At 41.4% G+C, this 56489-nt stretch carries 70 protein-coding genes, 1 riboswitch and 1 other annotated feature (3 of these 72 only partly in view); of the genes, 14 read left to right on the forward strand and 56 right to left on the reverse strand.

The window, feature by feature from the left end; all coding sequences use genetic code 11:
* A protein-coding gene (locus tag NSQ52_RS10695; protein ID WP_041507008.1) for a hypothetical protein crosses the window boundary here: on the reverse strand, positions 1–2 show a 2-nt sliver of it. The gene continues 1105 nt to the left of window position 1, outside the view; just 2 of its 1107 coding nucleotides fall inside the window; its start codon straddles the left edge of the window (only 2 of its three bases are visible, at positions 1–2); its stop codon lies beyond the left edge, outside the window.
* Positions 1–522: the 5' portion of an RNA polymerase sigma factor SigX gene (gene sigX, locus NSQ52_RS10700; protein WP_007501006.1), read on the reverse strand. It extends 39 nt beyond the left edge of the window; 522 of the gene's 561 nt are visible here — the first part of the coding sequence; it begins with the start codon at positions 520–522; its stop codon lies beyond the left edge, outside the window. Before sigX ends, NSQ52_RS10695 begins: the two co-directional genes overlap by 41 nt.
* Before the next feature lie 202 nt (positions 523–724).
* On the reverse strand, positions 725–2506 hold the full coding sequence (locus tag NSQ52_RS10705) for an ATP-binding protein (protein WP_024718919.1): 1782 nt from the start codon (positions 2504–2506) through the stop codon (positions 725–727).
* Entirely contained in the window at positions 2503–3225 is a 723-nt protein-coding gene (locus NSQ52_RS10710; protein ID WP_003215596.1) for a response regulator transcription factor, read from the reverse strand. The genes NSQ52_RS10705 and NSQ52_RS10710 overlap by 4 nt, the downstream gene beginning before the upstream one ends.
* 86 nt (positions 3226–3311) lie before the next feature.
* Positions 3312–4490 (reverse strand): c-type cytochrome biogenesis protein CcsB, encoded by a 1179-nt coding sequence (ccsB, locus tag NSQ52_RS10715; RefSeq protein ID WP_017359778.1) that lies wholly within the window; start codon positions 4488–4490, stop codon positions 3312–3314.
* Positions 4474–6153 carry a cytochrome c biogenesis protein ResB gene (locus NSQ52_RS10720; protein ID WP_342473322.1) on the reverse strand — a complete coding sequence of 560 codons (1680 nt, stop codon included), beginning with the start codon at positions 6151–6153 and terminating at the stop codon, positions 4474–4476. Before NSQ52_RS10720 ends, ccsB begins: the two co-directional genes overlap by 17 nt.
* A 1-nt stretch (position 6154) precedes the next feature.
* Positions 6155–6685 carry a thiol-disulfide oxidoreductase ResA gene (locus NSQ52_RS10725; protein WP_017359780.1) on the reverse strand — a complete coding sequence of 177 codons (531 nt, stop codon included), beginning with the start codon at positions 6683–6685 and terminating at the stop codon, positions 6155–6157.
* Positions 6686–6775: 90 nt separating this feature from the next.
* Entirely contained in the window at positions 6776–7510 is a 735-nt protein-coding gene (gene rluB, locus NSQ52_RS10730) for a 23S rRNA pseudouridine(2605) synthase RluB (RefSeq protein ID WP_008344472.1), read from the reverse strand.
* Positions 7511–7644: 134 nt separating this feature from the next.
* Positions 7645–8181 carry a spore maturation protein gene (locus tag NSQ52_RS10735; RefSeq protein ID WP_039165799.1) on the reverse strand — a complete coding sequence of 179 codons (537 nt, stop codon included), beginning with the start codon at positions 8179–8181 and terminating at the stop codon, positions 7645–7647.
* A 4-nt stretch (positions 8182–8185) separates the two neighbouring features.
* Positions 8186–8773, reverse strand: a complete 588-nt coding sequence (locus NSQ52_RS10740) for a nucleoside recognition domain-containing protein (protein WP_007501015.1) — start codon at positions 8771–8773, stop codon at positions 8186–8188.
* Positions 8761–9912 carry a D-alanyl-D-alanine carboxypeptidase family protein gene (locus NSQ52_RS10745; RefSeq protein WP_061419513.1) on the reverse strand — a complete coding sequence of 384 codons (1152 nt, stop codon included), beginning with the start codon at positions 9910–9912 and terminating at the stop codon, positions 8761–8763. The genes NSQ52_RS10740 and NSQ52_RS10745 overlap by 13 nt, the downstream gene beginning before the upstream one ends.
* 110 nt (positions 9913–10022) lie before the next feature.
* Entirely contained in the window at positions 10023–10502 is a 480-nt protein-coding gene (locus NSQ52_RS10750; RefSeq protein ID WP_024718922.1) for a YpuI family protein, read from the reverse strand.
* Between the two features lie 113 nt (positions 10503–10615).
* Positions 10616–11209 (reverse strand): SMC-Scp complex subunit ScpB, encoded by a 594-nt coding sequence (gene scpB, locus NSQ52_RS10755; protein WP_008344462.1) that lies wholly within the window; start codon positions 11207–11209, stop codon positions 10616–10618.
* Positions 11199–11957, reverse strand: coding sequence for a segregation/condensation protein A (locus tag NSQ52_RS10760; protein ID WP_007501021.1), 759 nt, complete (start codon positions 11955–11957; stop codon positions 11199–11201). Before NSQ52_RS10760 ends, scpB begins: the two co-directional genes overlap by 11 nt.
* A gap of 210 nt (positions 11958–12167) precedes the next feature.
* Between NSQ52_RS10760 and NSQ52_RS10765 the strand changes: the two genes are divergently transcribed.
* Positions 12168–12260, forward strand: coding sequence for a YjcZ family sporulation protein (locus NSQ52_RS10765; RefSeq protein ID WP_008359694.1), 93 nt, complete (start codon positions 12168–12170; stop codon positions 12258–12260).
* An 88-nt stretch (positions 12261–12348) separates the two neighbouring features.
* Positions 12349–12873 (forward strand): DUF309 domain-containing protein, encoded by a 525-nt coding sequence (locus NSQ52_RS10770; protein WP_144739986.1) that lies wholly within the window; start codon positions 12349–12351, stop codon positions 12871–12873.
* Positions 12874–13098: 225 nt separating this feature from the next.
* Here the strand turns inward: NSQ52_RS10770 and NSQ52_RS10775 are convergent, their stop codons facing one another.
* The 7 genes from NSQ52_RS10775 to NSQ52_RS10805 form a co-directional block, all read right to left on the reverse strand.
* Complete coding sequence (locus tag NSQ52_RS10775; protein ID WP_039165807.1) at positions 13099–13452, reverse strand: GNAT family N-acetyltransferase; 354 nt, start codon at positions 13450–13452, stop codon at positions 13099–13101.
* A gap of 113 nt (positions 13453–13565) precedes the next feature.
* Positions 13566–14030, reverse strand: coding sequence for a 6,7-dimethyl-8-ribityllumazine synthase (gene ribE / locus NSQ52_RS10780; RefSeq protein ID WP_007501031.1), 465 nt, complete (start codon positions 14028–14030; stop codon positions 13566–13568).
* A 26-nt stretch (positions 14031–14056) separates the two neighbouring features.
* The gene (ribB, locus tag NSQ52_RS10785) at positions 14057–14680 is read right to left on the reverse strand and encodes a 3,4-dihydroxy-2-butanone-4-phosphate synthase (protein ID WP_342473324.1); all 624 of its coding nucleotides are present in this window, start codon (positions 14678–14680) and stop codon (positions 14057–14059) included.
* Positions 14681–14691: 11 nt separating this feature from the next.
* Entirely contained in the window at positions 14692–15342 is a 651-nt protein-coding gene (gene ribE / locus NSQ52_RS10790) for a riboflavin synthase (RefSeq protein WP_026050106.1), read from the reverse strand.
* 252 nt (positions 15343–15594) lie between these two features.
* Positions 15595–15736: riboswitch (FMN riboswitch) on the reverse strand.
* 113 nt (positions 15737–15849) lie between these two features.
* Positions 15850–16194, reverse strand: a complete 345-nt coding sequence (locus NSQ52_RS10795) for a hypothetical protein (RefSeq protein ID WP_008344451.1) — start codon at positions 16192–16194, stop codon at positions 15850–15852.
* Between the two features lie 234 nt (positions 16195–16428).
* Positions 16429–16665 carry a DUF2164 family protein gene (locus tag NSQ52_RS10800; protein WP_342473326.1) on the reverse strand — a complete coding sequence of 79 codons (237 nt, stop codon included), beginning with the start codon at positions 16663–16665 and terminating at the stop codon, positions 16429–16431.
* A 200-nt stretch (positions 16666–16865) separates the two neighbouring features.
* On the reverse strand, positions 16866–17447 hold the full coding sequence (locus NSQ52_RS10805) for a TetR/AcrR family transcriptional regulator (protein ID WP_342473328.1): 582 nt from the start codon (positions 17445–17447) through the stop codon (positions 16866–16868).
* Positions 17448–17697: 250 nt separating this feature from the next.
* On the opposite strand from NSQ52_RS10805, the gene NSQ52_RS10810 reads away from it, so the two are divergent.
* On the forward strand, positions 17698–18960 hold the full coding sequence (locus tag NSQ52_RS10810; RefSeq protein ID WP_342474111.1) for an MFS transporter: 1263 nt from the start codon (positions 17698–17700) through the stop codon (positions 18958–18960).
* A 30-nt stretch (positions 18961–18990) separates the two neighbouring features.
* Here the strand turns inward: NSQ52_RS10810 and NSQ52_RS10815 are convergent, their stop codons facing one another.
* A complete protein-coding gene (locus NSQ52_RS10815; protein ID WP_007501040.1) occupies positions 18991–19428 on the reverse strand; it encodes a peptidylprolyl isomerase in 438 nt (145 codons plus the stop codon).
* 321 nt (positions 19429–19749) lie between these two features.
* Here NSQ52_RS10815 and NSQ52_RS10820 point away from each other — a divergent pair, with 321 nt between their 5' ends.
* Positions 19750–20634, forward strand: a complete 885-nt coding sequence (locus NSQ52_RS10820; protein ID WP_277687675.1) for a DUF1002 domain-containing protein — start codon at positions 19750–19752, stop codon at positions 20632–20634.
* A gap of 40 nt (positions 20635–20674) precedes the next feature.
* Here the strand turns inward: NSQ52_RS10820 and lysA are convergent, their stop codons facing one another.
* The 23 genes from lysA to NSQ52_RS10935 all read right to left on the reverse strand — a co-directional run bounded on the left by lysA (position 20675) and on the right by NSQ52_RS10935 (position 38833).
* Positions 20675–22000, reverse strand: coding sequence for a diaminopimelate decarboxylase (lysA, locus tag NSQ52_RS10825; RefSeq protein ID WP_024718927.1), 1326 nt, complete (start codon positions 21998–22000; stop codon positions 20675–20677).
* Positions 22001–22115: 115 nt separating this feature from the next.
* Positions 22116–23588: a spore germination protein gene (locus tag NSQ52_RS10830; protein WP_007501043.1), complete on the reverse strand. Its 1473-nt coding sequence runs from the start codon at positions 23586–23588 to the stop codon at positions 22116–22118.
* On the reverse strand, positions 23542–24150 hold the full coding sequence (locus NSQ52_RS10835) for a stage V sporulation protein AE (protein WP_007501044.1): 609 nt from the start codon (positions 24148–24150) through the stop codon (positions 23542–23544). Before NSQ52_RS10835 ends, NSQ52_RS10830 begins: the two co-directional genes overlap by 47 nt.
* 6 nt (positions 24151–24156) lie before the next feature.
* A complete protein-coding gene (spoVAE, locus tag NSQ52_RS10840) occupies positions 24157–24507 on the reverse strand; it encodes a stage V sporulation protein AE (RefSeq protein ID WP_007501045.1) in 351 nt (116 codons plus the stop codon).
* The gene (gene spoVAD, locus NSQ52_RS10845; RefSeq protein WP_024718928.1) at positions 24507–25523 is read right to left on the reverse strand and encodes a stage V sporulation protein AD; all 1017 of its coding nucleotides are present in this window, start codon (positions 25521–25523) and stop codon (positions 24507–24509) included. Before spoVAD ends, spoVAE begins: the two co-directional genes overlap by 1 nt.
* 12 nt (positions 25524–25535) lie before the next feature.
* Positions 25536–25988, reverse strand: coding sequence for a stage V sporulation protein AC (gene spoVAC / locus NSQ52_RS10850; protein ID WP_024718929.1), 453 nt, complete (start codon positions 25986–25988; stop codon positions 25536–25538).
* A 20-nt stretch (positions 25989–26008) separates the two neighbouring features.
* Positions 26009–26425: a stage V sporulation protein AB gene (locus NSQ52_RS10855; protein WP_007501049.1), complete on the reverse strand. Its 417-nt coding sequence runs from the start codon at positions 26423–26425 to the stop codon at positions 26009–26011.
* Positions 26415–27035, reverse strand: a complete 621-nt coding sequence (locus NSQ52_RS10860) for a stage V sporulation protein AA (protein WP_024718931.1) — start codon at positions 27033–27035, stop codon at positions 26415–26417. The genes NSQ52_RS10855 and NSQ52_RS10860 overlap by 11 nt, the downstream gene beginning before the upstream one ends.
* A gap of 114 nt (positions 27036–27149) precedes the next feature.
* Entirely contained in the window at positions 27150–27917 is a 768-nt protein-coding gene (gene sigF, locus NSQ52_RS10865) for an RNA polymerase sporulation sigma factor SigF (RefSeq protein ID WP_007501051.1), read from the reverse strand.
* A 12-nt stretch (positions 27918–27929) separates the two neighbouring features.
* Positions 27930–28370, reverse strand: a complete 441-nt coding sequence (spoIIAB, locus tag NSQ52_RS10870) for an anti-sigma F factor (protein ID WP_007501052.1) — start codon at positions 28368–28370, stop codon at positions 27930–27932.
* A complete protein-coding gene (spoIIAA, locus tag NSQ52_RS10875; protein WP_008344431.1) occupies positions 28367–28720 on the reverse strand; it encodes an anti-sigma F factor antagonist in 354 nt (117 codons plus the stop codon). Before spoIIAA ends, spoIIAB begins: the two co-directional genes overlap by 4 nt.
* A 157-nt stretch (positions 28721–28877) precedes the next feature.
* Complete coding sequence (locus NSQ52_RS10880) at positions 28878–30080, reverse strand: D-alanyl-D-alanine carboxypeptidase family protein (protein ID WP_342473329.1); 1203 nt, start codon at positions 30078–30080, stop codon at positions 28878–28880.
* A 110-nt stretch (positions 30081–30190) separates the two neighbouring features.
* Positions 30191–31003: a purine-nucleoside phosphorylase gene (locus tag NSQ52_RS10885; protein WP_019743098.1), complete on the reverse strand. Its 813-nt coding sequence runs from the start codon at positions 31001–31003 to the stop codon at positions 30191–30193.
* Positions 31004–31014: 11 nt separating this feature from the next.
* Positions 31015–32199: a phosphopentomutase gene (gene deoB, locus NSQ52_RS10890; RefSeq protein ID WP_342473330.1), complete on the reverse strand. Its 1185-nt coding sequence runs from the start codon at positions 32197–32199 to the stop codon at positions 31015–31017.
* 153 nt (positions 32200–32352) lie between these two features.
* Positions 32353–33243, reverse strand: coding sequence for a site-specific tyrosine recombinase XerD (xerD, locus tag NSQ52_RS10895; protein WP_007501057.1), 891 nt, complete (start codon positions 33241–33243; stop codon positions 32353–32355).
* Between the two features lie 6 nt (positions 33244–33249).
* Positions 33250–33477, reverse strand: coding sequence for a YqzK family protein (locus NSQ52_RS10900; RefSeq protein ID WP_024718934.1), 228 nt, complete (start codon positions 33475–33477; stop codon positions 33250–33252).
* A 117-nt stretch (positions 33478–33594) separates the two neighbouring features.
* Positions 33595–34047, reverse strand: coding sequence for a ferric iron uptake transcriptional regulator (gene fur, locus NSQ52_RS10905; protein WP_003215577.1), 453 nt, complete (start codon positions 34045–34047; stop codon positions 33595–33597).
* Positions 34048–34168: 121 nt separating this feature from the next.
* On the reverse strand, positions 34169–34813 hold the full coding sequence (gene spoIIM / locus NSQ52_RS10910) for a stage II sporulation protein M (protein WP_017367532.1): 645 nt from the start codon (positions 34811–34813) through the stop codon (positions 34169–34171).
* Between the two features lie 115 nt (positions 34814–34928).
* Complete coding sequence (locus NSQ52_RS10915; RefSeq protein WP_024718936.1) at positions 34929–36059, reverse strand: S8 family peptidase; 1131 nt, start codon at positions 36057–36059, stop codon at positions 34929–34931.
* 111 nt (positions 36060–36170) lie between these two features.
* Positions 36171–36392, reverse strand: coding sequence for a hypothetical protein (locus NSQ52_RS10920; protein WP_024718937.1), 222 nt, complete (start codon positions 36390–36392; stop codon positions 36171–36173).
* 266 nt (positions 36393–36658) lie between these two features.
* Entirely contained in the window at positions 36659–37111 is a 453-nt protein-coding gene (locus tag NSQ52_RS10925; RefSeq protein WP_135009209.1) for a GNAT family N-acetyltransferase, read from the reverse strand.
* Entirely contained in the window at positions 37098–38279 is a 1182-nt protein-coding gene (locus NSQ52_RS10930; RefSeq protein WP_135009210.1) for a TIGR00375 family protein, read from the reverse strand. Before NSQ52_RS10930 ends, NSQ52_RS10925 begins: the two co-directional genes overlap by 14 nt.
* Complete coding sequence (locus NSQ52_RS10935; protein WP_024718940.1) at positions 38276–38833, reverse strand: NUDIX hydrolase; 558 nt, start codon at positions 38831–38833, stop codon at positions 38276–38278. Before NSQ52_RS10935 ends, NSQ52_RS10930 begins: the two co-directional genes overlap by 4 nt.
* A gap of 168 nt (positions 38834–39001) precedes the next feature.
* Here NSQ52_RS10935 and NSQ52_RS10940 point away from each other — a divergent pair, with 168 nt between their 5' ends.
* Complete coding sequence (locus tag NSQ52_RS10940; RefSeq protein ID WP_008343842.1) at positions 39002–39928, forward strand: aldo/keto reductase; 927 nt, start codon at positions 39002–39004, stop codon at positions 39926–39928.
* A 175-nt stretch (positions 39929–40103) separates the two neighbouring features.
* Here the strand turns inward: NSQ52_RS10940 and NSQ52_RS10945 are convergent, their stop codons facing one another.
* Entirely contained in the window at positions 40104–40328 is a 225-nt protein-coding gene (locus NSQ52_RS10945; RefSeq protein ID WP_008343840.1) for a YqkE family protein, read from the reverse strand.
* Positions 40329–40447: 119 nt separating this feature from the next.
* Here NSQ52_RS10945 and NSQ52_RS10950 point away from each other — a divergent pair, with 119 nt between their 5' ends.
* The gene (locus NSQ52_RS10950) at positions 40448–41377 is read left to right on the forward strand and encodes an alpha/beta fold hydrolase (RefSeq protein WP_082627017.1); all 930 of its coding nucleotides are present in this window, start codon (positions 40448–40450) and stop codon (positions 41375–41377) included.
* A gap of 24 nt (positions 41378–41401) precedes the next feature.
* Here NSQ52_RS10950 and NSQ52_RS10955 read toward each other — a convergent pair whose 3' ends face one another.
* The 3 genes from NSQ52_RS10955 to NSQ52_RS10965 all read right to left on the reverse strand — a co-directional run bounded on the left by NSQ52_RS10955 (position 41402) and on the right by NSQ52_RS10965 (position 43543).
* Positions 41402–42664: a Rap family tetratricopeptide repeat protein gene (locus NSQ52_RS10955; RefSeq protein ID WP_144679387.1), complete on the reverse strand. Its 1263-nt coding sequence runs from the start codon at positions 42662–42664 to the stop codon at positions 41402–41404.
* A gap of 300 nt (positions 42665–42964) precedes the next feature.
* Positions 42965–43204 carry a YqkC family protein gene (locus NSQ52_RS10960; RefSeq protein ID WP_008343836.1) on the reverse strand — a complete coding sequence of 80 codons (240 nt, stop codon included), beginning with the start codon at positions 43202–43204 and terminating at the stop codon, positions 42965–42967.
* A 12-nt stretch (positions 43205–43216) separates the two neighbouring features.
* Positions 43217–43543, reverse strand: coding sequence for an iron-sulfur cluster biosynthesis family protein (locus NSQ52_RS10965; protein ID WP_342473331.1), 327 nt, complete (start codon positions 43541–43543; stop codon positions 43217–43219).
* A gap of 212 nt (positions 43544–43755) precedes the next feature.
* Here NSQ52_RS10965 and NSQ52_RS10970 point away from each other — a divergent pair, with 212 nt between their 5' ends.
* Positions 43756–44463: an expansin EXLX1 family cellulose-binding protein gene (locus tag NSQ52_RS10970; RefSeq protein ID WP_212360060.1), complete on the forward strand. Its 708-nt coding sequence runs from the start codon at positions 43756–43758 to the stop codon at positions 44461–44463.
* Between the two features lie 17 nt (positions 44464–44480).
* Here the strand turns inward: NSQ52_RS10970 and NSQ52_RS10975 are convergent, their stop codons facing one another.
* Both NSQ52_RS10975 and NSQ52_RS10980 read right to left on the reverse strand, forming a co-directional pair.
* Positions 44481–45455 carry a GNAT family N-acetyltransferase gene (locus NSQ52_RS10975; RefSeq protein ID WP_342473332.1) on the reverse strand — a complete coding sequence of 325 codons (975 nt, stop codon included), beginning with the start codon at positions 45453–45455 and terminating at the stop codon, positions 44481–44483.
* A complete protein-coding gene (locus NSQ52_RS10980; RefSeq protein ID WP_007501073.1) occupies positions 45452–45931 on the reverse strand; it encodes a GNAT family N-acetyltransferase in 480 nt (159 codons plus the stop codon). Before NSQ52_RS10980 ends, NSQ52_RS10975 begins: the two co-directional genes overlap by 4 nt.
* Before the next feature lie 282 nt (positions 45932–46213).
* On the opposite strand from NSQ52_RS10980, the gene NSQ52_RS10985 reads away from it, so the two are divergent.
* From NSQ52_RS10985 to NSQ52_RS11000, 4 genes are all read left to right on the forward strand, one after another.
* Positions 46214–46663, forward strand: coding sequence for a YfmQ family protein (locus NSQ52_RS10985; RefSeq protein ID WP_342473333.1), 450 nt, complete (start codon positions 46214–46216; stop codon positions 46661–46663).
* Positions 46664–46804: 141 nt separating this feature from the next.
* Positions 46805–48037, forward strand: a complete 1233-nt coding sequence (locus NSQ52_RS10990; protein ID WP_024718949.1) for a DNA polymerase IV — start codon at positions 46805–46807, stop codon at positions 48035–48037.
* Positions 48038–48052: 15 nt separating this feature from the next.
* Positions 48053–48397, forward strand: a complete 345-nt coding sequence (locus tag NSQ52_RS10995; RefSeq protein WP_017367544.1) for a YolD-like family protein — start codon at positions 48053–48055, stop codon at positions 48395–48397.
* A 231-nt stretch (positions 48398–48628) separates the two neighbouring features.
* Positions 48629–49864 carry an MFS transporter gene (locus NSQ52_RS11000; RefSeq protein ID WP_008343828.1) on the forward strand — a complete coding sequence of 412 codons (1236 nt, stop codon included), beginning with the start codon at positions 48629–48631 and terminating at the stop codon, positions 49862–49864.
* A gap of 31 nt (positions 49865–49895) precedes the next feature.
* Here NSQ52_RS11000 and coaA read toward each other — a convergent pair whose 3' ends face one another.
* Positions 49896–50855, reverse strand: a complete 960-nt coding sequence (gene coaA / locus NSQ52_RS11005) for a type I pantothenate kinase (protein ID WP_008342294.1) — start codon at positions 50853–50855, stop codon at positions 49896–49898.
* A gap of 188 nt (positions 50856–51043) precedes the next feature.
* Here coaA and NSQ52_RS11010 point away from each other — a divergent pair, with 188 nt between their 5' ends.
* Both NSQ52_RS11010 and NSQ52_RS11015 read left to right on the forward strand, forming a co-directional pair.
* Positions 51044–52372 carry a CoA-disulfide reductase gene (locus tag NSQ52_RS11010; RefSeq protein WP_342473335.1) on the forward strand — a complete coding sequence of 443 codons (1329 nt, stop codon included), beginning with the start codon at positions 51044–51046 and terminating at the stop codon, positions 52370–52372.
* Positions 52373–52380: 8 nt separating this feature from the next.
* The gene (locus tag NSQ52_RS11015; RefSeq protein ID WP_231947209.1) at positions 52381–52803 is read left to right on the forward strand and encodes a VOC family protein; all 423 of its coding nucleotides are present in this window, start codon (positions 52381–52383) and stop codon (positions 52801–52803) included.
* Between the two features lie 16 nt (positions 52804–52819).
* Here the strand turns inward: NSQ52_RS11015 and NSQ52_RS11020 are convergent, their stop codons facing one another.
* A complete protein-coding gene (locus tag NSQ52_RS11020) occupies positions 52820–53596 on the reverse strand; it encodes an SDR family oxidoreductase (RefSeq protein ID WP_007501086.1) in 777 nt (258 codons plus the stop codon).
* Positions 53597–54559 carry an MBL fold metallo-hydrolase gene (locus NSQ52_RS11025; protein WP_039165866.1) on the reverse strand — a complete coding sequence of 321 codons (963 nt, stop codon included), beginning with the start codon at positions 54557–54559 and terminating at the stop codon, positions 53597–53599.
* A 169-nt stretch (positions 54560–54728) separates the two neighbouring features.
* Positions 54729–54940 (forward strand) — a binding site (T-box leader).
* Between the two features lie 41 nt (positions 54941–54981).
* On the opposite strand from NSQ52_RS11025, the gene proC reads away from it, so the two are divergent.
* Complete coding sequence (gene proC, locus NSQ52_RS11030; RefSeq protein WP_024718913.1) at positions 54982–55809, forward strand: pyrroline-5-carboxylate reductase; 828 nt, start codon at positions 54982–54984, stop codon at positions 55807–55809.
* A gap of 35 nt (positions 55810–55844) precedes the next feature.
* On the opposite strand, the gene NSQ52_RS11035 is transcribed toward proC, so the two are convergent.
* Entirely contained in the window at positions 55845–56336 is a 492-nt protein-coding gene (locus NSQ52_RS11035; protein WP_039165869.1) for a DinB family protein, read from the reverse strand.
* Positions 56337–56453: 117 nt separating this feature from the next.
* On the reverse strand, positions 56454–56489 hold the 3' end of the coding sequence (locus NSQ52_RS11040; RefSeq protein ID WP_212360039.1) for a M20/M25/M40 family metallo-hydrolase. It continues 1578 nt past the right edge of the window; the window shows 36 of its 1614 coding nt (coding positions 1579–1614); its start codon lies off the right edge, out of view — the gene reads right to left on this strand; the stop codon is at positions 56454–56456.

The following is a 56489-nucleotide window of genomic DNA, read 5'->3' on the forward strand; positions in this document are numbered from 1 at the left end:
ATTCACTAGCTCCTCCTTCAAAAGCTCCATATGTTTTCGGAGCACTTTCAGGCCTCGGTGCTGCGTTGTTTTGACTTTGCTTTCCGAGAACTTTAGCGCCTTGGCCGTCTCCATGATTGAGTAGCCTTGGATAAACCTTAAAATGATGACGGCTCGTTGATCAATGGTGCAATGATCAAGCGCGGCATAAATTTCTTTGATATTTTCATCCTGTACAGCCAATTCATCTGGGAGCAGGTCTGGATCTTTTACATCCTGTTTATCCCAATCAAACGTGCCGAGTACCCGTTGTCTGATGGTTTGCTGTTTGCGAAACCAGTCAATTGCCACATGCCTTGCAATTGAAAACAGCCATGTTTTCTCGCTGCTTCTTCCTTCAAAAGTTTTATATGAGTGAAGTACCCGAATGTAAACCTCCTGCACGAGATCCTCTGCCTGATTTTTATCTTTTACCATATAAAATAAAAATTGGTACAAATCTTGATGGTACGAATCATATATTTTTTGAAAGGTTTCATGCATAGGAAACCCCTCCGTTCACTTATTTTTGTCGAGTGACTCTCACAAAACGTTACATTACAACTTTATGACAAATATATTACAAGATCGACAATTTGGAAAGGGCTTTTTGTTTAACTTCTCCTTAAAAATATGAAAATAGAAAAAACACTTCATTTTCTTTCGAAAAGAAGTGTTTCTCATGTAACAAGATTCTTCGTCAAGATTAGACGAGTTCCTGCTTTTTTTTCGGAATATAGAAAGTGAAGTGAGTACCTGTTCCAGCTTTACTATGTGCATGAATGGAGCCTTGATGCGCTTCTACGATGTTCTTCACAATCGCAAGGCCCAGCCCCGTACCGGAACGTCCTCTTGTTCTTGCTTTATCTGCTTTATAGAACCGTTCAAAAATAAACGGGAGATCCTCTTCAGGAATGCCGCTTCCCGAATCTTTCACATCCATCTTGAGCCCATTTTCCACCGATTGAACTGAGAAGTGAACTTCTCCGCCTTCTGGTGTATGACGAATGGCATTATCGATGAGATTTGTAAAAACCTGTTCTATTTTATCTGGATCAAATACAAAATACGGTTCTTCTACTTGAATTTCATACGTCAGGTTGATTTGTTTTTCTTTCGCAATTCCAAGGAATTTACGGTAGATTTTTTCAGTCAGCTCTTCTGTATCAGTTGATTCAAGATTCAGTGTAATATGACCAGCTTCCATACGTGCGAGATCGAGAAGATCATTCACAAGACGACCCATTCGAAGTGATTCATCATAGATAATTTGGGCAATCTCTTTCTTTTCCTCTTCTGATCCGGCAATGTCATCGACAATCGCTTCACTATAGCCCTGAAGCATAGCAATAGGTGTACGGAGTTCATGACTGACATTTGCAATGAAGTCTTTTCTTAGCTTATCCAGTCTTCTCTCTTCTGTCATATCGCGAAGTACCGCTACCGCCCCTCTGACATCTTGCTGGTTATAAAGCGGAGACATGAGAAGAACCCAAGTACGCCCTTGCAGCGTGACTTCGATCATTTGCTCTTTTTCCGTACTGACGGCAGTATGAAACAATTCACGCGCTTCTGGCGGCAGTTCATCGCCATCTTTGATCTTCATATTTTGCTCGTAATACCAAGCCTGCAAGAATCTTTCTGCAGGAGGGTTTGTCATGAGGATCGTTCCATCAATATTGATCGTGATGACACCGTCTGCCATACTGCTGAGAATGTTGGACAAATGTTCTTTTTCTTGATTTAAAGCGGTTATATGAAATTTAAGCTGCTTACCCATTTGATTAAAGGCGATCGCCAGTTCCCCAATTTCATCTTGCGTTAAAATAGGAATCTTTGTATCAAATTTCCCTTTCGCCAAATCTTGTGCTCCCTCTCTCATCTTTCTGAGAGGATAGGTGACACGAGTGGATAAGAAGAAAGCGAAAATCGTGGTGAGCACAATCGCAATTCCGGCTGCGAGGAAGATATAACGCGTCGTATGTTTTGTTGTCTGCTCTACTGCGAGGAGGGATTGAGAAAGAAAGACCATCCCTTTCTTTCCGTTCGCCTCGTAAGGAACACCTACTACAATGCGCTCATCCTTCTGATTGCCTGTATCAGATTCAGCTCGTTTACTGATTTTTTTTCGTTCTGTCAGTGCCCTGTTCAAATCTTTGTCTGCTTCAATTTGTTCTTTTGTGATCGCAGGAAGCTTCCCGCCTTTTTCAGACGAATACCATTCTAGTCCATCCTCTTGAACAATCGCGATACTTGTCAATTTATCAGCTAGTTCTGATGTAATCGATCTTGCAAGTGATTGATCCTCATGGCTTTCTAAAATGACTGCTACTTTGTTGGCCATTTGTGTTAAATCAGACTTTGCTTCTTCCACATGGTAATTCTCAATGAACTCTAAAAGAAGCACAGTTAAAATCGATAAAACAATGAGCACGAGGAAAAGAATGGTTAACCATAGCTTTCCTACGACACTTTTCCACAGCTTCATTCAGCGCCGACCTCAAATTTGTACCCGACACCCCATACTGTCACGATTTTTTTCGCTGCTTCTGGTGACACTTTATTCAGTTTTTCGCGAAGCCTTTTGACGTGGGTATCCACTGTTCTCAGATCCCCAAAGAATTCATACTGCCACACTTCTTTGAGAAGCTTTTCCCTGTCATAGACCTTATCCGGCGTTTTTGCCAAGAAATACAAAAGTTCGTATTCTTTCGGCGTGAGGCTGACTTCTTTTCCATCTGCTGTGACCCGGTGTGCATCATGATCAATGGATAGATGAGAAAACACGAGAACATCTTTTGTGGTTGTTCCAGTATTAAGGTATGACGTTTGAGACGATCTTCTTAGCAGTGCTTTCACACGAAGAACCACTTCACGCGGGCTGAAAGGTTTGACGATATAATCATCCGTTCCTGCCTCAAAGCCTTGCACACGGTTAGCTTCCTCACCTTTTGCTGTCAGCATAATAATTGGGGTGGCTTTTTTATCTCGGATTTGATTACACACTTCAATCCCATCTGTCCCAGGCATCATTAAATCAAGCAAAATGAGGTCATAATCGGTTTGAAGTCCTTTTTGAATGGCTTCATCCCCATTTTCCGCTTCATCAATTTCATAATTTTCCCGTTCTAAATACATTTTTAAAAGGCGACGAATTCTTGCCTCATCATCGACGACTAATATTTTCGTTTGAGTTGTGTGTTCCATTAGACAATCCTCCTGCTTTCTCCGTTGTTACATACATTTTAACAAAAAGCCGAATCGAATCATAAAAGTTGGCCTTTTTCATGCGATTACGCGTAAGAATGAAGCCCCGCAATCACTAGGTTGACAAAGATGAGGTTAAACATAATGATCGCAAATCCGATTACAGCAAGCCAAGCGGACTTTTCACCATGCCAGCCTCGTGATAACCGAAGGTGGAGATAGGCGGCGTAAAATAAAAATGTAATTAAAGCCCATACTTCCTTCGGGTCCCATCCCCAGAATCTCGTCCATGCAATTTGTGCCCAGATCATCGCAAAAATAAGACCGCCTAACGCAAATACAGGGAATCCTATGGAAACAGCCCTGTACCCAATTTCATCGACTAAATCGAGATTCACCTGTCTTACGAGCGGCTGAAGCAGCGCACTTAGTCGTTTGCGAATGATCAATCTTAGCAGTCCATAAATAATCAGCCCAACGCCAAATGACCACAGCACTGTATTCACCTTTCTACCTGAAAAAACAGGCGGCAGATCAACTACAGGCTCTAAACGATCTTTTGTGATAAGTTCTCCTTTATGAGGTCCTACTAAGGCAGGAAGCTCATAGACCATGACGCTCTCTTCTTTATTTTTATCTACCCAATTAAATTTCGCTTCATACCCTGTCATTCTAAAAATGGACGTGACTGCGATAAATGCAAGGGTGACCACTATCATAAACATGACCAGCTCTAAGCCAAAGGTTTTCTTCCCCGGTTTTGTTTGATCGACATGCTTCAAAAGAAAAATCACACCTGCCACAAAACTGATCGCCAAAATGGCTTGACCAAGCGCTGCTGTCGTGACGTGAATATATAGCCAATTACTTTGAAGTGAAGGAATCAGCGGTGAAATATCCGATGGAAACATGCTTGCATAAGCAATGATTAATAAAGCGATTGGAAGTGTGAATAAACCTAGCACAGACACTTGATAGACAAAATATAAAATAATAAATGCGAGCACCAGCATCATGCCAAAGGCTGTGGTGAATTCAAACAGATTACTGACTGGTGCGTGACCAGATGCGATCCACCTTGAAATAAAATAGCCAAATTGACTCAAAAAACCAATGATGGTGAGCGTTATGCCGATAAGTGCCGCCTTGTTTTTGCGCGGACCCTCTTCTTTCTTTTTTCCTTTAATGGCCCCTCCAAAAAAAGGAACTGCCGCTAAATACAATAGAAAAGCTGCAAATAACAGGTTTTCACTGACTGCCGCCATCTAATCCTTCCCCCTTGCTTTTGCTGATACTTGTTGTATCAGGCAGTTCTTTTTGATCCACTGGCTGTTTGATGCCACTGCCATGCAGTAACACCTTGAGATCAGACTTTAAGCCGAACCAGTTTTTGTTTGTATGTCCTGCCACAAACACTTTTCCATCCTTTACCGACAGCCAGATTCTTCTATGCTGCCAGTACATCCCTTGTACGACACCAATCATAAAGATCATTCCGCCAACAATAAGTACCCAGAGTGTTAAGTCTTTTCGAACCGTTAAACCTGTCACGTTTTTTGTTTCAACCCGGTCAAATTTCATTTTATAAAGATTGTTATCAGAACCCTCTACTGTCTCTTGAATCGCGACAAAACTTTTTTCACCTTTTGGTTTTTCAGGAGAGATCATTTCAAATACGAACGCAGGATTATTCGGATTCCTCGTTTTCGTACTAGGTGTGCCATCTTCGTCAAAATAAAAATCAGGCAAATAACTCATCACCTTGACTTTGTAACCGCTACCAAGATCATATTCTGACTTAGGCTCCAGCAGATTAATCTTCACTGTTCCGAAAGATTTCTCAGTATCTTTTCGAATCAGCTGAAAGACCATTTGATCGAGTTCATTTTGTTTAAAATCCACTTGATATAATGAGAAATTGTCAAACTTAAGCGGTTCATTCACTTTAATATCGTGTTCTGTTACCTGCTTCAGCTTTGGCTTTTCACCAAAAATAACTTCCCCTTCACGTTTGTATAAAACGGCATCGGTTTTATAACTTTTGACGACTTGACCATCGCCAGCCTTTTCAATAGCATTTTCAAAGACTTCTTTTTCTTTTTCAGATTCATAGCGGTCAATTGAAAACGCATTATTCTTTAAGAAGTATTGGCCTCCCGTCCCTGGGATTGGTGCCGTTTCGCCTTCTCTTACCCATAATGTTTCATCCACGTACATTCCTGGGACAAATCGGAGCATGGATCCAATGAGAAATATAATTAATCCAATATGATTGACGTAAGGTCCCCAGCGGGAAAAGCGGCCTTTTTCAGCTAAAATATGTCCATCTTCTTCTCGTACGCGGTAACGCTTTTGTTTCATTTTACTAACGATGCCTTCATATGTATGTTGATCTAATGTTTGGTTTGTTTCGCTGAAAAGACGCTGCCTTCTCATAAAACCTTCTTTTTTGACAACCCCTTGATTTTTGAGTGCGCGATAAAGTGGAATCACTCGATCAAGGCTGCAAATCACAAGGGAAATTCCGATAGATGCGACAAGGGCTAAAAACCACCAAGAATTATAAAGATCATGGAATCCAAGGATGTAATATAACTTGCCAAACGACCCATATTGCTCCTCATAATAAGTGGAAGCTGATGCACCTGGCGGAATAAACCGCTCCTGCGGAAAAATAGTTCCTAGCGAAGAAGCTAACAGTGTGATGACAATGAGCCACACACCCACTTTTACGGAAGAAAAAAAGTTCCATACTTTATCAACAATCGTTTTGTTGTATGTTTGCGAGCGTCTTGCACTGCCGTCATATCTCATATCAAGCAGTTTTGATGAATTTTTCTCTTTTACTGAAATGGGATTCCCGCATGATTCACATAGAACAGTACCGATTGGATTAATATGTCCACACTCGCACTTTACCTCTTTCATTCTATGACCCCTTTGGTTTAATCAAATTCATATATTCATAGACATTACGTTCTGTCATCGTCCCCTTTATGACTTTGATTACTTTGCCTTCAGGATTAATTAAAAATGTGGTTGGCAGTGGCGTAATATCATATGCCTCTGTCACTTGACGATCTTTGTCCATGGCAACAGGAAAATTCACGCCATAAGCATCCATAAAGTTCTTCACAGCAATATTGGATTCCCCCACATTTACGGCAACAATTTCGACACCGCGATCCTTGAACACTTCATACTGATTTGCCATATAAGGGAATTCCTGCTTACATGGACCGCACCATGTACCCCAAAAATTGAGAAAGACGCCTTTGCCTTTTAAGTCCTTTAATTCAATCCGTTCCCCATCTACCGATTGAAGGACAAAGTTCGGCGCAATAGATCCTTCTTTGATTTGATCCTGTTTGGCAAATACTGAGTTATACATCGTATAACACAGTGCAGCAAGCATCACGAGGAGAATGCCCGTCCGTATGAAAAATCGTCTTTTCTTCATCTGAAGTACCCCTTCCCCATAGACATTCAGGTAAATTATAGCATTCTCCTTCTTTTGATGCTTCTTCATTTTTTGAAGTTTATGTGAAAATTAAAAAGCGCTTTTCCCATGATCCGCAATCGCTCTCAGACGTTTCACTTCATGCGGCGTCAATTCTCTGCGATCTCCTGGTCTCATGCCTTCAATATGAAGGAAAGCATATTGCTCTCTTTTTAGTTTTAGAACGTCGTGGCCGATTGCTTCAAACATGCGACGAACCTGTCTATTTCTGCCTTCATGAATGGTTAATTGCACAATACATGTTTGCTTTCGTTTATCAATCGAGAGCATTTTGGCACGGGCAGGTGCTGTTTTTTTATGGTCTAACATGATTCCTTTTTCTAACTTTCTAAGCAATTCTTTTGAAGGGATGCCTTTTAGTTTCGCTGCATACGTTTTATCAATTTGATATTTCGGATGCATGAGCTTATGGGCAAATTCGCCATCATTTGTAATCAAAATTAAACCGCTCGTATCATAATCCAACCGGCCGATTGGATACAGACGCTGCGGAACATCATCAAAGAAGTCTGTCACGACTTTGCGTCCTTTATCATCCTCGGCAGCTGAAATGACACCGCGCGGTTTATAAAGCATAAAGTAAACCGGTTCTTCTCTTTCAAGTTTTAAGCCATTGACTTCAATTTTATCTGAAGAGCCCACCTTTACTCCGAGCTCTGTCACTGTTTCACCATTAACGGTAACTCGTCCTTCTTTAATTAATTCTTCAGCCTTTCGTCTAGAAGCGACGCCGGCATGGGCAATTACTTTCTGTAAACGTTCCATTTGTCTTTCACCTCATGTACTATCTTACTTGCTTGGCTTGAAACAAACAAGCATTCGTGGAAAAATAAGCGTTTCATCTGTCTAATTTCGACAAAAAAGCTGTTTTCCATCCACGAAATAAAAAAAGCACCTGATTAGGCGCCGCTAAATAACAAACTGACGATAATAATTGATGCAATGATCCCAATCAGGTCTGCAAGCAGCCCCACTTTCAGTGCATCTCCCATTTTTTTAATACCAACTGCTCCAAAATAGACGGTTAAAACATAAAGGGTCGTATCCGTTGACCCTTGCATAACGGCGGCAAGCTTGCCGATAAAAGAGTCTGGACCATAAGTCGCAATTAAGTCTGATGTCATACCTAGCGCAGCTGTTCCTGATATAGGGCGTATTAACGCAAGCGGCACCACTTCTGTAGGAACACCAATCGCTGTAAACACAGGTTTTAATAACTCCATGACAAAGTCAAGTGCCCCTGATGCTCGGAAAATCGTAATGGCGACAAGCATACCGACTAAATATGGAATGATTGAAAAGGCAATTTGAATGCCTTCTTTCCCGCCTTCTACAAATGTTTCGTACGTCGGTACTTTTTTAATCGTCCCTGCAATCAATATTCCTGCGATGATCAGTGGAATCAAAGCAAGTGACAGCCAGTTAATAAATGCCACAAGATCACCCCCGCCTGCTTCTGCGATAGTGGAAATAGCGATCAATCATAATCGCACCGATACCTGAAATAAGTGTCGCCAAAATGGTTGGGCCTACAATATCTGTTGGCTGATCTGCGCCATAGGTCATACGAATGGCAATGACAGTCGTTGGCACAAGTGTGATAGAGGATGTATTGACTGCTAAAAACGTAATCATAGACCGGCTCGCCTCATTTTTCCCGCCATTTAATGCTTTCATCTGCTCCATCGCCTTAATCCCAAGTGGAGTAGCAGCATTGCCAAGCCCAAAGAAATTTGCCATGAGATTGGACAGAATATACCCCATCGCTGGATGATTCGCAGGAATCTCAGGAAATAGTTTTGAGATAAAGGGCCGGCATAATTTACTAAAGAAATGTAACAACCCCGCTTCTTCTGCGATCTTCATCAATCCTAGCCAGAATACAAGAACACTAATCAACCCAATTGAAATGGTGACCGCTTCTTTTGATCCTTTAAAGACCGCTTCATTCACTTCATGCATCGTTCCGTTAAACATTGCATAGACAAGACCGATGACCGTGAGGAATACCCAAATCAGATTGACCATGAAGATCCGCCTATCGATGTCTGAAAGACAGACTTAAACATTTCTTGAAAGCTTTTTTGGGGCATTCGGTTGCGTTTGTTTTCATAAAAAATCGGGACTTGCTCAATCACCTGACCATCCAGTAAGAACGTCATTTTCCCTACTACATCTGGGATCGCTTCTTTGTTTTTTTTCCATTTCTTTTCAGGCGTCAGCATTTCCGTTTCGATTTCCACTAGTTTTTTCTCATCTTCATTTAGTAAATAGTCCACATCCCGCTTAATAAACGCTTTTTTTTCGTAAAAAGTCCCTTTTAACGAAGCGAGCCTGCCTTTTTCAGCAAGCACATACGTTTTATAGTGATCAAATGCATACTCAAACATTGAGATATGATCCTTCCAGTCATCCGGTGCATTAATCGTCACAGCAATGAGCGCAGCATCTCCTTTTGCAGCTGTGGAGACAAGTGTGCGTTTTGCAAGTTTTGTATATCCTGTCTTCCCTCCAGTCGAATATTGATACAAACCCGTGAGCAGCTTGTTTTTATTTTTCCAATAACCCTCGATTGTTTTTGCTTTATAAAAGGTGGTACCGGCAATTTTTTGATATTGCTGATGCTTCATGGCGTACTTCGTTAAGATCGCCATATCATAAGCTGATGAATAATGGTTTTTATGATCATCGAGTCCATGCGGATTTTGAAAATTCGTATTCTCCATGCCTAGTTCAGAGGCCTTTTGGTTCATCATAAAAATAAACCCTTCTAAGCTGCCGCCAACATGTTCTGCAATGGCAACAGCTGCATCATTTCCAGAGCGCAGCATGAGCCCGTATGTCAAGTCTTCTAAACTCACCTTCTGTCCTTCCTTTAAATAAATCGAAGAACCTTCCGCTTGAATCGCACGTTTTGACACTTTGACCATGTCGTTCATTTTTCCTGATTCAATGGCTAATACAGCCGTCATAATTTTTGTGATACTGGCGATTCTTCTTTTTTCGTGCTCGTCCTTTCCAAATAGGACCCTGCCTGACTGTCCATCTATTAAAATGGCGCTTCTCGCACTCACCGATAATGAGACGTCTGCTTGAGCGTGTGAGGAAAAAGGCAGTAAGAGTGTTAATAGAAGAAGGACTGCTGTTCCAATTTTTAAATAGGGCATGTTCATTCACGTCCTTGTCCGTTTTGTACAAGTGTATGCGCGGCTGAAAAAGTTATGATGCCTCGTCCATAAAAAAAAGCAACTCTCATGTGAGAGTTGCTTTGTCTTCTTTATACCATTTTCATTTGCTGATGAGATGTTGTATATTCCAGCTCTTCTCTCATCGTTAAAAAATCTTTTTCTAATGAAGAAAACAAACGTTTGACCTCAGCCGATACTTCATGATGGAAAACAATGCAGCTTTTTCCTGTGTAGGCTGAACGGCTATTTTCATACCATGTATCCTTTTTTGGTGTAAAAAATTCTTCAATACATTGATGATAAATACGATGAAGCGTCTGCTGTGCGGCTTGCTGCGGGAATGTCTGCTGCTGCCTGATTTTCCTACAAACCGCCGCGGCATCCTCGCTATAAACTGCAAGCTTCCGCAATGTACTTAATATGTCACAATAATAGGCTTCCGCTTCCGGGTTTAATCGTTTCAAGCTTGATAAGGTAGCTTCGTTCAGAAAATCATTCACTTCAACTGCAACCTTTGATAAAAAAACGCCTGCTTGATCAACTTGAGCCTTTACATTCATATGTGCCATTTGTTTCGTGTTTACCTTCCCCTCATGGCTTTGTCACCATTTTATCTTTCAAATAAAGATTTTAGACCTAAAATCTTTTTTATATTTTATCATACATTTTTCCTTATTTTGAACTATTTTATCTCTTCAAATGTTTGATTGAAGTTTTCAAAAAAGAGATCAGCCTCTTCTTGCACCCCATCTGCTTCCACATTCTCTGGAAGTGGCGGTAATTCATCTAAGGCTTTTAAACCAAATTGCTCTAAAAAGGTAGGTGTTGTCCCATAAAGGATCGCTCGTCCCGGTCCATCGGCACGTCCTACTTCACAGAGCAGTGCTTTGGCAACTAAACTATGCAGCACTCGTTCTGATTTAACGCCTCTGATCTCCTCGACTTCGCTGCGTGTTATCGGTTGTTTATACGAGACAATGGCGAGCACTTCTAGCGCTGCCTGTGACAACCCTTTCGATGGTGTCTCTACTAATTTTTTTAAATATACGCTGTATTCTTTTTTCGTCAGCAGCATATATGAATCTGCATATTCAATGAGCTCAATTCCTCGTTCTTGTTTTTGATATTCTTCCTTTACGGCAGACATAATATCAAGCAACGCTGCCTCATCAACTTCAAGAACAGACATGAGCTGTTTTCTTGTTAAGCCTTCGTCACCTGCTGCATATAGCAGCGCTTCTAAGATGGCTTTCCAATTCACGATATCAAGCGTCATGAATCGTTTCACTCCCTATGATATAAATATCTTCAAAGTTTCCTTCCTGCTCCAGCATGATTTGATGGCTTTTCATCAATTCGAGAACAGCAAGAAACGTCACGACAAGGTGTTCCTTTTGATCATGTTGAAACAAAGTCATGAAATTGGTTCGCTTTTTTGTTTTTCTTAAATGATTCATAATCTCATTCATTTTGTCTTCAATCGGGATTTCTTGTCTTGTAATCTTTGATGGTGCTGGTTTTGTTATTTTTTTGCGGTTCAATACCTTTTGGAACGCACCTAACATATCATACACCGTGACATGTAAGTTTGTGTCCTTCGCTTCTGCTTCTTTTGCAAATTCACTTAAATCACTTGGTGGTTTTGTGAAGGCGTTTTGCCGCTCTTCTTCACGTTCCTTCAGTTCTTGCGCTGCATTTTTATACTTGCGGTATTCAATTAATTTGCCAATCAGCTCATCACGAGGGTCCTCTTCTTCTTCCATCAGGTCTTCATCAAACAGCTCTTCCTCTTGTTTTGGAAGAAGCATTCTGCTTTTAATGCTGAGGAGAGTTGCAGCCATCACCAAATACTCACTTGCAACATCCAGTTCAAGCTCCCTCATCGTGTGGACATATAATAAATACTGCTCCGTAATTTTAGCGACGGGAATATCATAAATATCAATTTCCAAACGGTTAATTAAATGTAAAAGCAAGTCCAAAGGACCCTCAAACGAATCTATTTTCACCTGATATTCCAGCATTCTTTTCTCACCATTTCTACTGTCTTCTAAGTACCGTTTTCATCGGCTAACCTTTAGTATAAGACACGATAAAGCTCTCGTCCAATATAATTTCGACCATGAGGCAGCAGGCAAAAAAAGAAAAACAGTGGATTCGCCCATACCAATGAGGGCATTTATACATAGAATACCATTGTAATCAGAACTGATGAAAAAGGAGGCCGTAACATTATGGGAGATGGTTATTACTTCGGCGGAGGATTTGCGCTTATTGTTGTGCTGTTCATCTTGCTGATCATCGTTGGCGCGGCTTGGGTTTATTAAAGAAACAGAGCGTCCTTTCATAAAGGGGCGCTCTTTCTTCTTTTCTTTTCGGTATGTTAGACTGATAGTGGAAAAGGAGATGACCGCTGTGTATCCTAAAGCGTACGTGGCTTTTTTACATGAATTTCATACGACAAGAGATTATTTTGAGTGTCATGAAATTCTTGAAGAATTTTGGAAAGAAGATCCTCCTCATCAGCGCAAAAAGTACTGGGTGGGTCTCATTCAGCTTGCTGTTGCTTTGTATCATCAAAGACGAGGAAATGGAAAAGGAGCAAAACGGCTGATTTCAAACAGCCTTCATATATTAGATTCGGACCGGAACGTACTAACAGAATTAGGTCTTGATGAAGAGGCATTTCTTTTACTGCTGAGAACACTGAAAAAGAAAATCGATGAAGACATGCCCTACGAAAGTGTGATGCTGCCAATCCGAGATGAAACGCTTCTTTCTTTATGCCAAGAGATGGCCCAAAAAGAAGGCTTAACCTTCGGACAGGAGAGCAACTTATCCCATACATTCTTAATTGAAAAGCATAGACTGCGTGATCGGACGGACGTATTGCTTGAACGTGAAAAGCAGATGGAACGTAAAAAAAGCAGAGGCATATAACCTCTGCTTCAGCGTGTAGACAAACCCTCGCATTCGGTGTCAGTCATGCGTGCCGGTGCTCACGAATATCGAATTCGCTCCGCTCCAGTACTCGTCCTTCCTAGACTGCAAAGGTTTTCTATCACGCTGAAAAGGAAGACAAAGGGCTAAAATCAAGTTCATTTTAGCCCTTTGTCAACAATCTAAAGCAGAGGCATATAACCTCTGCTTTTACATGTGTGATATTTAGTTTGTTTCATTGTGACACTTATGAAAGAAGCCTTGCGTTAATTCATTTGGAATGAGTGTTTTCGTTTTGAATACTTCTTCCACGGCTAATACCATTTCCTTGCCGATGCCTTGGTCACGATGGGACGGATTGACACTAATATGTTCGATTTGTACGTGGTCGTCTGTTTTCAGCACACCAATCGCACCGACGATATCCTCGCCATCTTTCCAAAGGAACAGCTGCCGATCTTCATCCATTTCATACGACTTTATCGTCTGCTGAAGCTGTTTGACGTCTTTCTCACCCGGCATAAAGGACAGGAGTCCCATGGCAATTTTTTCAAAAGACCTCTTGTAACGAATTAACATATATACCCCTCAATATTAAAATTATCCTATTTTACAGCAAATGTCTTATGAATCACTTGCTCATCACACATTATAAACACTTTTAGGTTGTTTTTAAACTCTTTTTCATCAAATTAACGAAACGTTCGATTTAGGTTGGCCATTTCAATAGCAGCTGCAGCCGATTCACTGCCTTTATTTCCAGCCTTTGTACCGGCTCTTTCAATGGCTTGTTCAATAGATTCTGTTGTCAGTACACCAAAGATAATCGGCACCCCTGTTGAGATGGCACTTTGTGCGATTCCTTTAGCCGCTTCATTACAAACATAATCGTAATGTGATGTTGCCCCGCGAATCACGGTTCCAAGTGTAATGACTGCATCATATTTTTTTGTTTCTGCTAGTTTTTTTGCCATATACGGAATTTCAAAAGCCCCCGGCACCCACACGACATCAATATCGTCACCGTTTGCTCCGTGTCTGAGCAATGTATCTTCTGCCCCATCTAGCAATTTACTTGTAATAAAATCATTAAATCTAGCGACGACGATTCCAAACTTTAATCCTTCTGCTACTACATTACCTTGTATTGTATTCATATGTTCATCATCCTTTTTTGTGATTTTTATTTTGTTTTCATTGTCGTTGTTTGCTTGTTTATATATGCCTGCAATGCTTCAATCGTCAGCATCTTTAGATCGTGTTCTTTTTGAATTTTTTGTAGTTCGGGTACGCGGGCCATGGTTCCATCTGCATTCATAATTTCACATATGACACCCGCTGGCACTGAACCCGCAAGTTTAGCAAGATCAACGGCCGCTTCTGTATGACCTGATCTTTCTACTACGCCTCCCTCTTTCGCAATAAGAGGGAAAACATGACCTGGGCGGGCAAAATCTTCTGGTTTTGACTCTTTATTTAACATGGCCAATATGGTCGTTGAGCGCTCAAAAGCACTTATACCAGTTGTCGTTGACGTATGGTCGATGCTCACTGTAAATGCTGTATGATGTGCATCCGTATTTCGCTCGACCATGGGATGCAGATCCAAGTGTTTCGCAATCGAGGCATGAACTGGTGTGCAAATAAGACCTCTTCCGTGTAAAGCCATGAAGTTAATGACTTCCGGCGTTGCATGCTCAGCAAGTGCCACAAAGTCTCCTTCATTTTCTCTGTCTTCATCATCTACTACGATAATGATTTCTCCTCGTTTCAGGGCATTTACTGCCTCATCAACTGAATGATACATACAATCGCCTCCTAGAATCCGTGCTCTTTTAAAAATGATGGGGTTAATCGTGATGGCTGCTTTTCGTTTTGCTCTTTTGTTAAAAAGCGATAAATGTATTTACCGATCATGTCACATTCAATATTTACTACATCCCCCATAGATTTAGTCGGGAAAATAGTTCCTTCAAGCGTATGTGGAATGATAGAAACTGTCACATGAGCATCTCGCAAATCGAAAATAGTCAAGCTGACGCCGTCTATTGCGATCGATCCCTTTTTTGTGAGCATATCTGTGAGGGTCTTGTCCATTTTCAAATCATAGTAAATGGCATTACTCTTCTTTTCTACACGGGTAATCACAGCCGTTCCATCAACATGGCCTGAAACAAAATGACCGCCGAATCGTCCATTTGATGACATCGCTCGCTCTAAATTCACTTGGCTACCTGGCGCAAGCTGATCAAGTGATGTCGCTTTGACCGTCTCAGGCATCACATCTGCCGCAAACTGTTCTTTTGTGAAGCTTGTGACAGTGAGACAAACGCCATTGATGGCGATACTATCGCCTAGGTGAACATCTTCTAGTACACGACTGCACTTGATGATAATTTCCATGGCATCTGCGGATCTTTTGCTTAATGACTGGACTGTACCCACTTCTTCAATAATCCCCGTAAACATGTGATCCTCCCTTTCTCTTTCTTTTGTATTTCTCACTTTATGAAAAAGCGATGTTTGGGACATGTGATCGATTGAACACCTTCGTCGCTTTTTATGGTCCATACAAGGTAAATGAGGGATCACCTAATAAACACTGCATGCGATGACTATATTGACATACAGAAAGCCCCGGAAAAATTCCGGGGCTGTGGTTTTTTTGCATTAGAAATAAAACTATGATCAACACATATTTTTTGTTCATACATAGCTCTCGTTATCCTTCTCCCATCCAGACTTTCACTGTCGGCTTCAGCTTCTCACTGAATCAACCGTTAATAAATTAACGGGTCACGGGCTGTAAAGCATTTGCTTTATTACCGTCGGTCGGGATTTTCACCCTGCCCCGAAGGATACAATCGATATTTAGCTGTCCTTAGGGGCTATTATAGCGATCCTTGTGGTCAAATGCAACAATCAAGATTTATCACCTGTTCATAAAAAAAGCCTCCCTATAGGAAAGGAGACTTGTTAATTGACGACTTTTACTACTTTTATAAGACCGTCTATTCTTTTTTCATTACTAAAGTATGCTTTAATACGATCGCCTTTTTTCAGATCGGCCACATCATCTTCAAATTTCTTTCCGTTAAAAATGATTTTCGTGCCATTTTTGGCTTGACCGTAATACTCATCACCATCAATTTTTGTAATGGTATATTCATAGATGGTGTAATCTTTATCATTATTCGTTAAACTTTCGCCAATGGCTGTTGGCACATCTTCAATTTTCATGCCATTCATGTATAAATAACCTGCGCCTAAACAAAGCAGTAAAACAAATAAGATTGCGATTTTCAATTTGATTTTCCCCATATTTAGAACCTCCATCATCTGCACTTCGCCTATTTGTATGTTCTATTCCTTCTTTTGATGAAATAAAACCAAAAAAGCTGATTTTCATTAATGGTTACTTATATAACGATTCAAATGGACTTTTAGTTCCACCTTTTCATCATTACATATGATACGAATATGCGTTCTTTATTAAGGGGGTCTTTTTTCCTCTTTATCTGTTAGCAGGGTGAACAAGAAAGACGAGCTTTTTGATTATATTCTTTTCTCTAATGCGAATAGATCTTCCTCTAACAATTGAGATCTTTGAACAGCGATATTTCGGCTCTCACGAACCCCTTGATTATAATAGTAGCTTCCAAGATGTTTTGTGATAAATTCTAATATATTGATGGCTGCTAATTCACCAATCTCCTCTTCTCGTTCTTCAGCAAAGTAACGCTGAATGGCAATCATCATCTGATTTTTTTCTTCTTTTGTTAATGGTTTCAAAGTATCTCCTGCTTTCTTACAGCATGATCACACGCTTTTTAGATGTGCACTTTCACTTATTTTTAGAGCTACATATGGTGACACTCACAAATACGAATGTTTGTTCTCTTATCATATCACAAAAACGTGTCCATAACACCCTAAAAGAAAAAGCGTGTTTTAATCAATTGATCAAAATACGCTTTCTTTATATAGACTATTTATTTCAATATGGATAGGATCGTCGCTACAGAATGATCTACAAACGAACGCTCTGGGCGAGATTTCATGAGGACTGTAAGTCCAATAAAAGAAACAACCAGCGCCTGTGCTAAGGCTTTGGCATTCAGACTGCTTTCGAGCTCACCCGAGCGAATACCTTGTACAATTTTTTCTTCAAAAATGACCGAAAGATACATCTGATGCTCTCTTGTGAGAATTTCAAATTTCTCTTCGTGGGGGGCAAGCTCGACTATTGTATTGATGCAGAAGCACCCTTTACTCGGCCCATGTCCATATTCCTCTTCTACTAATTCAGCAAATAATGTATGAAATGCTTCCTTTGCAGATAGATTGTTTTGAAGTTTTGTTCGAATGTGGGCAGCATGCTGAGTTGTATATTTGCGTAATGCCGCTTCAAACAATTCCTCTTTATCACCGAACGCTGAGTATAAGCTTGGCCGCTGTATTCCCATTTTTGCAGTTAAGTCGCTTAATGTAGTCGCCCTGTACCCCTTCTCCCAAAAAAGCAACAAGGCCTCATCCAACGCTTTTTTCTCATCAAATTCCCGTTGTCGAACCATTATCAACCCTCATTTCTATCATAAAAATCTCTTCACTAAATCAATCATCTATTTCTTATAAGGATTTTTTACTCATCGGTACATTATCATTTTATTTTATTGACGTATCATTGTCAAATCGACTGCCCCTCTCAAGATCTTCACTACATCATCTTGACTTTAAAACGTTTCTCTGGTTATCCTTAACAGGAATCATTTTATACCAATCAGTATATTATACTTTTTAGTACAAAAGGAGCTGATGACATGCATGAAAAAAGAAAAAATGACTGCCGTTGAACATTCTGATCTGGAAACGACTCATTTACAAATAAACACCCGATCAACGATGACTCGCAATATGGCTCTACTGTTTTCGACAGCCTCAGGGATGGCAGTTGCAAACATATACTTTGCGCAGCCATTATTAGACTCCCTCGCATCCGAGTTTGGTATCAGCTATTCATCCGTTGGTATGGTCATTACGATTACTCAGCTTTGTTATGCGCTAGGACTGCTACTGATCGTACCACTTGGTGATCTGTTCAACCAACGGCGGCTCATCGTAGCTCAAATGCTAGTATCCGTGTTATCTCTCATTCTAGTCGGTATCGCCCCTACCGCCACCGTCCTGTTCATAGGACTAGCTGCGGTGGGACTGCTCGCTGTAGTCACTCAGGTACTCGTAGCATTCGCAGCGACATGGGCCGCTCCTGAAGAACGTGGCCGCATAGTGGGCTTGGTTCAAAGTGGAATTGTGATTGGTATTCTTCTCGCACGAACGTTTGCTGGTGTACTAACCGATCTCGCCGGCTGGAGATCAGTCTATCTCGTTTCCGGCGTGATGATGCTGATCATAACTGGCGTGTTGTACCGGTATCTTCCGCGTGCTGACAGCAAGAGAGCCTCCATATCCTATGTGAACTTGCTCGCTTCAATGTTTATATTGTTCAGACAAGAACGAATTCTACGTATTCGTGGCGTACTGGGTTTTCTGATCTTTGTTGTGTTTGGCACGCTGTGGACTTCACTTGTGCTGCCTCTCAGCACTACGCCATACAATCTGTCACATACGGCAATTGGTGCATTTGGCCTTGCTGGAGTTGCCGGAGCATTAGGTGCCGCTCGAGCTGGAAGCCTTGCTGATCGAGGCTTAGGACAGTTAACAACATGCATCGCCCTTGTCCTATTACTCTTTTCATGGTGTTTTATCTTTTTCACTGAATATTCCCTCATTTTATTAATCGTTGGTATAGTCATTCTTGACCTATCTGTGCAGGCCGTTCATGTGACCAATCAAAGTATGATTTTCATGGTCCGGCCTGAGGCGAGAAGCCGGCTGACTGCTGCTTATATGATTTTTTATTCCCTCGGCAGTGCGCTCGGTTCTATTGTATCAACTAACATATACGCAAACGCTGGCTGGAATGGGGTATGTTTATTTGGAGCCTCTATCAGCGCCTTAGCCCTTTTATATTGGATGATCACCTACCGCTTCACGGCACAGATCACAGGAACATCAGATGTAAAATAAAAAAACACCGCAATTAAGCGGTGTTTTGGATTAAGCATCGATCACTTCGACTTTTTCCATGCCTTGTCCTTGTTCCATATCAAGAACAGCTTCGATACCAGATGTTACTTTGCCAAAAACAGTGTGAACACCGTTTAAGTGCGGCTGTGGGTCATGTACGATAAAGAATTGGCTGCCGCCAGTGTCTTTACCAGCGTGTGCCATTGATAATGAACCTCTCTCGTGCTGATGAGGGTTTCCTTCTGTTTCACATTTAATTGTGTAACCAGGTCCTCCAGTTCCATTACCGTTTGGATCGCCGCCTTGGCTTACGAACCCTGGGATCACGCGGTGGAATTTCAATCCATCGTAGAAGCCTTCATTCGCTAATTTTTCAAAGTTTGCTACTGTACCTGGAGCAGCCTCTGGGTAAAGTTCAAACTCAATTTTCTTTCCATTCGTTAATTGTATGTATCCTTTTTTCGCCATTTTTCACATTCTCCTTTCAGGTTAAACAACGCTCATTATAGCACATTTTCGGTGATGTTAAACATCCCCTGCTTGTCGAATGTGATTTACCTCTTTTGCCATCATTGATAAAATAAAAGAGCTTGATCCTTTTCTCCTAAGGAAATGATCACAGACTGAGCAAATCACTTCATCATATTGGAGGTTTCAAACATCTTTAAAAGAAAATTGAAACGTCAGACTGATTTGTTACGTCTATATGATGGAGTACGATTCAAATCATGTACTCAAAAGATGAGTTTCTCACCATCGAGAAACGCTTTCGACTTGAAGGAGGTCAACATGTTTAAAAAAACAATGCTTGGTATGATGGCAGCGCTCCTTTTACTGATTGGTGCGCCAAAAGTCAGCTTAGCGGATGCAGCTGTCGGCGATGTCATCGTCACACTCGGGCAAGACTTAACACCGGCTGATCGTCAGAAGGTGCTTGACGAGTTGAATCCACCTGAAAATGCGACAAAAATTGAAGTAACCAATAAAGAAGAGCACGAATATTTAGGAAAGTATATCCCTCGTTCTTCTATCGGGACGAGAGCATTATCATCTTCATCCATCACCATTGAAAAATCAGGTGCGGGTCTGACCGTGGATACACATAACATTAAGACCATTACAGATGAGATGTATTTAAATGCTTTAATGACCGCAGGCGTGAAAGATGCAAAGGTTGTCGTGACGGCGCCGTTTGAAGTATCTGGTACAGCAGCACTGACAGGTCTATTAAAAGCCTATGAAGTGTCAAGCGACAAAGCCATTCCCGAAGATGTGAAACAGGTGGCAAACGAAGAACTTGTAACAACATCTAAACTGGGAGACTCTATTGGAAAAGACAATGCTTCTGCCCTGATTGCAAAAATCAAAGATGACATTGCCAAAAATGGAGTTCCTAAAACAACAAAAGAAGTGGAAGAAAAAGTAGATCAAGCCGCTTCTGATTTGAACTTAAATCTAACGCAAGACCAAAAAGATCAACTTGTCTCTCTCTTTGATAAGATGAAAAATATCAATATCGATTGGAAACAAGTCGGATCTCAAATTGATAAAGCAAAAGACAAGATTACAAAATTCATAGAATCAGATGAAGGGAAAAACCTTCTACAGAAGATTTGGGATTTCTTTGTCTCTATTTGGAACGCGATCGTCTCTGTATTTACTGGTGGAAAATAAATGTCATAGAAAAAGCTGCCTGATGATCAGGCAGCTTTTTTTAAGTCGATGATTTCACTTTTGATTGATAAGGTAAATCCAATTTGACAATGTCCTCATATGTCTCACGCTCAACGACAAGCTGCGCTTCCCCATCTTCTACAAATACTACAGCCGGGCGCGGGATGCGGTTATAGTTGTTTGACATGCTGTAGCCATAAGCTCCTGTACAAAAGACAGCTAACAAGTCTCCCTGTGATAACTCTGGCAGATCAATATCCCAAATGAGCATATCTCCACTTTCACAGCATTTTCCTGCAATGGACACAGTTTGATCATGCGTTTGACTCATTTTATTGGCGCTTGCTGCTTCATATTTTGCTTGATATAAAGCAGGTCGAATGTTATCACTCATTCCGCCGTCAATGGCTACATAATCGCGAATGCCAGGTACATGTTTTGATGAACCAATCGTATAAAGAGTGGTTCCCGCATCTCCAACAAGTGAGCGGCCTGGCTCAATCCAAATTTCAGGCATCTTAAACTCATAGCGGGCTACATTTTCTTTCACCGCTTGAATAATTTTCTCCACGTATTCAGTTGCTGGAAGTGGTTCGTCCTCTTCTGTATAACGGATGCCAAAGCCTCCGCCTAAGTTCAACACTGTGGAAATAAATCCAAATGATTCTCTCCATTCATCCAGCTTCAAGAAAATTTTATCTGCCGCAAGGACAAAACCAGCTGTATCAAAGATTTGAGAGCCGATATGGCAGTGGACACCTAAAAGCTCGATCACTTCTGATTCAAGTACTTGTTTGACCGCTTCGTCTGCTTGTCCATTATGAAGATCAAAACCGAATTTTGAATCTTCTTGACCTGTTGTAATATAGTCATGCGTATGTGCTTCAACGCCCGGCGTGATGCGGAGGAGTACTTTCACCTGTTTTGACAGCTCTTGCCCAAGCTGTTCAATGAGATTGATTTCATAGAAATTATCAACAACAATACAGCCGATTCCATGCGCTAATGCCATCTTTAATTCTTCTCTGCTTTTGTTGTTACCATGGAAATGAATTTTTTCTACTGGAAACCCGGCACAAATGGCTGTGTGCAGCTCCCCGCCTGAAACGACATCAAGTGATAAGCCTTCTTCTTTTGCCAGCTGGAACATGGCAATAGAAGAAAAAGCCTTACTCGCATATGCCACCTGAGCCTTTAGTTCTTCTTCAATAAATGCTTTCTGAAAGCTTTTTGCACGCTCCCGTATTAAAGCCACATCATATACATAAAGTGGTGTCCCATACGTTTCAGCTAAAGAAACGGCATCAACACCACCAATTTCTAAATGTCCGAGTTCATTTTGTCTGCAAGTGCCGTGTAAATACAATGTCATTCCCTCTTTCTCCGCCTCGGCTGAAAAAAGACAGCTGCACAAGCTGCCTTTTGCCGTTTCTCAAAGTTAAAAATACAATATCACAATCTTCAGCCACTTTCAACGAGCGTTAAGAATTTGGCGGAATTTTTGATCTGTTCTGAGGGTGAACGATGCTTGGCCTTACTTTTGAGCCAGGAACAGACGTCCGAATGAGCACTTGCCACAAAGCCTTTCCATTAAAAGGAATGAACGGCCACATATAAGGCGTCTGTAAGGAACGAATGGATGTTAAATAAATAAGTAACAGCGTAAAACCGATGATTAATCCATTCAGCTTAAAGATCGCTACTAGTGCTAATATGATCAGTCGGATGATTTTATTAGCGACACTCAGTTCATAACTTGGAGTGGTGAATGTGCCGATGGCTGCTAGCGAGACGTATAATATGACCTCTGGTGTAAATAAACCGACATCAATTGCAATTTGTCCAATTAAGACGGCTGCAATCAAACCCATAGCAGTCGACAAGGCGGTCGGCGTATGGATGGCCGCCATTCGTAAAAATTCCACCCCAAAATCAGCAAGGAATACTTGGAGAATAACAGGGATATGGGAGGGTTTGTTAAATCCAATATAGCTTAGATTGTCTGGCAGAAGATTCGGTTCTAGAATAAAAAGAAACCAGATCGGCAAAAGAAAAGTAGAACATAAGATGCCTAAAAAACGCACCCATCTTAAAAAAGTCCCAACTGCTGGCGCCTGGCGGTATTCTTCAGCATGTTGAACGTGATGAAAAATAGTGGTTGGTGTAATGATGACACTAGGAGATGTATCCGTAATGATGATGACATGCCCTTCTAATATATGGTTAGCGGCTACATCTGGGCGCTCGGTGTATCGCACAAGCGGGAAGGGATTATATCCTTGCTTAATGATAAATTCTTCTATTGTTTTATCAGACATCGTCAGTCCGTCAACTTTAATCCCAGACACTTCTTTTTCGATAATATCAACAAGATCAGGGTCAGCTATGTCTTCAATATAACAAACACAAACGTCTGCTTTAGAACGCTCGCCTACTTTAAGCATTTTGTATCGCAGTTTTTCATCCCGCACTCTTCTGCGAATGAGTGCTGTGTTCACAATGATGTTTTCAACAAAGCCGTCTCTTGCACCTCTGACAACCTTTTCTGTATCCGGTTCCTCCGGCATTCTGCCAGGGTAGCTCCTGACGTCAATAATAAATGCGTAATTTTCACCTTCGACAACGACTGCCACAAGTCCAGACAACACTTGATCCACTGCTTCATCAAGTGTTTCAACTTTTGAGACTTGCTGATTGACAAGACGGTTTTCTACCACACGTGCAAGATCATCTGATTCAGGTTCGTTGTCATTGATTTCAATCAGTTCTTTTAATAAATAGATCACATATTGTGTATCACATAATCCATTTACATAGTAAAGCTGGATTTCCTGATCATGGACATAAATTTTCCGAACGCCAAGGTCAAAGCTGAGACCCATCCCGACATTGTCTTTGAAAAAATCTTCATTTTTCTTCGGATCTCGGTACACGTGCACCTTGTCTTTCTTCATGGAAACCGCTCCTTTCTAAAATTAATTCGACTGCCTTCATTGTGATGGGGGACCCTTTGCTTAGATCATCTTTCCGTCCCATCTTGCCAATATCTCCAATGCCGACAACAATCGGAAGCTGTAGTGAATCGAGACAATACACTGTATCTCCACTCATTTTGTGTGGCTCCATTTCTGGAAGTCCATGTTTGTCAACACCGTATTCTGTCAGTTCACCTTCCCGGTCAATGGAGACATGTACCTTTGTCCATTCCGCTTGATGGGTTTTAGATGCCACTGCAATGGCACCAATCACTTCAATTTCAGGGTGACGTGCTACGTGCTTCATAGCCGTCTCCCCTGTTCCTTCACCTGTTAGGCCAGAATCATCAAACATGACAAACACTGGGTCATACGGCGTTTTTAAAATCATCTGGACCAGTTCTGGTCCTGTTCGTTTGCTCGGATTCCCTTTTGAGCTGGAAATACATCTTCCGCCGACTTTCTTTGCGACAAGCTCAATCGTTTTGGCAGCATATATATCTCCGTCTGTCACTAAAATGACTTTGCGTCTTTGCCCCATATTAGGTTATCCTTTCGGTTTAAAGATAAGTGCAATGATAAATGAAAATAAAATCGCAGCTGATATTCCAGCAGAGGTTAACTCAAAAATCCCAATTCCGATTCCAATAAATCCGTGGACATCGGCCTGATGCATCGCCCCATGAAGCAAGCTATGACCAAAGCTTACGATAGGGACGGTAGCACCCGCTCCTGCAAATTCAATAAATTTATCATAAATACCAAACCCGTCTAAAATCGTCCCCGCCACAACAAAGGTCGTCATGACATGTGCCGGTGTGAGTTTCAGTACATCAAGTAAAAGCTGGCCGATTACGCAAATCAGTCCGCCTGCAACAAAAGCAATCAAATAATCCATTAGCTTTCTCCTCCTGCACGCTCAAATACAACTCCGTGCGCAATGGTTGGAATGGTCTCTTTTTGCTGAACCATCATTGGGCTGAGAAGCGCCCCGGTTGCTACAACCAATACTCTTTGCAAATTCCCTGCTTTCATTTCTTGAAAGATGTGACTGAATGTCACGACAGCTGAGCAGGCACAGCCGCTGCCTCCAGCGAATACATTTTGATCAGGTGTGTATATGATTAATCCGCAATCATCATGCTTCCGTCCAAGCTGAATGCCATCTTCTTTCAGAAGATCCTTTAAAATAGGCGATCCAATTCCAGATAGATCTCCTGTTAGGATGAGATCATAATCATCTACTGTTCTTCCTAAGTCTTCTAAATGTTGTTTGATTGTGTCTGCCGCTGCAGGCGCCATAGCCGAACCCATATCGAATGGATCTGTAATCCCAAGATCCATCACCCGTCCGACAGTGGCACTTGTAATTTGAATTTGGGAAGGTTCTTGGCTGATGACGACAGCACCGCTCCCTGTCACTGTACTTGTGGCTGTATCTGGTTTTTGCCCGCCATATTCTGTTGGATTACGGAATTGCCGCTCTGCCGTCGCATTGTGACTGCTTGTCGCAGCAAGTGCTCTATTGGCAAACCCACCATCTATTAACGCTGAGGCAATGGCGACTGATTCCATAGATGTGGAGCAGGCACCAAATAAACAAAGAAACGGGATTTTGAGTTCTCTTGCCACATAGTTGGCTGTCACGTTTTGGTTCAGTAAATCTCCTGCCAGCAAAAGGTCAATATCACTTTTTTGCAAATTCGCTTTTGATAAGGCCATTGATATGGCATCATCCATGAGCTGCCTTTCAGCCATTTCCCAGTTCTTTTGATAACAGTGCATTTCATCATAGGTTTTATCAATGAGATGACCGATTGGGCCTTCTTTTTCTTTCGGTCCTGCAGCTGTTCCTTCCGCATTCACATAAAGCTTGTGTTCAAATACCCAAGATTGCTTACCTGTTAGTTTCACGTTTTATTCCTCCTACGAAAACATCTTTTCCAAGACGTATCGAATAATCCCTACGACATATGCCGAGACGACACCAAACACAATGACGTTCCCAGCCAGTTTAAACATGTTGGTCGCTACACCTAACACAAGCCCTTCACTTTTATGCTCAAGAGCCGCACTTGTCATGCTGTTTGCAAATCCTGTCACCGGGACAGCTGATCCCGCTCCAGCAAACTGGCCGATTTTATCGTAAATACCAATACCAGTTAAAATAGAAGAAATTAAAATAAGGGTCGCCACCGTTGGATTCCCTGCTGTCTTCTCATTAAAATCAAAAAAAGTAATATAGAAATTTTGCAATCCCTCGCCTATCGCACAAATCAAACCGCCGACAAGAAAAGCCTTGATGCAGTTCAGTACATAAGGAGGTTTCGGCTGATACGTTTTCACTTTAGATGGATAGTTCTCTTTTAAACTTGACACGTGTTGTTCCCTCCACATTTTTAAATATAAATAAGCCAATGAAATAGCGAGCCAAACACCTTTCCTAAGACGATGGCCATGAGCAGCAGCACAATTTTGCCGTCCATTCCAATTCTTTTCGTTAAGATAGGAAGTACATTTAACACTTCAGTGAGTGCGGCAGCAAGCATGCCGACAAAAATGCCAGATAAAAGACCGATCGGTAGCGCCAGCCATTTGGATAAATGCAAATGGACTTGACTTAAAGTAGCCCAGCCGCCAACGACCGCTCCACTTATCACGGCAGCCTCATATCCTTGAATAAAACGCTGCGTTTTCGTTAATTGCATTAATCGAGGGATAATACCAAGCACTGTAAGAAACGCCACAAATCCTGCCCCTACCGTTAAACCGCCGCCGAGCCCAACAAGCACCACAAAAAGCCATTTACCGATCATGGATATCTTTCAATGTTTCTTTGTTTTCATTGAGTGCGACATAATGATCAAGATCGAGCTGATATTTAAACATTTCCACTTCAAGCGGGCTTGGCTCTTCGTTTAAACGCTTTTTAAACACATGATTGAAAAATAAAATCATGCCAAAACCGAGTCCAAAGCTATATGGAATTTGTAATAAATACGGATGCTCAACCGTGTTTCCAGTAATCATCTCGTAAAGGCGGATATGAACAAGTCGCATACTAACATCCTCATGGAAATTCATGATGGCAAGGGCCGCTCCGACAAATAAGAGGAGCCATACAAACACGAATAATACGGGGGACAGCTGGCGTTTGCCTGTGTCTATTTCAACAATGGCTTCTGAGCCTCCGACTGTTTGAATGTCAATGTCAGGCCATGTTTTTTTGATCGTTTTGACCACATGCATGATATCTAACACAACGATGTGACGATCCTTTTTGCTGACATGGTATATCGGCATTTTGCTCAGCTTTTGCACAGCACTGTCATCTCCAGTGATTTGGGCGATATCCTCTAAATAAATAAGCTGATCATTACCAGTCTTAATCCGATGGCGCAGCCGAATAAAGATTTGTCCGTCCATCCAAGTCACTTCCTATACGATGGGTTAAAAATAGTATGTGGTGAAAAATGGTTCTCATACTGAAAGAACTTGATTTACCGGTAATTACCACACAAAAAAAGCCAGCCGAATTGGCTAGCTGTCCTTTTGATCCATTTGCATTTGAATTTGTTTTAAAATTTTCTTTTCAAGCCGTGAGACTTGCACTTGGGAAATTCCGAGTCTTTCTGCTACTTCTGATTGTGTTTGGTCTTTATAATACCTTAAATAGACAATCAGTTTCTCACGCTCTTCTAATTCTTTAATCGCCTCTTTTAGCGCAATTTTATCAAACCATCTTTCTTCTGAATGATCGGCAATTTGATCGAGCAACGTAATCGGATCGCCGTCATTTTCATACACGGTTTCATGAATAGATGATGGTGAGCGGACCGCTTCTTGAGCAAGGACAACATCCTCAGGTGTGATGTCCAGATATTCAGCGATTTCCTGAACAGTCGGCATTCTGCCATGAGATTTAGACAATTCGTCCCTTGCCCGCCTGATTTTATTTCCAAGTTCCTTTAAAGACCTGCTGACTTTGACGGTTCCATCATCACGAATGAAACGCTGAATTTCACCAATGATCATTGGAACGGCATACGTCGAAAACTTCACATCATAAGACAAATCAAATTTATCAACAGATTTCAGCAGGCCAATACAGCCTATTTGGAACAGATCATCTGGTTCATATCCTCTATTTAAAAAGCGCTGAACAACGGACCAAACAAGACGCATGTTTTTTTCTACGAGGAGGTCTCTTGCTTGTTGATCTCCGTCTTGGCTTTTTTTGATGAGCTGTTTCACTTCATCATTAGACAGCTGTGCTTTTTTTGCTTGCTTTTTTACCTCCACATCCATATGAGCAGCTCCTTAATTACAAAGCGCTTTGCTTTTTGATAGATGCTTTGTTAAGCGGATCGTTGTGCCCATTTCTGGAGATGAGTCCACCATGACATCATCCATAAAGTTCTCCATGATCGTAAAGCCCATCCCGGAGCGCTCTAAGTCTGGTTTCGTCGTAAAAAGCGGCTGCCTTGCTTCCTCAAGATCTGAAATGCCCATACCTTCGTCTCGAATCGTCAGATACACAATATGGTCATCCAGCGTAACGCTAATGTGCACCTTGCCGTCTGGATTCCCGTCATACCCGTGAATGATCGAGTTCGTGACCGCCTCTGATACAACGGTTTTGATTTCTGTTAGCTCATCTAATGTTGGATCGAGCTGAGCGATGAATGCTGCCACCGTTACTCTCGCAAAGGATTCGTTTTGACTTAAAGCAGAAAAAGTCAGATTCATTTCATTTGTCATGATGCCACCCCCAATGTTTGCAGCGCAGTTTGCTCTGAAGGCTCCATACGAATAATTTTAAACAAGCCGGACATATCAAATAAACGGTTCACCGCTGGCGAGATCGCACAGACGACCATTTCACCGCCAAGTTGTTTAATTTCTTTGTATCTTCCTAAAATCACTCCGAGCCCAGAGCTGTCCATAAACGATAAATCAGCTAAATTCAGCACGATGTGGCGAATGTCCTCTGTTTCCAAATAATTCGTCACCTTTTGTCTCAATGTCTCTGCGGAGTGATGATCAAGCTCCCCTGTCAACCGAATGCAAAGTACGCTCTCTTTTATTTGAAAATCAATACCAAGGCTCATCTTTTCTTCCTCCTTGCTCTATTTTCGGATAAAGAATGTTTCTCTTTCTTCACATGCAAATCCTTCACCATGACAAAACTAGTGATCATTCGTCACATTTAGATGTTCTTTTCGTTCATAGCAAAAAAGACTGCCAGTTGCAGCAGTCTTTCACCTTTTACTTCCATTTAACAAATTCGGCCATAGCCCGTTTGAAGAACGTCCAAACACCGGCTTTTTCCATATCTTCTTTCGCTTCAACAGGACTTTCATGAAGCACTTTTCCATCTTTTTTCAAGATGATGGTGCCAAGTTTCGTTCCTTTTGAAAATGGGGCTGTGACATCTTGAGTTAATTTAATTTCTTTTTTGATCTGATCGACATTTTCGCCTTTTTTCGTTAGAAGAGAAATCGGTTCAGACGTGACAAGCTGAATTTTTTTCTTTTTCCCTTTGCTCACTTTGATCTCTGCTACATCTTGACCACGCTTGTACAGAGGATGCGTTGTATATTGACTAAAGGCGTAATCCAGCATTTTGACGACTTGAGCATTTCTGTCTTTTGGTGTACTTGCGCCGAATACAACAGCAATCACGCGCATGTTCCCTTTTTTAGCGGATGCAGTTAGACAGTATTTCGCCTCGCCTGTAAACCCTGTTTTCACCCCATCCACACCTGGATAAAATTTAATGAGACGGTTTGTATTCACAAGCCAGAATTTTTTATCCGTGTTCTGACGAAGATAATCTTCGTATACACCTGTGAACTTGGTGATCTCTTCATATTTCAACAGCTCTTTCGCCATTTTTGCCATATCATGAGCCGTGCTGTAATGATCTTTTTCAGGAAGCCCTGTTGGATTTTGAAAGACCGTTGAGGTGAGCCCAAGCTCTTTTGCCTTTTTGTTCATTTGCTCAACAAACTGTTCTTCAGATCCAGCAATATGTTCTGCCATGGCAACTGAAGCATCGTTTCCTGACGCAATCGCAATGCCTTTTAGCATGTCTTTAACCGTCATTTCTTCTCCCGGTTCAAGGAAAATTTGTGAGCCTCCCATAGATGCTGCGTGATCGCTCGTTCTTACTTTATCAGTCATTTTTAATTTCCCTTGATCCATCGCTTCCATGATGAGAAGCATCGTCATGATTTTGGTCATACTTGCAGGGGCAAGTTTTTCATCACTGTTTTTGTTGTAAAGCACTTTTCCCGTGTCACGTTCCATTAAAATCGCTGATTTGGCTTCATGCGCCAATTCTGATGTTTGTTTTTTTCCTGGCTTTTCAATCTTTTCTTTTGCCATCGCTGATGGTGAAACCATTGAGATAAGGATCATTAAAGTAAACAATGCACATATATGACGTTTCAAGTGGCAGACCTCCATTATCGTAATCCTTTCTATTTTTTCCTCATAAAGGCTGTTTTATTCAGAGATCGTTTGATTGCCATAAAAAAAAGCCCTCTGTTTATGAACAGAAGGCTTTTTCACACGATCTATGAGAGTTGTTTGACAACTTCTTTCACTAAATCAAGGAAACTTGCTTTCACTTTTTCCGTCACTTCGATCACTTCATCATGAGAAAGCGGCTGATCTAAAATACCTGAAGCCGCATTAGAGATGCATGAAATACCAAGTACTTTTATGCCTGCATGACGTGCCACAATCACTTCTGGCACAGTCGACATACCGACTGCATCAGCGCCAAGCGTTCTGAGGAAACGAACCTCTGCCGGTGTTTCATATGAAGGGCCTGTCATTCCTGCATAAACCCCTTGCTGCACAGATATGCCTAAATGTTTAGCCGTTTTCTCTGCAAGTGCCAACAAATCTTTATCATACGGTGCAGACATATCAGGGAAACGAACCCCTTGACTGTCGTTTGGTCCAATTAACGGATTGGTTCCCATCATATTGATATGATCTGTAATCAACATAAGATCGCCAGGATGGAAGGACGTATTCACACCGCCCGCTGCATTTGTCACAATACATGTTTCAATGCCGATTTCTTTCATCACACGGACAGGAAATGTCACCTGCTTCATATCATACCCTTCATAGTAATGGAAACGTCCTTGCATGGCACAAACGACCGTGCCTTTCAGCGTTCCAATGACGAGCTGGCCTGCATGCCCTTCTACTGTTGAAACAGGGAATCCAGGAATATCTTCATATTTCAATTTGATTGGATTTTCAATCTCATCGGCTAAAATGCCAAGACCTGAACCTAAAATCAACCCAACTGTTGGTACATATGTCGATGCTTGTTTAATATATGCCGCCGCTTCTGAAAACTGTGCTCCCACGTGATTTCCCCCTATTTGAGTTTAGATAAAAAGCTTGTTCCGTATTTTGGCAGCGTTGATTTAAAATTATCTGCTACCGTTGCCCCAAGATCAGCAAATGTTTTCGCTGTTGGCAGCTCATTCGCTTCTTGATGCTTTTTGCTGTAAGCAATAAGCGGAACGTATTCTCTTGTATGATCTGTTCCGTGATGAACCGGGTCATTTCCGTGATCTGCTGTGATCACAAGCAGATCATCCTCTTTTAATAGATCAAACACTTCAGGTAGACGTGCGTCAAATTCCTCTAGTGCCTTACCGTAGCCTTCTGGATCTCTTCTATGTCCATAAAGCGCATCAAAGTCGACAAGATTTAAGAAGCTCAGCCCAGTAAAGTCTGTTTTCAGCGTCTCCACTAGCTTGTCCATTCCATCCATGTTGGATTTCGTTCTGAGTGAAGAGGTGATTCCTTCACCATCATAAATATCAGAGATTTTTCCGATCGCAATGACATCAAGTCCATCATCTTTCAATTCATTCATGACGGTACGGTCGAATGGTTTTAATGCATAGTCATGACGATTTGGTGTTCTAACAAATGCCCCCGGCTCTCCGACAAATGGACGAGCGATGATGCGCCCTACCATATATTTTTCATCTAAAGTCAGTTCACGTGCGATTTCGCAAATGCGGTAAAGTTCGTCTAATGGCACAACTTCTTCGTGTGCAGCAATTTGCAGCACAGAATCTGCTGAAGTATAAACGATTAAATCGCCTGTTTTCATGTGCTCTTCGCCAAGCTCATCTAGAATTTCTGTACCAGACGCTGGTTTATTTCCAATGGTGTCGCGCCCTGTTTTTTCTTTTAATTCATTTAACAGTTCATCTGGAAAGCCGTCTGGAAAGACTTTAAATGGTGTGTCGATGTACAGACCCATGATTTCCCAATGCCCTGTCATTGTGTCTTTACCGTTGGATGCTTCTTGCATTTTCCCATAATACGCAAGCGGTTTTTCGTCCGCTGGAATTCCTTTAATTTCTTTAATATGACTTAGCCCAAGCTTCGCCATATTCGGCATATGAAGCCCGTTCATTTTTTCAGCAATATGTCCAAGTGTATCTGCACCTACATCATTAAAATCAGCAGCATCAGGTGCTTCCCCGATCCCTACTGAATCCATCACAATGAGGAAAATACGTTTATACTGATAATCAGGCATAAAAAAGCGCCTCCTTCAATATTCTTGTCCTTTCACCTTTCACAACTGGAGAGGTCAGACATCTCAAGTATAAACCGTTTTCAAGTCAATTGACAACCATAAACGGTCCAAACATAAAAAAGCATGATACACGTTCACCGTGCCATGCTTTACTTATGCCCTTGGATGGAATTTGTGATACACGTCTTTTAATCTTGTTTTTGTGACATGTGTGTAAATTTGTGTAGTAGAAATATCGGCATGTCCGAGCATTTCCTGTACGGCTCTAAGATCCGCACCGTTTTCAAGCAAATGTGTCGCAAATGAATGTCTGAGCGTATGAGGCGTCAGTTCTTTTTGAATACCTGCTTCTATGGCTCGTTTCTTTAAGTTCTTCCAAAAGCCCTGCCGCGACATTTTTTTTCCGTGATGATTCAGAAATAAAGCATCGGCCGGCTGTTTTTTGAGCAGCTTGTTTCTGCCTTTTTCTATATACACTTCAATCGCACTTGCAGCAGCTTCACCAATAGGCACGATTCGCTCTTTTCTTCCTTTTCCAAAACAGCGGATAAACCCCATGGTCAGATGCACATCTGCAAGAGTCAGATCAAGCATTTCACTTACGCGAATACCTGTTGCATATAAAAGTTCGAGCATGGCTTTGTCACGGTAGTCAAATGGTGTTTGCTGCTTAGGTGTATCGAGCAGCTTTTCTACCTCATCTAATGATAGAACTTTCGGTAATTTCCGCTCTGTTTTTTGTGATTCAATGTTCCATGACGGGTCATCTGTTGTCACTTTTTCACGGAGCAAAAATTGATGAAAGGAGCGTATCGATGATAGATGACGGACGGACGTTTTACTCGATTTCCCCTCGTCTTTTAACTGTTTTAAATAATGAATAATATGAAGGCGTGTGACGTCTTTTACATCTGTCAATTGTTCATGCGTCATTAAAAAAGACAAATAGTTCTGTAAATCTCTTTTATAAGAGACAATGGTATTTTCAGAGAGTCCTCTCTCTACTGTCATAAAATGAATAAAGTCGGATAATTGATCCTTCAATGGTTTCTACTCCCCGTTTTGATAAAAATAAATCAATCGATCCTGCCACCTGTCTTGTTTCGGCTGATCCATTTCCATCACTTTTATCGCTGCACCTTCTGGTTTATCATAACGATGATAGCTTTCATATTCTGAATTTATCCATATCATAGCATAATAGAACAGGACGGTAAAACCAGTGAACAAGATAAATACTTTCATTACTTCACCTGTTGTTTTGAGCCATTTTCGCATGTTCTTCATGTCCTTTCTCGTGTTCTCATTACTTCAGCATATGCCAGGTGGGACAAGGAATATACAGCGAACATGCAAAAAACCTTTTCATTTTGAATGAAAAGGTTCCAATTCGGATTATTTGCCGGATTCATCATCATGACACCGGTGGCAAATACCGTGGAATGTCAATCTATGATCCTTAATTTTAAATTTCCAGTCGCGTTCAATAATTTCTTCAACATCTTCTAATAAATCATCTTCTATCTCATCGACTGTTCCGCATTCCATACAGACAAGATGGTGATGGAAGTGAGCGGCTCCTTCTTTGCGAAGATCATATCGCGAAACGCCGTCTCCAAAGTTAATTTTATCAACAACTTTCAGTTCAGTAAGCAATTCTAACGTCCGATAAACAGTAGCAAGACCAATTTCAGGAGACTTCTCTTTTACGAGGAGGTATACATCTTCTGCACTTAAATGGTCTTCTTCATTCTCAAGCAGTACTCTTACTGTTGCTTCACGCTGTGGCGTGAGCTTATAGCTGGAAGAATGAAGCTGTTTCTTAATTCGATCAATCCGATTTTCCATTGACTTTCCCTCCTACGCCACATTACTTGATCATTATATCAAATGATGTGCAGAGAGCCAACTATAATCATTTTAAATTGATAAATAAATTGATTATTATTTAATAACGATTACAAAATCATCAAAACAGAACACCTGCCAGCTTTTTCATCAGCATAAATGATAAGTATGATTCAAAAAAGGACGAAAGAGCAGCGAGGGTTAAAATCATCAGTAGAACAGAAGCATACCGGCCAAACCAATGGATTGGCGCTTGACTGATGGTTTTTTTCATAAAAAGCTGACCAATTAAACGAATGGAGAACGCAATCGCACAAGTTCCGATCACTAAATACGCAGGAATGAGCAAGATATTTTGAGGAAGCACCGAGACAAAAGATAGAAAAAAACCGCTAAGCCCCATTTGATTGACCAAAAAACCGACAGTAAACCCAACTACAATCCCTTTTAAAAAGATCATCAGAAAAATAAGCGGCAGGCCAATGATGGAAATTCCGAGTATCCACATGAGGCCCAAATATTTCATATGATGCAAAAAGCTTTGCAAAAACATTTCTTTTGATTCTGCTGCTTTCTCATTCGTCAGTTGACCAAAAAATTGATTTAAATAGTAGAATAAATCCTCTTTCTGACTCATTGTCATACTATTGACGATAATGGCTCCAAAAATGACGCCCATTAAAAATAGTACAGAAACAAACAAATAAATTGATAAATGATCTTTCACGTGCTGAAGAAGATGTTCTTTCCAAGACTTTTTCCGCATGCGCCTTCCTCCCAAATAGTAAAGGTTACTAGATTCTATGAGAGAGCAGACGAAACATGACAGTTTTATGAAAAGAAAAACGAGAAAGCAACTGTACACTGCTTTCTCGTTTCCTTTATCGTGCAGCTTTTTGTACGTTCACAAGCCCAGCTCCATAATAAAAAGGTTCGCCAAGTTTTGTGGCCGTTTTTGTCAGCCTTTCACGCAATTCATCATTTGTCAGATTCGGATGTTTTGATAGAATGACTGCCGCAGCACCAGCTACATGAGGTGATGCCATAGACGTTCCACTCTTATATCCATATTCGTTATGAGGAATGGTACTTAATGTTGAAACACCTGGTGCTGATACTTCCACCTCTTCCCCAACAGAGGAATCAAAGGCTCTTTGCTTTCGTTGATCCACAGATGCGACTGCCATGACAGAGCTGTATTTGGCCGGGTAATCTATCGTATTAAGTGACCCGTAGCTCCCAGCATTTCCTGCAGATGCGACAATGAGAATCCCGTTGTCATATGCTCGATCGACCGCTTCTTTCAGCGCCTCCGATTCACTTGCTCCCCCCATACTAATATTGATGACATCCATCTCATTCTCAATCGCCCATTCAATGCCTTTAATGATCCAGCTATAGTAGCCGTCACCATTTTCATCTGCCACTTTCACCGCATAGATCGAAGCTTTTGGTGCCACACCAACGACGCCTACCTTATTATCTAATGCTGCGATCGTGCCTGCAACGTGGGTTCCGTGTTCATGCGGGTCAACGAGCGGATCGGACTCTGTTGGAACAAAGCTGACACCACCAGTTACATGTAAATCTTCATGCTTGCCGTCGATTCCACTGTCAAGAACAGCTACTTTGACATTCTGTCCGGCATATCCTCGTTTATGTACCTTTTGTGCTTTAATGCTTTTGATACCATAAGGGACGCTTTGACCGCTTGTTTTTGCTTTTTGGTCTTCCTCAATAAAAGTAACTTCTTTTGCTTGATGTAGTTTTTCTTTTGATGCTTCGTTCAACGAAACTTTCATCATATCTATTTTATCTATTGATTCTTTCACATGACCGCCAGCTTTTTCAACAAGCTGTTTTTGTGTTTTGTCTTGAACGGAAGAAGAAAAACCGATCATATACTCTTTTTTTGCTTGATCCTTTGCAGATACATCTGATGCGCCGAATGTCATCGATGCCAGCAGCATACTTGCCATACAAAGCCCTGCTCCAAATGATTTGACCTTCACGATACCCACTCTCCCTTTCATTTCTTTTTGTCATTTAACTACATTTTTAGACAAAAAGAAACGACCGTTTGTCCTATTTTTTAAAATTTTTCCAATTATTTGATCTACTTGTCACAAAAAAGCAAAATAAAAATGCTTATGATCCTGTTCATAGCGATCATAAGCATTCCTACCTTTATGTTTTTTCATCATATGCTGCAAGGCTTCTTGCTTTGTTTTTGTCTTTCTTTCGTGTGTACTAAAATGCGGTATATTTCCTCTCGATTGTTCTGGATTTCGACTGTGCTGCCTTTGAAGGTGTTCTCTCTTTTTCTTTGCTTTGCTTTTTCCCATTTCGCAAAACCCCTTTCGTTGTCGTTATGATACATGAAAGCACCTAAAAAAGATAGACGTATACACGTCTATCTCAAATTGTTGACAAAAGGCTAAAATGTACTTGATTTTAGCCTTTTGTCTTCTTTCAGCGTGATAGAAAACCTTTGCAGTCTAGGAAGAACGAGCACTGGCGCGGAGCGAATTTGACATTCGTGAGCACCGGAGCGCAGGACTGACAAAGAATGCGAGGGTTTGTCTACACGCTGAGATAGACGTAGACACGCCTATCTTTCTATTCTCACCATATCAAGATGCGGAATTCCATCCTCATCATAACAATCTGAGACAGCTTCGAAGCCAAACGATTCGTAGAACGATTTCAAATAAGCCTGTGCTTGGATTTTAATCTTTGTTTCGCCTAATTCACTGAGCTTTTTTATCGCCTGATCGAGCAGGATCTTCCCGTAACCTTTTTTCCGGCCGGTCTTCGTCACAAGGACACGTCCAATGGATGCCTCTTTGTACATGATCCCGCTTTGGAAAATGCGGCAATAAGCCACAATCGTGCCGTTCTCTTTGGCGATTACATGCAGCGCCTCTTGATCACGATGATCAATTTCAGGATATGGACATGTTTGTTCTACAACAAACACATTCACTCTTTCCATTAAAATCAGGTAAAGGTCCTCTTTAGACAGTTGTTCAAATGTGTGACATGTCCATTTAAGTTGATTCATGATTGATATCCACCTTACCGTAGACCCCGCCTCCGCCAGCGATCAGTCCAACTTCACCTCTTCTTGCTTTGATGATGTAATCGGCTGTTTTCTCAGGCAGGACCGCTTTTAATTCTTGTTCTGTTGCTTGATGAAGAATATTCATCTCTGTATGAAAGACAGCTTTTAACTTTTCTAACGTTTTGGCTCCAACACCCGGAATAAATTGAAGGGGAAGCTGGTGAACATAAGGAGGCCTTATTCCTTTGTCACTTTCTTGGTCAGCAAGCTCCTTTAACCGCTCACTCACCCCTTTTGTCATTCGGGTATGGCCGCATGCTTGGCACTTTTCTTGCTCCTGACTGTCAGGTCTTACCCCGCATTTCTCACAGGTCGTATGATAATACTTTCCGAGCCGCGGAGCGAGCCCATAATTGCCAGTGATGTTTCTGCCATCTTTTCCTTGAAGCGCTAGCTCGAATTCAGCAAAGGAGGCATGATCCATTCGGATCTTAGTATATTCCCGCGCAATTTTCCCTAAAGAATGGGCATCTGAATTTGTTAAAAAAGGATAGCGGTTTAGCTCACTTAGCTGGGAGGCCATAGACGTATCACAGCTAAGGCCAAGCTCAACAGCATCAATGAGTTCTGGATCGAATACTTCGGTTAAAGACGTATTGACCCCTTTGCCGTATAAACTTTTATGCGGCGTAAAAATATGGGCAGGAATAAATAATCCCCCTAGTTCCTTCACCTTATGCTGAAGCGTTCTCCCATCCACATATAACCGCTGTGAACTCAAATGCACATTTTTCATATGAAGAGAAAGCCATGCGGAAAACTCAGACATTTTACGAAGCGTGGGCATAAAGGCAAGCACATGAATCGGACCTTTTGATTGGTCATCATTGATTTCTAGCTCACTGCCTAAAAGCAAAACGGTCTTTCCAAATGATAAACCGCCATCGGTTAGTTCAGTGTACGTGCCTTCCTCTACACCTTCTATCAGTTCTTCTAGTACTTCGGGAGATTGTGCATCAATGACACCAATCATCCCCATCCCTTTACTTTGAGACGCTTCAATGAGAATTTGGTCAATGGTCAGTGACCTTGCACCTGTAATTTTGACAGCCCTGCCTGTTCTTGTTCGACCAATATGAATATGGATATCTGCAAAGAATTCCCTCATTTTGTAGACTTAAGTACCTCTTGCAATTGTAAGTATTGAATGGCATAGGCTGTTTTTGCATCATAAATATGCTGTTTTTCGATGAGGTGCAGCGCTTCTTCTAATGAAACTTCCATCACTTCGACAAATTCATCCTCATCCAGCTCTCGTTTCTCTTCAAGCGGGACCAGCTGATCGGCAAGGTAGATATGAACAATTTCATCCGCAAACCCTGGTGATGTATAAAAGGCGGTCAGTTTTTGGAGCGCCTGAGTAGTATAGCCTGTCTCTTCTTCCAATTCTCTCAGTGCTGTATGTGCCGGCTCTTCCCCTTTTTCTAGTTTTCCAGCCGGAATCTCAACGATGGCTCTCTCCAGTGCTTTACGGTATTGTTTGACCAAAATGATTTTATTTTCGTCTGTACGTGCAATGACTGCTACTGCACCTGGATGTTTAATGATCTCGCGTTTGCCTGGTTTTCCGTTCGGCAATTCTACATCTTCAAGAACCAAGTCAATGATTTTTCCGTTATATAATGTTTTTGACGATAATGTTTTTTCTTCAAAGTCCTTCAATTTTGTCAGCTCCTCGTTCTACTTTCACTTTTTACTTCATTCATTTTAACATAGATGTTTTAGGAGAAGCCAAAATGCGGATGCCTGCTTCAATGCGCCTTTTGAAATCACCTAGCTTGAATTCCAGAATTGTTTCACTTAATGTGAAAGGATAGGAGTGTGATTGAATTGAAAAAAAGACGAATTGGCACCTCTGATCTCTTGGTTAGTGAGGCGGCACTAGGATGTATGTCCCTTGGGACTGAAAAAGAAAAAGCGCTCTCTTTATTAGATGAAGCCATTGATCTTGGGATTAACTATTTGGATACAGCTGATTTATATGATTTTGGAACAAATGAGGAAATCGTCGGGGAAGCCATTAAGAACAGACGCCAAGATTTGATTTTGGCCACAAAAGGCGGCAACCGCTTTGAAAAAGGCAAACCTGGCTGGGACTGGGATCCTTCAAAAGCATATATAAAAGAGGCTGTGAAACAAAGCCTGAAACGACTTCAAACAGATTATATTGATTTATATCAATTGCATGGCGGCACAATTGACGATCCAATTGACGAAACCATCGAGGCATTTGAAGAATTGGTTGAAGAAGGTGTCATTCGCTATTACGGCATATCGTCGATCCGTCCGAATGTCATAAAAGAATACGCCAAAAAATCAAATATCGTGAGTGTGATGATGCAATATAGTTTACTCGACCGCCGCCCAGAAGAATGGTTTTCTCTTCTTGAAGAACAAAGCATTAGTGTCGTGGCAAGAGGTCCTTTAGCAAAAGGATTATTAACTGAAAAACCCCTTTCGCAAGCAAGTGCGGCGATTCAAAAGAACGGGTATCTTGAATATTCATTTGAAGAGCTCCAGCAAATCATTCCTTCGTTAAAGAAAGTCGCTTATGACCTATCACTGACAGAGCTGTCCATTCAATACTTGCTCAAGCATTCTGCAGTCAGCTCTGTTGTTTTTGGCGCAAGCTCGGTGAAACAGTTAAAAGAAAATGTGGCAGCGGCAAATGCACGTTCATTAAGCGACCAAGAAGTAAAAGCTTTGTCATATTTCACAAAACAGTCTGTGTATGAGACGCATCGTTTGAATCAATAGAAGACAAATGGAAGAACAGCTTGCCACTTATGTTGTGTTTTAATGTACAACCCTATTGGTGCGATTCTGAAATGAAGTGATACGAGGGAGTTAGACGTGTTTTCTCTCAGGCTCATGTAGTATGTATTCATCTCAAGGATATAACATAAAAAAGGGAGCATCATAGCTCCCTTTTTTAACTTTTATACTTTCTCCAGTCTAAATGACTTTCATCTAGCAGCTCTGAGAAGCTTTTATTTTTTTCTTTTTCTTTCTGTTGCCGAAGGAGGTCTTGTCGTTTTTGTTCTTCTCTTTTTTCTGTCTCGGCGGCCAGATTCTGCTTCATTTGAAGGAGCTGCTGTTTCACATCATCCTTTATGCCGTCCTTTAGCTTTGCTTGATCTTGATTGGTCTTTTTCACTTTGCCTCTCTCCTTTTGCTTTAGTGTATCATCCGTTTTATTTGCTCAGCAAGAGTCACGCCAAACTCCCAACATGTGGTATGATCTTCATAGAAACCCTTCGGAAAGGAAGAATCAGCTTGAAGAAGAAATGGCTCGCTATACTCGCCTTGGTATTATTTCCACTCGCTGCAATCGGCATTTTTTTTACCAATAAAATGATGTATATACGAAAATTAACGGATGAAGAGCTCATCAAACGAGAATCAGATGAAGGGCACTATCATCACGAGGAGTTTCAACAGCTGCAAAAAGAGAAAGTTTGTATTCCTTCAACATTTGGTTATGATCTTCATGGCTATTTTGTACCGATCCCTCATACAACACGCACCATCGTTCTTTGTCACGGGGTTACAGTCAGTTTGATCAATTCCGTGAAGTATATGAAATTATTCCAAAAGCTTGGATGGAATGTGCTGCTTTATGATCATAGAAGACATGGGATGAGCGGCGGAAAAACAACGAGCTATGGATATTATGAAAAAGAAGATTTGGCTCAAGTCGTCAAGTGGCTGAGAAAAAGGCTTGGGGAAAAAGCAATCATTGGGATACACGGAGAATCGATGGGCGCAGTCACAACTTTATTATATGCTGCAAAACCAGATGCAAACGCCAATTTTTACATCGCTGATTGTCCTTTTGCTTCCTTTGAGGATCAGCTTCTGTATCGATTAAAAACAGATTTTCGTCTTTCAGGACAGTGGATTCTTCCACTAAGTGATCAAGTGTTGAAATGGCGGGACGGATACAGCATTCGGCAAGTTTCTCCACTTGATGTAATCGATCAGGTGAAAGAACCTATCCTTTTTATTCATAGCCTCCATGATGACTATATCCCTTGTGAGCAAAGCGAGCAGTTATACGCACGCAAAAAAGGTGATAAACGGCTATTTATTGCGCCACATGGTGCGCATGCGATGTCTTATAGTGACAATAAGGAAGTCTATGAACAAGAGGTCGAAGCATTTTTGGAAGCATTTCACTTCAATCAAAATGAAAGAGGAGAATGAACAGCCGTTCGTCTCCTCTTTTTGCTAACTTATACGATAGTCACCACTGTTGTATGGTGTCTGCCCGCCAGCTCCATATGGCTCTCTTCCGATTGCTGCTGACTCATGACCGATAACCCTGCAGTTGCTGCCAATAAAAGAACTATCAAACTCATTTTCATATAAATGACCTCCATTTTGAATTTTTGATATGGCTTGAATTTTCCTTTCGTAATACCGGGTAGAAACTTCAAATAATCCAAGCTCATTATAATAATGAGCCGCATCAAGTGCCAGTTCCTCAATATCTGGGTATAAACGCTTGTCCTCCAACAAATCTAATGTATCGTCTATGATTTTTATTTCTGCATCAACGTATAATGCTTTTAAAAACTGAAACTTGCAGATGTAAATTTCATCTTCTAATTCACAGGCTTTCATAATACCTTGTTGATAGAGGGTTAACGACTCTTCTATTTGTTTTTGTTTAAACAGGATTTGGGTCAGCATAAATAGTGGGTCTAGAGAGCGATTCAGATGGGTTAAATTCTCCTTTTCAAACACTTCAAGAGAGTCTTTGAGATAGCGACTTGCTGTAGCAAGATCGTTCATTTGGTAATAGCAGTTACCTAAGTTGAAAAGGGCCGAACCTATGACTCGAGGGTTTCCAATTAAGCGTGCTCGCTTTAGAGCATTTTTAAAGTAGGGCAATGCATGTTCATAGCATTTCAAATCATCATAGTTTGCACCGATGACAAATTCACAGTGGATGATTCTCAGCGTGTACGTTCTGTAGGCAGAGTACGTATCTAACGCTTGCAAAGCATAGTGCATCGAAAAGTGGGTTTGTTTCATGTGGTAGTATATTTCTGCTAATTTAAAATAAAATTCTGCTCTTTCTATATCATCTGATATGAGATTGAGCTTTTTTTCTGCGGAACGGTAATAAGCAATGGCGCTCAAATAGTTTCTCTGTTCAAATTCAAACATTCCTGTAAAAAAATGAACATAGTATTCAAGCATATCTGTTAATTTGGTCTGCGAATGTTCAATTGTTTCTAGAAGCTTCTTAATCTCCTCATCATTCGAGGCTTTTTTTGCCGGTTCAAAATATTCAAGCATGACCTTATGTCGAAAATCCATCAGCTGGTAAAAAAGCAGCAAGTTCTGATCTTGCTCCATCTCAAGGATTTCCTGCTCGATCTCGGCCTTTAGCTTCTCTGCTTTCATGACATGAAATCCGCAAATCTGCCTATACCATTCGTTTATTTTGATTCCAACCTGAGGCGATGACAGCTTGAGCTTCAATTCACCTTAGCACCTCCCTCCTCATGTACGATACATGTTGTATTCTATCATATTTCCTCGAATGGAAGAAATATGAAATGTCGTTTTTCGTAAAGTTTTCGGTATCCCGCAATAACCGCTTTCATTGCCGATTTTTCGGCATTTACAGTCTCTATTTTTCTCTTTCTATTTTTCTCATTTTGTCTAAATGTTTGTTAAAAATGACTTTTTATCGTTGAAAAATCTCATTTTTCAAATTAGACAGTTCTCCTGTTTGATGAGATGATGATGGCACAAAAAAAGCCCTCTTCAGCAAAGGGCTTATAACACATCTGTTACGTGTTCCATATTCTCTTTTATCCAACTGACTGCTAATTCAAGCGTTGGAAATTCTTCCGTTTCAAATGTGACTTCATCTTGGAGAAGCCAGACGTCCTTTTTTACTGAATCCATTCCACCGATTGACCAGTGCAAAAGGCTATATGGATGATTATTATTTAAAAACGACACCCACGTTTTATTTTGTGCCGTATTTTGTATCACTTTCAGCTTTTGATCCACTACGTTTCCACCTTACTTTACAAGTATACCCATTCTCGGGCTGAGTATTTGTTGAGGACTTTTCAACATAAGTGTATTGGCTTTTTCATTAAAATCAATCGTCATTTCCTCGTCAAAAAACACCTTTTGTGCTGTGTGTATATATAGTTTTAAATGTTGGCTATTTTTAAGTGGTTCCCATTCACCTGTTCTTTCACTTGTTAACCAAAGCATCGGTACGCCACTCACTGCACAGCCACAACCTTCTGAATCGTAGCGAAGCAGTACTTCCTTCGTTCCGTTTCCTGTTTGCTGTTTTTCTATATACGTTTTAGCCAGTTCTGTGATGTGAATATACATGGCGAACATCCTTTTTAAATTGATGCTTACATTGTAACACATAAAACACCATAAAACATGACACACGACTAAATCCGAAAGTCATACTCTTTGAAATACACGCTCTTCTCACTAGGATTATATCTATCTATTGGCTCTTTCTGCATCCTGTTTTTTAGAATTATACTGATGACGCTATCAATTTTAAAAGAAGAAACAGGAGGTTTTAGATCGTGAAAAAAAGATTATCTCTCTGCTTTATCGGGGCGCTGATATTGATGTTGAGTTTCACTATGCCCAACATGAAAGCGGCATCTATCCTTGATGAAGTACGAGAAAGCTATGCGACTTATACGGGATCTGGTTACTCAGGGGGCGCCGCTTTATTAGATCCTATTCCCTCTGACATGGAAATTACAGCTTTAAATCCCCATGACTATAACTATAAAGGGGTAAATGCGGCACTTGCAGGGGCTTACCTTGAAGTAACGGGGCCAAAAGGAAAGACCGTTGTGTATGTAACCGATAAATATCCAGAAGGAGCAAAAGGAGCTCTTGATCTTTCTCCTAATGCCTTTGCCAAAATTGGCAATATGGAAGATGGGAAAATCCCAATTAGTTGGAAAATTATAAAAGCACCGATTAGCGGAAATGTAGCTTACAGAATAAAAGAAGGTAGCAGTGAGTGGTGGGCTGCGATTCAAGTGCGCAATCATAAATATCCGGTTATGAAAATGGAATATTACAAAGATGGACAATGGGTGAACATGGAAAAGACAGACTACAACCATTTCCTTGGCTTTCATATGGGGTCTACATCTCTTCCTGTTCGAATCACAGATATTCGCGGGGTCATAGTAAAGGATCAATTACCCGCTCTTCCATCTACTGCTGCTTCACAGGCCTATATTGTAAAAGGCAATGTTCAGTTTCCTAATTAACGAGATGAAGAGGCAGCTTATTTAAGAGCTTCCTCTCTTCCTTCTTTATCCCAGCGATATGCCTCATTTTCTATTTCTTTTATGATTTCATTCTTTCCCGCCATATAGCTTTGTATATCTTCCGGATACTGCTTTGCTAATTGTTCCTTGACAGACGCATACGCTTCAGCTCGTTCTGGGTGGACTCTTAAGTAATCTCGAAACAATAAATGTCTTTTCACATCAGGATGATTTCTTTCATACACATGGACATGATGCGTACGATTCAAGCCACCCTTTTGAAAAAAGCGTCTCCCTTTTATACCATTTTCACCGAGCGCTTCGTATCCAAGGTGTTCAAATCTCTCTTTTTTTCTATCGATCTCTTCTATATCGCTTACTTCTATTAATATATCTATAATTGGTTTGGCAACAAGTCCTGTAACTGACGTGCTGCCTATATGGTAGCCTTCTATCCAGCTCTTTTGAATGATTTGCTTGAGTCGCTGCTTTTCTTGACGGAATTCTTCATGCCATTCTTTTTTGAATTCGACAACCTCAACCCTGCGTCGCGGTGTCCATTTCATTTTTGATAGGGTGAGCTCTTTTGCCACATGAATGACATTTGTTTCAAAAAACCCTAATTTTTCATATAGCCTTTTTGCAGGGGTGTTTTCCTGCCCTGTGGTCAGTTCTATCGGAACATTCTTCTCTATGATTGTGGACATAAGTCTTGTTCCAATACCCTGCTTTAGCGCTTTTGGATGCACAGCCAATCGACTTATGATCAGACAATCTTTCAGCTCTTCATAAGAGACTACACCTAATAAGAGATCATGTTGCTGAAAACCAATAAATTGCTCTTTTGCTTTCATGACATCTTGAATGGTCTCTTTTAATGGCGGAAGATCAGCATAGCCAATTTGTTCAGCTTCTTGTTGGTATGCAGCTAGTTGAATATGTAAAATCTGCTTTGCTACATCAATTATTGTGTGATCTAAATGAACAATCATTTCATTGCCTCCAGCTTCTTCACAAATAACACACGGTCTTCATGAATGCCATCGTAATCTGAAAAGACTGAGATGCCATCTACTGTTTTATCTCCCTTTTCTATCTGAAACCCGAGTTTTGTATGGTAAGCAATGGAGACTTTATTGATAGGAGCTGTGACAGCTTTAATTGTTGTTCTTCCTTCCTTTTCAGCCGCTTCATAAAAAGCTTGATAGAGGATTTTACCTATCTTTAATTTACGGTGATCTGGGTGGACGCCAACAAAGTGAATATAGGCTTCATCCGAATGAGATTGCGATAAAAAACCAACCAAAAAGCCGATCAGCTCTCCCTTTTCAACGACAACAAAACTTGTTTGCTGGAAATGTTCAAAAAAGAGCTTTGGCAATTTTGCACGCAAATCTCTGCCTCCCCACCAGCTTTGAATGACGGATGTGACTGCGTAAAAATCTGACGGTTTCACTTGACGTATCATGATGGCCTCGCCCCTTTTTCCATTTTGGCTTTCCTTTGATTCGTTTTTTCTCAAAAATGCGATTGTTTCAATAGTCTACTGTCTGATCAAATGGTTGTAAAGACAGTATGCACGTCTTTTTTCATGTTCATTTGTTGGTTCTTCGTCTTTCAGCCGTCATCTCCTTTTAAATCTTCACACTTATTTCAAAAAGTTCACTTTTTGTGCGAAAGTTTCATTCATTTGTTATGTTAAGATGGTTCATATAGGAAATGGTACAAATGTTTATTGGAGATGATGAGATTGGTTTGGGTTGTTATTTCGCTTGTTGTGTTTAGTCTTTTAAAGCTGCTTGTCACCTCTTTGCCTTCTGGTGTTGTTGAGCGCCTTTTTAGCCGCTACGCCGTACATGCTAAATTAACAAGTGAGCAAACAAATATTACTTTTCAAGGTCGTTCGCTTGATGAGCAGCGAGCATCTGAAATCATTCAACATTTTAATGATGCGATCTTTATTGAACGCTATTATATTTACCCTGGTGATGAAGAACGCTTTCTTCATCCGAATGAAGGGCCAGCGCCGCTTACTATGCAAACAAAGCATGGGAAACATGATGTCACCCTTTATCTGTTCCATTATGATGACCATGTGGATGTGGTTCGGCAGTTTACACATAAGCCAAAGAAAAAGCTGATGGCTTATCGTCTGCGTTCTGAACCGCTCCAAACATTCCACAACATGGCACATGCCTAACAATCGTTGCAGCAGACGAGACGAAGTGTTCACCACTTCGTCTTTTTTGTATGGACAGCTTTTGAATGATTTACCAGTATGAATTTCACCTCATATTGTTTACAATAGATACAGAACATACGTTCTAAGAGGTGAAGTACAATGAATGAACGAGCCATTCTGCTTGTGGATATGCAGTCATTTTATGCATCAGTCGAGAAGGTGGAGGCGCCACATTTGGAGAATGTACCGCTCATTGTCTCTGGAGATCCAGAACGAAGAAGCGGAGTCGTCCTGGCAGCCTGCCCTCTCGCGAAGAAACGTGGCGTACAAAATGCATCAAGGTTATGGGAAGCACAGGAGAAATGTCCTGAAGCAGTGGTTGTACGTCCACGTATGCAGCGCTATCTCGATGTCTCTGTCATGATTACAGAACTGCTTGAACAATACACAGACCTTGTCGAGCCATATTCCATTGATGAACAGTTTCTTGATATTACAGGCAGTCTTACACTATTCGGCTCTCCACATGAGATCGCTCAACATATACAAACAACGATTATGAACCAGACTGGCATTTACGCACGTGTGGGCATCGGCCCTAATAAAGTGCTCGCTAAAATGGCCTGTGACCATTTTGCCAAAAAAAACACATCCGGCATCTATGAACTGAGTGCCGACCGGGTTGCTGCTGATTTATGGCCGCTTCCAATTGGAAAATTATTTGGCGTCGGCAAACGAATGGAGCATCATTTGAAACGAATGGGCATCAGTACTATTGGCACACTTGCTACTTATCCGTTAGACCGATTAAAAAAACGCTGGGGAATCAATGGGGAGCTTCTGCAGCGAACAGCTTTAGGACACGATCCCTCCCCAGTCACTATTCACACACATGATCAGCAAAAAGCCGTTGGGCATCATATGACCCTTCCCCGTGATTACGCATCTTTTGAGGAGATCAAAGTCGCTCTTCTTGAATTGAGTGAGGAAGTCGCTAGGCGGGCACGTTTTAAGCATTATCTCGGTCAAACGGTGTCTGTTGGTGTAAGAGGGGCTGATTTTTCACATCCAACAGGCTTTCATCGACAAATGAAGCTTCATTCACCGACACAGTATGGCTCAGATATTGCAGAGGCAGCGATTCAGCTATGCCAGCAGCACTGGGATGGCCAGCCCATTCGCAGTGTAGGCATTACCCTCTCACAGCTGCAGCCTGACAGCCACTATCAGCTGACTTTATTTGATCATCATTTGAAGAAAGATCAACTCAGCAAAGTATTTGATGAAATCCATCTGAAATATGGACCTGCGGCATTATTACATGCTTCGTCACTGACAAGCGCTGGGCAGGCATATCACCGCGCCGAAAAAATTGGCGGGCATTACAAATAACGGAGGCGAACAAGCATGAATCCCAATAAATTAACACCTGGATACAACATCATGTGGGAATCAAGCCGAATGATGCTACCAGAGCACCGAGAGCAACTACTTGCTCAAAAACGAAAGAAAAAAGAATATACACCTCTACCGCTCAGCTCCGATCAACTAGAGGAAATGAATGTTTTGATCACACAGTCGATTACCGAGGATCAAGCGATTTGCGTGACATATGTCTCATCAGGCATGAAAGCACAGTTTTGGGGCTGGGTGAAAGCCATTCATTATGAAACACGCCAAATGAAAATCGTGAATGACGAAGATGTTCTAAACCTTTCCTTACATCAAATTATTGCCATCGATCTCAATTGATTTTCGCAAAACGAAAACATGATCATTGAAAAACACGCTTCGTTTTTCCGAAAAAATTATGACCCATCAAGGCTTAAAACCTTGAAAACGAGGCATATGCTCTTCGAATGAACGGAACGGTTCAAGCTTCTCTGTCATTTGACGGATGACTCCTCCATCAAATTGTGTATTTAATTTGCACAATTTTTCATGTATGATTGGAACATCTTACAAACTCAGGGGAGACACAGCATGAAAAATAACTTACGCACTTTACATCCACTTAGTTGGACGATCATCATCGGCACGATATTTGGCCGAATGGCGACATCCATGAGCATTCCCTTTTTAGCCGTTTATTTGACACAAGTCAAAGGCGCCTCAGCCTCTTCAGCTGGATTGATCATTGCCGTCAGCTCTCTTATTGGGATTGTTGCGAGTTTTTACGGCGGCTATGTTTCCGACCGAATCGGCAGAAAAAAGGTCATGCTTTTATCCATCTTTGGCTGGACACTTGTCTTTGTTGGCTTCGCGTTTGCAGATGCCATTTGGGTCTTCTTTTTTATGAATGCTTTAAATGGACTGTGCCGGGCGCTGTTTGAACCAACGTCTAAAGCACTCTTATCCGATGTCACCCCATCGAGCATTCGGTTGTTTGTCTTTAACTTACGGTATACGGCCATTAACATTGGTGTCATTTTCGGCCCACTGCTTGGCTTATATCTCGGGTCATCAAAAACGACTTTTCCATTTCTCGTCGCTGCCCTCATTTACTTGTTGTACGGGTTAACGCTGGCATGGCAATTTCAAAAGCACCCAGTGGCTGCTCCAGAAAGCACCAAACAAATCGGCGTCAAAAAAGCTCTTTCCATTATTCAGAAAGATACGGTCTTTAGCATCATCCTCATTGGCGTTACTTTATGTTCATTTGGCTATTCACACCTAAGCTCAACACTGCCTCAATATTTATCGGCATCCCCTATGATTGAGGATGGCCCTAAACTGTTTGGGTATCTTTTATCCTTAAACGCAGTGGTTGTCATTGTCGTTCAGTACCCGCTGATTATGATCGCTAAGCGCTATTCAACGATTTTGTCGTTAACGACTGGGAACGTGCTTCTAGCAGGCAGTTTGTTTGCCATTGCTTTTTCACAAAGTCTCGGCACGCTTGCTTTTATCATTGTCGTGTTTACGATTGGTGAAGTGCTGCTCTTTGCGATGATGGATCTGTTTGTAGACAATATTGCAAAACCTGAAGTGAAAGGATCATACTTCGGCGCAATGGGGTTTTCTCAGCTCGGCAGCGTCGTCGGACCGTTTGTCGGAGGATTGTGTATTGACTTATTTGGCGCAGCCCATCCCCTTTCTATTTTTTCAGTCTTGGCGATTGTCACCGCTGCAGGCGTTCCGTTTTTACTTATCGGATACTATCGCCTAAAAAAACGAACAGCGGCTGCCGTGGCTGTGAAAGTAAGTGGAGGTCATTAAAAAAAACCGCTCTCAATTTGAGCGGTTTTCTTTATACCCTGCGGATGGCGATCTCTTCCACCTTATGCTGATCGCCTTTTTTTAAAATCAAATCGGCTCTATATTTTGTCGGCAAAATATTTTCATATAAATTTGGCCGGTTCACTGTATTCCAAATCGTGCTTGCCATCTGATCTGCTTCTTCATCCGTCAAATCTTTGTATTGATGAAAGAAAGATTCAGGGTCTTGGAAGGCTGTTTCCCGCAGCAAACGGAACCGTTCTTTATACCAGCATTGAATTTGCGTCTCAGCGGCATCTACATAAATCGAAAAATCGAAGTAATCTGATACAAACACGCGCGGCTCATCCTTCAGATCATCCAGTGCCGGTGATTGCAACACATTGATCCCTTCAATGATGACAATATCTGCATCTTCTACTGTTTCATATACCCCTTCAAGACGGTCATAGGTCAGATGTGAATATACAGGTGCATGCACAGTTTGTTTCCCTGATTTTAATTCATTTAAAAACGAAAGTAGCGCTTTAACATCATAGCTTTCCGGGAAGCCTTTCTTTTCCATCAGCCCCCGATCTTTTAACTCTTTTTGAGGATACAAAAAGCCGTCCGTTGTTACGAGACTCACCTTCAGCCCATCTCCAAGCCTTGATAAAAGTGTTTCAATAATACGTGCTGTCGTGCTTTTTCCGACGGCCACACTTCCTGCAATCCCAATTAAAAAAGGGATTTTCGCATGATGCGGGTAGTTTAAAAAAGCATTGACATGCTGATTTTTTTGTTTTTCTGCAAAGACATGTAATGTCAGAAACCGAATAAGCGGTATGTAAATATCTCGCACTTCTTCTAGCGATAAGTAGTCGTTTAATCCTTGAAGTGCTCTCACTTCTTCTTCTGAAACAGATACCGGCATATATTCTCCAAGAGCGGCCCATGCCTCTCTCGTATGGCGTGTATATAGTGTATTAAAATCTAGTCGTTCGTCACCCAAAGTCTTTCCCACCAATCTAAACTAAACTCATAACCAAAAAGACGATAATCCGATTGTAGCTTAAAATGAAGGCGCTGTCTTTATTTTTCAACGAAAGTTTGCTTCTTTTGCGAAAAAAAAGCATTAAATAAAGGAAAATGAGGGTAAATAAGAGTATTCAGTTTGATAGATAGAAGGGAGCACACCAAATGAAATATGTGATGATTGGCGGAGATGCAGCAGGAATGAGCTGCGCTATGCAAATATATAGAGAGGATCCAGACGCGCAAATTGTAGCTTTTGAAAAAGGAGAGATTTTCTCATATGGACAGTGCGGACTCCCCTACTTGATCGGCGGTCTCATTGATCATCACAGAAAACTCATCGCACGTAGCGCTGAAACTTTTCGTGACAAATACGGAATTGATGCCAGATGCTTACACGAAGTGACCTCAATTGACCCGGAGCAAAAAACAGTATCGGGTATTCATTCTAAAACAAAAGAGCCCTTTACAGAAACGTATGACCGTCTGTTAATTGCGACAGGAGCAAACCCCGTCACACTTGATCTAGACAGTCATTCATTAGAAGGTGTCCACGTATTAAAAACAATCCCGCATGCGCTGTCTATTTTAGACAATCTAAAAAAAGACGTCACACATATCACGATCATCGGCGGAGGATATATCGGCTTAGAAATGGCAGAAAATTTAAAAGGGCTAGGCAAAGACGTTCATATCATTCAGCGGGGTGCAACACTTGGCCCAGGCTTTGATCCCGATATGGCAAAATATCTGAAAGAAGAAGCGGACAATCAAAGCATTCAAGTAGTACTTGGTGAAACAGTGCAAAAGTTAAAGGGCAAAACACATGTAACAGCTGTTCAAACAGACAAACAGACCATTGAAACAGATATGGTCATCATTGCCGTTGGCGTCACTCCGCAAACATCCTTTTTAGACAGCACAGGAATTCAGCGACTTCAAAATGGTGCAGTTGTTGTGAATGAATACATGCAGACGAATGTACAAGATATCTATGCGGCGGGTGACTGCGCAGCGACCTACCACCGTATCAAAAAGGAACTGGACTATATTCCGCTCGGCACGACAGCAAATAAACAAGGAAGAATCGCAGGTTTTCATATGACAGGAACAAACCGTGCGTTTCAAGGCGTAACCGGCACAGCGGTGATGAAATTTATGGACGTGACAGCAGGACGAACAGGTTTGTCAGAGAAAGAAGCAAAAGACGCGGGCCTTCCTTTCTCCACCATCACCATCGACAGCACTGACCACGCTGGATATTACCCAGATGCAGAGAAAATGAAAGTGAAACTGATTTACAGAAGCGATGATCACACCTTGCTTGGCGCACAAATCATCGGTAAAGAAGGTGTTGATAAACGAATTGATGTCATGGCAACTGCTCTTTATCAAGGGCTGACTGTGACAGACCTTGAAGATTTAGATATTAGCTATGCCCCTCCTTTTAACAGTGTATGGGATCCACTTCAGCAAGCGGCAAGACGAATATAGAAAAAGGAGTGAAGCCATTGACCATTCAACAAATTGCTACTATTGAAATTCCTGTGACTGATATCCCCCGGGCTGTCTCTTGGTATGAACAGATTTTAGAGATGATCGTTCTACATCAATCAGAAGAAGCCGCCATGCTCACTTTTACTCATGGCGAGGGGCCTTCTTTTTATCTCGTCAAAACAAAACACGAGAAACGAATCTACTTTATGAACTCTTTTACAGGAGTTCGGCATAGTATGATTGATCTATTTGTGAAGGATTTAAAAAACTTTCACCAGTATTTAAGCGAGCATGAAGTGACCGTATCGGATATTCAAATATTAGCTGACCCAGACTTAGGCGGTTTTAGCTTCGAAGATGTTGATGGCAATGTCTTTGGCGTCACCAATATCAAGCCCCATCAAACAAAAAAAGAAACCAGCCTGTGACCGGTTTCTTTTTTTGTTATTTTTTCATCATCGCTTTACGTGCTGCTTTTTCAAATAAAAACGGGAATAATTGATACAATTTACTGCCAGCATTCATCCATCCTGGTAAATTAATCTCTCTTTTTTTTGTCATCATGGCGGATACGACCTTCCCTGCTACCTTGTCAGCACTGAGCATCATAAAATCAACATTTTTCACATATTCACCACTGCGATCTGCAATGGTAAAGAAGTCTGTGGCAATCGGTCCTGGATTGACGGTTGTGACATGAATCCCGCTGTCTGCCAGCTCCATTCTGAGGCTGTTTGAAAATCCGAGAACCGCATGCTTTGATGCGGAATAGATGGCGGATTTAGGGGTGGCAATTTTGCCTGCCTGTGACGCTATATTGATAATATGTCCCTTCCCTCTTTGTTTCATCTCAGGAAGGACCTTTTTTGTGCAGGCAATTAAACCAAAGACATTGACCTCAAACATCGACACCATTTCCTCAATGGATGCGTCTTCGACGAGATCGAACACACCAAAGCCGGCATTGTTCACCAAAATATCAACAGCACCCACTTGTTGATAGGCTTGATCAATGTCCTCAAGCTGACTGACATCAAGCTGAACGATGTGACATACGCCGCCAGCACTTATAATCTTTTCTTTTACACCTGTGAGCTTTTCAATTCGTCTTGCCGACACAATGATTTCTGCTCCTTCGGCTGCTGCCAAGTACGCCATCTTTTCACCAATACCGCCTGAAGCACCTGTAATCCATATTCTCTTTCCTGTTAGTCGCCCCATTTATTTCACTCCTTCATTTGCTCGATAGTAGAGGATTCCGTCTTTTTGCACTTCTTCAATATGTCCAGCCGCTAAAAGCACATCAAGCTGTCCGACTGTCTCAGACATTGTCAGAAATAATGCTTCTTCATACAGGCCCGGAAATAGGGTGCGACAAAGATGAAAGGCGGTCATTTCCTTTCGTTGAAGCAGCTGATACATCGTATTTGCCCGTTTTTCCTGTTTTTTAAATCTTTCTTCGATCAATTCGTGATGAGAGGTAATGAGCTGGCCATGCCCTGGATAAATCGTCTGAATGGGCAAATGCAATAAACGCTCGAGTGATGCTTTATATTGAAGCAGCGATTTTTGACGTTCTGTTCCTTTCATTGGCGCTTCCATTAACGGATTGGAAGAAATGGTCGTAAGCAGCAGATCACCGCCGATGAAATTCCCTGTTGTTTCATCTAAAAAAGAAAGATGAGATTGTGCATGTCCCGGTGTCTCCAGCACTTGGAAGTGCTCATGTCCCTTCAAACGATCGCCTTCTTTTATGACGTCATCGACATGTACCGTACATGAATATGTATAAGACTGCCTCACAATTCTTTCACACTCACCTTGACGAAGCGGCACACCTAACTGCTGAAAAAAATCATTCATAAAATGGATTTGACGCTGTTTAAACGCTTCATCCTGACTAATATAGGGCTCATTTAACTCGTGTCCGATGACACGGACATGAGGTTTCATCAGATCTAAAAGACCGACATGATCTGCATGATGATGTGTCAAAACCACTTGATCAATATCATCTATTGATAAATGATGTTCCTTTAATTGCGTGACAAAGGCATGCTGCGCCTCTTGTGTCATCGGTCCGCAATCGACTAAGGTCACGGCATCGCCTTTTAATACATATGCATGGACATCCCCCACCGCAAACGGTGTGGGGATGGATAATTGAATCATTTCTTCTTTCACTTTTATACGTCATCTCCTGATTTTTGACTCATAGATCATCTGAACTCACTCTTCTTTATTCATTGTATCTTGCAAAGGGCAGACTGTCATGCGGTTTAGATGGTCAATTTTTTTATCTCTCCCTATTGACACAAACTTGTCCATCGTTGCATAATGAACAACAAATATAAGATGCGCGATGACAAGGATTAGTAAGCAAAATAACGATGCAAGAGAGTGAGGTCCGCCGGCTGTAAGACTTCACCATCCTCTTATTTGCTGAACCTGCCCTTTGAGCTGTTAGGCAAACCTAAACGTTTCCCGCGTTAAGGGACTAGAGCTGAGTATGCAACATTGCATGCTAATTGAGGGTGGTACCGCGAAAAACCTTTCGTCCTTTGCAGACGAGAGGTTTTTTTATTTTCTACAAGGAGGAGCAGCTTATGAGTAAAATTGGATTTATTGGTGCAGGCTCAATGGCCGAGTCTATGATTAAAGGTCTTTTAAAGAGCGGCATTATGTCAAATGAAGATATCATTGTCACAAATAAAACAAATGAAAAACGATTAGAAGAATTAAATGCACGTTATGGAGTCAAAACAGATTTCGCTCGTTCCTTTATTTATGAAGAAGCCGATATGCTGGTGTTTGCTTTAAAACCCAAAGATGCGGAAAGTGGCATTTCTGAAGTAAGGCCCCATTTAAATGGACAGCTGATTATTTCTATTTTAGCGGGCATTTCTATTGAAACCATTCAGCATTATGCTGGCGCAAAAACGGCGGTGGTTCGTGCGATGCCAAATACATCAGCAGCCATACAACAATCAGCTACTGGCATTGCTGTCAGTGATGAAGTCACAGAGGCGCAAAAGGAAAAAGCAGTTCAGCTGTTTGAAACGATCGGTCATGTGACGGTTTTAGATGAATCACAGCTGAATGCGGTCACAGCCATTGCAGGCAGCGGTCCTGCCTTTATTTATCATTTGATTGAAGGAATGGAGCGAGGTGCATCGGAACTTGGGATGGACCAAGAGACAGCGAAATTGCTCATTTGTCAAATGATTGCAGGCGCTGCAAATATGCTTCAGGATAGCGGTAAGGAACCTGCTGAATTGCGCAAAGAAATTACGAGCGAAGGTGGAACGACAGAAGCAGGACTGAATACCCTTGCTTCCTATCAATTTGAAGAAGCGATTGTCGATTGTGTGAAAACAGCGACGAAACGTGCAGCAGAATTAAACGACATGTTTTCAGCGAGTACGTATAAGTAAGAGAGCAAAGCACCTGCCTTGATGACAGGTGCTTTTCATCTATCACTCGATGCTCTCATGGACATAATGGCTTTGATTTGATCGAGGTGATGAATTTCATGTAAAGCAATGGTTTCAGCTAATATTTGGACTGTCATCACCCCTTCTTCAGGATGGAGGCCAGAAAAATCCCATGTATCCTTTTCTAATAGTTGTAGTGTTTTGTTTCTGCTCTCTTTTAAGCGCTCGATCAATGCACTGACCTCTTGTGCTGTATACGTTTCATAAGCTCTTCCCTTCACATATATCTCTGGATCATATGATGCGAAAAGCGTGTGCTCATTTGATATTGCCTGCTCTATCCGCTCTGACCAGACTTCTTCTGTATCATACAAATGTCCAACAATTTGTTTAATCGACCACTTGCCTTCCCCAAAAGATTCATCTAATGTAGCCTCATCACATGTCCATAATAACTCCTCAAGCTTACGCAAACTCTCTTGAAGTGATGTCATGATCTCTGTTTTTGTTAGTACTCCTGTTTTCACTCTCACAATCCCCCTTCAAATATATGTAAGTATCATTCTATATCATACTCTATTTCTTTAGACAGAAGGTGATTAAAATCAAAAAGAAAAGCCCTATCATGACGATAGAGCTTTCACTTAATTCTTTTCTAGTAAAGCATGAATTGTTGATTG

It is taken from the genome of Bacillus sp. FSL W8-1141 (assembly GCF_038593205.1).
In the GTDB taxonomy this organism is placed as follows: domain Bacteria; phylum Bacillota; class Bacilli; order Bacillales; family Bacillaceae; genus Bacillus; species Bacillus altitudinis.

Bases quoted from the DNA above. Each gene is read 5' to 3' on its own strand.
- NSQ52_RS10705 (WP_024718919.1), bottom strand. From the start codon at position 2,506: ATGAAGCTGTGGAAAAGTGTCGTAGGAAAGCTATGGTTAACCATTCTT.
- NSQ52_RS10710 (WP_003215596.1), bottom strand. From the start codon at position 3,225: ATGGAACACACAACTCAAACGAAAATATTAGTCGTCGATGATGAGGCA.
- ccsB (WP_017359778.1), bottom strand. From the start codon at position 4,490: ATGGCGGCAGTCAGTGAAAACCTGTTATTTGCAGCTTTTCTATTGTAT.
- NSQ52_RS10720 (WP_342473322.1), bottom strand. From the start codon at position 6,153: ATGAAAGAGGTAAAGTGCGAGTGTGGACATATTAATCCAATCGGTACT.
- NSQ52_RS10725 (WP_017359780.1), bottom strand. From the start codon at position 6,685: ATGAAGAAAAGACGATTTTTCATACGGACGGGCATTCTCCTCGTGATG.
- rluB (WP_008344472.1), bottom strand. From the start codon at position 7,510: ATGGAACGTTTACAGAAAGTAATTGCCCATGCCGGCGTCGCTTCTAGA.
- NSQ52_RS10740 (WP_007501015.1), bottom strand. From the start codon at position 8,773: ATGGTCAATCTGATTTGGGTATTCCTCACGGTCATCGGTCTTGTCTAT.
- NSQ52_RS10745 (WP_061419513.1), bottom strand. From the start codon at position 9,912: ATGCCCTATTTAAAAATTGGAACAGCAGTCCTTCTTCTATTAACACTC.
- NSQ52_RS10750 (WP_024718922.1), bottom strand. From the start codon at position 10,502: ATGGCACATATGAATGTAAAGGCTCAAGTTGATCAAGCAGGCGTTTTT.
- scpB (WP_008344462.1), bottom strand. From the start codon at position 11,209: ATGACGCTTGATATCGTGAATTGGAAAGCCATCTTAGAAGCGCTGCTA.
- NSQ52_RS10760 (WP_007501021.1), bottom strand. From the start codon at position 11,957: ATGCTGGAATATCAGGTGAAAATAGATTCGTTTGAGGGTCCTTTGGAC.
- NSQ52_RS10765 (WP_008359694.1), top strand. From the start codon at position 12,168: ATGGGAGATGGTTATTACTTCGGCGGAGGATTTGCGCTTATTGTTGTG.
- NSQ52_RS10775 (WP_039165807.1), bottom strand. From the start codon at position 13,452: ATGTTAATTCGTTACAAGAGGTCTTTTGAAAAAATTGCCATGGGACTC.
- ribE (WP_007501031.1), bottom strand. From the start codon at position 14,030: ATGAATACAATACAAGGTAATGTAGTAGCAGAAGGATTAAAGTTTGGA.
- ribB (WP_342473324.1), bottom strand. From the start codon at position 14,680: ATGTATCATTCAGTTGATGAGGCAGTAAATGCCCTGAAACGAGGAGAA.
- ribE (WP_026050106.1), bottom strand. From the start codon at position 15,342: ATGTTTACGGGGATTATTGAAGAAGTGGGTACAGTCCAGTCATTAAGC.
- NSQ52_RS10795 (WP_008344451.1), bottom strand. From the start codon at position 16,194: ATGGGGAAAATCAAATTGAAAATCGCAATCTTATTTGTTTTACTGCTT.
- NSQ52_RS10805 (WP_342473328.1), bottom strand. From the start codon at position 17,447: ATGGTTCGACAACGGGAATTTGATGAGAAAAAAGCGTTGGATGAGGCC.
- NSQ52_RS10810 (WP_342474111.1), top strand. From the start codon at position 17,698: ATGAAAAAAGAAAAAATGACTGCCGTTGAACATTCTGATCTGGAAACG.
- NSQ52_RS10815 (WP_007501040.1), bottom strand. From the start codon at position 19,428: ATGGCGAAAAAAGGATACATACAATTAACGAATGGAAAGAAAATTGAG.
- NSQ52_RS10820 (WP_277687675.1), top strand. From the start codon at position 19,750: ATGTTTAAAAAAACAATGCTTGGTATGATGGCAGCGCTCCTTTTACTG.
- NSQ52_RS10830 (WP_007501043.1), bottom strand. From the start codon at position 23,588: ATGAAGAAAGACAAGGTGCACGTGTACCGAGATCCGAAGAAAAATGAA.
- NSQ52_RS10835 (WP_007501044.1), bottom strand. From the start codon at position 24,150: ATGGGGCAAAGACGCAAAGTCATTTTAGTGACAGACGGAGATATATAT.
- spoVAE (WP_007501045.1), bottom strand. From the start codon at position 24,507: ATGGATTATTTGATTGCTTTTGTTGCAGGCGGACTGATTTGCGTAATC.
- NSQ52_RS10855 (WP_007501049.1), bottom strand. From the start codon at position 26,425: ATGATCGGTAAATGGCTTTTTGTGGTGCTTGTTGGGCTCGGCGGCGGT.
- NSQ52_RS10860 (WP_024718931.1), bottom strand. From the start codon at position 27,035: ATGGACGGACAAATCTTTATTCGGCTGCGCCATCGGATTAAGACTGGT.
- sigF (WP_007501051.1), bottom strand. From the start codon at position 27,917: ATGGATGTGGAGGTAAAAAAGCAAGCAAAAAAAGCACAGCTGTCTAAT.
- spoIIAB (WP_007501052.1), bottom strand. From the start codon at position 28,370: ATGACAAATGAAATGAATCTGACTTTTTCTGCTTTAAGTCAAAACGAA.
- spoIIAA (WP_008344431.1), bottom strand. From the start codon at position 28,720: ATGAGCCTTGGTATTGATTTTCAAATAAAAGAGAGCGTACTTTGCATT.
- NSQ52_RS10880 (WP_342473329.1), bottom strand. From the start codon at position 30,080: ATGGAGGTCTGCCACTTGAAACGTCATATATGTGCATTGTTTACTTTA.
- deoB (WP_342473330.1), bottom strand. From the start codon at position 32,199: ATGCCTGATTATCAGTATAAACGTATTTTCCTCATTGTGATGGATTCA.
- NSQ52_RS10900 (WP_024718934.1), bottom strand. From the start codon at position 33,477: ATGCGAAAATGGCTCAAAACAACAGGTGAAGTAATGAAAGTATTTATC.
- fur (WP_003215577.1), bottom strand. From the start codon at position 34,047: ATGGAAAATCGGATTGATCGAATTAAGAAACAGCTTCATTCTTCCAGC.
- spoIIM (WP_017367532.1), bottom strand. From the start codon at position 34,813: ATGCGGAAAAAGTCTTGGAAAGAACATCTTCTTCAGCACGTGAAAGAT.
- NSQ52_RS10920 (WP_024718937.1), bottom strand. From the start codon at position 36,392: ATGGGAAAAAGCAAAGCAAAGAAAAAGAGAGAACACCTTCAAAGGCAG.
- NSQ52_RS10925 (WP_135009209.1), bottom strand. From the start codon at position 37,111: ATGAATCAACTTAAATGGACATGTCACACATTTGAACAACTGTCTAAA.
- NSQ52_RS10930 (WP_135009210.1), bottom strand. From the start codon at position 38,279: ATGAGGGAATTCTTTGCAGATATCCATATTCATATTGGTCGAACAAGA.
- NSQ52_RS10965 (WP_342473331.1), bottom strand. From the start codon at position 43,543: ATGTATATTCACATCACAGAACTGGCTAAAACGTATATAGAAAAACAG.
- NSQ52_RS10975 (WP_342473332.1), bottom strand. From the start codon at position 45,455: ATGATTGTTCATTTAGATCACACAATAATTGATGTAGCAAAGCAGATT.
- NSQ52_RS10980 (WP_007501073.1), bottom strand. From the start codon at position 45,931: ATGATACGTCAAGTGAAACCGTCAGATTTTTACGCAGTCACATCCGTC.
- NSQ52_RS10990 (WP_024718949.1), top strand. From the start codon at position 46,805: ATGAATGAACGAGCCATTCTGCTTGTGGATATGCAGTCATTTTATGCA.
- NSQ52_RS10995 (WP_017367544.1), top strand. From the start codon at position 48,053: ATGAATCCCAATAAATTAACACCTGGATACAACATCATGTGGGAATCA.
- NSQ52_RS11000 (WP_008343828.1), top strand. From the start codon at position 48,629: ATGAAAAATAACTTACGCACTTTACATCCACTTAGTTGGACGATCATC.
- NSQ52_RS11010 (WP_342473335.1), top strand. From the start codon at position 51,044: ATGAAATATGTGATGATTGGCGGAGATGCAGCAGGAATGAGCTGCGCT.
- NSQ52_RS11020 (WP_007501086.1), bottom strand. From the start codon at position 53,596: ATGGGGCGACTAACAGGAAAGAGAATATGGATTACAGGTGCTTCAGGC.
- proC (WP_024718913.1), top strand. From the start codon at position 54,982: ATGAGTAAAATTGGATTTATTGGTGCAGGCTCAATGGCCGAGTCTATG.